The organism is [Scytonema hofmanni] UTEX 2349 (assembly GCF_000582685.1).
Taxonomy (GTDB): domain Bacteria; phylum Cyanobacteriota; class Cyanobacteriia; order Cyanobacteriales; family Nostocaceae; genus Hassallia; species Hassallia hofmanni.
In genome coordinates this window covers 5098399-5154877 of record NZ_KK073768.1, presented here as the reverse complement: position 1 = coordinate 5154877, position 56479 = coordinate 5098399, and the positions used below count along the sequence as shown (strand labels likewise).

Annotated in this window: 60 protein-coding genes and 1 tRNA gene; 39 read left to right on the top strand and 22 right to left on the bottom strand. The window is 40.3% G+C overall.

From position 1 onward, the window contains the following. Positions 1–306: 306 nt before the first annotated feature. Positions 307–720: a 30S ribosome-binding factor RbfA gene (gene rbfA, locus TOL9009_RS0128560; protein WP_029636720.1), complete on the bottom strand. Its 414-nt coding sequence runs from the start codon at positions 718–720 to the stop codon at positions 307–309. 99 nt (positions 721–819) lie between these two features. Continuing rightward, a complete protein-coding gene (locus tag TOL9009_RS43950; protein ID WP_072022175.1) occupies positions 820–1026 on the bottom strand; it encodes a DUF751 family protein in 207 nt (68 codons plus the stop codon). Between the two features lie 160 nt (positions 1027–1186). Between TOL9009_RS43950 and TOL9009_RS0128555 the strand changes: the two genes are divergently transcribed. Continuing rightward, positions 1187–2017, top strand: a complete 831-nt coding sequence (locus tag TOL9009_RS0128555; protein ID WP_029636718.1) for a DNA adenine methylase — start codon at positions 1187–1189, stop codon at positions 2015–2017. Here the strand turns inward: TOL9009_RS0128555 and TOL9009_RS40775 are convergent. The 4 genes from TOL9009_RS40775 to TOL9009_RS0128540 form a co-directional block, all read right to left on the bottom strand. Then, positions 2014–2313, bottom strand: a complete 300-nt coding sequence (locus tag TOL9009_RS40775; protein WP_242055452.1) for a PD-(D/E)XK nuclease superfamily protein — start codon at positions 2311–2313, stop codon at positions 2014–2016. The genes TOL9009_RS0128555 and TOL9009_RS40775 overlap by 4 nt on opposite strands. A 563-nt stretch (positions 2314–2876) precedes the next feature. Beyond that, on the bottom strand, positions 2877–4097 hold the full coding sequence (locus tag TOL9009_RS0128545; protein WP_029636716.1) for a HetZ-related protein: 1221 nt from the start codon (positions 4095–4097) through the stop codon (positions 2877–2879). Between the two features lie 70 nt (positions 4098–4167). Then, on the bottom strand, positions 4168–4392 hold the full coding sequence (locus TOL9009_RS46325; protein WP_144238363.1) for a hypothetical protein: 225 nt from the start codon (positions 4390–4392) through the stop codon (positions 4168–4170). A 50-nt stretch (positions 4393–4442) separates the two neighbouring features. Beyond that, a complete protein-coding gene (locus TOL9009_RS0128540; RefSeq protein ID WP_029636714.1) occupies positions 4443–5099 on the bottom strand; it encodes an L-threonylcarbamoyladenylate synthase in 657 nt (218 codons plus the stop codon). Between the two features lie 95 nt (positions 5100–5194). Between TOL9009_RS0128540 and larC the strand changes: the two genes are divergently transcribed. Continuing rightward, positions 5195–6439 carry a nickel pincer cofactor biosynthesis protein LarC gene (larC, locus tag TOL9009_RS0128535; RefSeq protein WP_029636712.1) on the top strand — a complete coding sequence of 415 codons (1245 nt, stop codon included), beginning with the start codon at positions 5195–5197 and terminating at the stop codon, positions 6437–6439. A gap of 125 nt (positions 6440–6564) precedes the next feature. On the opposite strand, the gene TOL9009_RS0128530 is transcribed toward larC, so the two are convergent. After that, on the bottom strand, positions 6565–7104 hold the full coding sequence (locus tag TOL9009_RS0128530) for a DUF6658 family protein (RefSeq protein ID WP_029636710.1): 540 nt from the start codon (positions 7102–7104) through the stop codon (positions 6565–6567). A 609-nt stretch (positions 7105–7713) separates the two neighbouring features. Here TOL9009_RS0128530 and TOL9009_RS0128525 point away from each other — a divergent pair. From TOL9009_RS0128525 to TOL9009_RS0128500, 7 genes are all read left to right on the top strand, one after another. Continuing rightward, positions 7714–8637 carry a lysylphosphatidylglycerol synthase transmembrane domain-containing protein gene (locus TOL9009_RS0128525; RefSeq protein ID WP_029636709.1) on the top strand — a complete coding sequence of 308 codons (924 nt, stop codon included), beginning with the start codon at positions 7714–7716 and terminating at the stop codon, positions 8635–8637. Positions 8638–9025: 388 nt separating this feature from the next. Beyond that, positions 9026–9232 carry a hypothetical protein gene (locus TOL9009_RS0128520; protein WP_029636708.1) on the top strand — a complete coding sequence of 69 codons (207 nt, stop codon included), beginning with the start codon at positions 9026–9028 and terminating at the stop codon, positions 9230–9232. 70 nt (positions 9233–9302) lie between these two features. Then, positions 9303–9491, top strand: a complete 189-nt coding sequence (locus tag TOL9009_RS46320; protein WP_144238362.1) for a hypothetical protein — start codon at positions 9303–9305, stop codon at positions 9489–9491. A gap of 20 nt (positions 9492–9511) precedes the next feature. Continuing rightward, positions 9512–9736, top strand: a complete 225-nt coding sequence (locus TOL9009_RS0128515; RefSeq protein ID WP_029636707.1) for a DUF2281 domain-containing protein — start codon at positions 9512–9514, stop codon at positions 9734–9736. After that, on the top strand, positions 9736–10140 hold the full coding sequence (locus TOL9009_RS0128510) for a type II toxin-antitoxin system VapC family toxin (protein ID WP_029636705.1): 405 nt from the start codon (positions 9736–9738) through the stop codon (positions 10138–10140). The genes TOL9009_RS0128515 and TOL9009_RS0128510 overlap by 1 nt, the downstream gene beginning before the upstream one ends. A gap of 245 nt (positions 10141–10385) precedes the next feature. Next, positions 10386–10640, top strand: coding sequence for a DUF4258 domain-containing protein (locus tag TOL9009_RS0128505; protein ID WP_029636703.1), 255 nt, complete (start codon positions 10386–10388; stop codon positions 10638–10640). Positions 10641–10653: 13 nt separating this feature from the next. After that, positions 10654–10884, top strand: a complete 231-nt coding sequence (locus TOL9009_RS0128500; protein ID WP_029636701.1) for a DUF2283 domain-containing protein — start codon at positions 10654–10656, stop codon at positions 10882–10884. 303 nt (positions 10885–11187) lie between these two features. Here the strand turns inward: TOL9009_RS0128500 and TOL9009_RS0128495 are convergent, their stop codons facing one another. Together TOL9009_RS0128495 and TOL9009_RS0128490 are read right to left on the bottom strand one after the other, a co-directional pair. Then, complete coding sequence (locus TOL9009_RS0128495; RefSeq protein ID WP_029636699.1) at positions 11188–11469, bottom strand: hypothetical protein; 282 nt, start codon at positions 11467–11469, stop codon at positions 11188–11190. 64 nt (positions 11470–11533) lie between these two features. Further along, positions 11534–12064, bottom strand: coding sequence for a hypothetical protein (locus tag TOL9009_RS0128490; RefSeq protein ID WP_029636697.1), 531 nt, complete (start codon positions 12062–12064; stop codon positions 11534–11536). A gap of 283 nt (positions 12065–12347) precedes the next feature. Here TOL9009_RS0128490 and TOL9009_RS47910 point away from each other — a divergent pair, with 283 nt between their 5' ends. The 4 genes from TOL9009_RS47910 (at position 12348) to TOL9009_RS48555 (ending at position 14023) form a co-directional block, all read left to right on the top strand. Then, positions 12348–12518, top strand: a complete 171-nt coding sequence (locus TOL9009_RS47910) for a hypothetical protein (RefSeq protein ID WP_186227672.1) — start codon at positions 12348–12350, stop codon at positions 12516–12518. Between the two features lie 149 nt (positions 12519–12667). After that, the gene (locus tag TOL9009_RS48565; protein WP_029636695.1) at positions 12668–13402 is read left to right on the top strand and encodes a helix-turn-helix domain-containing protein; all 735 of its coding nucleotides are present in this window, start codon (positions 12668–12670) and stop codon (positions 13400–13402) included. A gap of 83 nt (positions 13403–13485) precedes the next feature. Then, positions 13486–13677: a transposase gene (locus tag TOL9009_RS48560; RefSeq protein ID WP_144238361.1), complete on the top strand. Its 192-nt coding sequence runs from the start codon at positions 13486–13488 to the stop codon at positions 13675–13677. Continuing rightward, positions 13664–14023, top strand: coding sequence for a hypothetical protein (locus TOL9009_RS48555; RefSeq protein WP_144238360.1), 360 nt, complete (start codon positions 13664–13666; stop codon positions 14021–14023). Before TOL9009_RS48560 ends, TOL9009_RS48555 begins: the two co-directional genes overlap by 14 nt. On the opposite strand, the gene nagZ is transcribed toward TOL9009_RS48555, so the two are convergent. Further along, positions 13995–15077: a beta-N-acetylhexosaminidase gene (gene nagZ / locus TOL9009_RS0128465; protein WP_029636691.1), complete on the bottom strand. Its 1083-nt coding sequence runs from the start codon at positions 15075–15077 to the stop codon at positions 13995–13997. The genes TOL9009_RS48555 and nagZ overlap by 29 nt on opposite strands. A gap of 1 nt (position 15078) precedes the next feature. Between nagZ and TOL9009_RS46300 the strand changes: the two genes are divergently transcribed. Further along, positions 15079–15249: a hypothetical protein gene (locus tag TOL9009_RS46300; protein ID WP_186227671.1), complete on the top strand. Its 171-nt coding sequence runs from the start codon at positions 15079–15081 to the stop codon at positions 15247–15249. On the opposite strand, the gene TOL9009_RS0128455 is transcribed toward TOL9009_RS46300, so the two are convergent. Continuing rightward, positions 15243–16469: a septal ring lytic transglycosylase RlpA family protein gene (locus TOL9009_RS0128455; protein ID WP_029636689.1), complete on the bottom strand. Its 1227-nt coding sequence runs from the start codon at positions 16467–16469 to the stop codon at positions 15243–15245. The two genes, TOL9009_RS46300 and TOL9009_RS0128455, sit on opposite strands and share 7 nt — an antisense overlap. Before the next feature lie 1142 nt (positions 16470–17611). On the opposite strand from TOL9009_RS0128455, the gene pds reads away from it, so the two are divergent. The 4 genes from pds to TOL9009_RS0128435 all read left to right on the top strand — a co-directional run bounded on the left by pds (position 17612) and on the right by TOL9009_RS0128435 (position 21804). Continuing rightward, complete coding sequence (pds, locus tag TOL9009_RS0128450) at positions 17612–19051, top strand: 15-cis-phytoene desaturase (protein WP_029636687.1); 1440 nt, start codon at positions 17612–17614, stop codon at positions 19049–19051. Next, positions 19035–19967, top strand: coding sequence for a 15-cis-phytoene synthase CrtB (crtB, locus tag TOL9009_RS0128445; RefSeq protein WP_029636685.1), 933 nt, complete (start codon positions 19035–19037; stop codon positions 19965–19967). Before pds ends, crtB begins: the two co-directional genes overlap by 17 nt. 185 nt (positions 19968–20152) lie before the next feature. Next, positions 20153–20244, top strand: a tRNA-Ser gene (locus tag TOL9009_RS0128440). 240 nt (positions 20245–20484) lie between these two features. After that, positions 20485–21804, top strand: a complete 1320-nt coding sequence (locus TOL9009_RS0128435) for an ABC transporter substrate-binding protein (RefSeq protein WP_029636684.1) — start codon at positions 20485–20487, stop codon at positions 21802–21804. A 247-nt stretch (positions 21805–22051) separates the two neighbouring features. On the opposite strand, the gene TOL9009_RS0128430 is transcribed toward TOL9009_RS0128435, so the two are convergent. Further along, a complete protein-coding gene (locus tag TOL9009_RS0128430; RefSeq protein WP_029636683.1) occupies positions 22052–22891 on the bottom strand; it encodes a hypothetical protein in 840 nt (279 codons plus the stop codon). 988 nt (positions 22892–23879) lie between these two features. Between TOL9009_RS0128430 and TOL9009_RS0128425 the strand changes: the two genes are divergently transcribed. Further along, positions 23880–24668, top strand: coding sequence for a WecB/TagA/CpsF family glycosyltransferase (locus tag TOL9009_RS0128425; RefSeq protein ID WP_029636681.1), 789 nt, complete (start codon positions 23880–23882; stop codon positions 24666–24668). 88 nt (positions 24669–24756) lie between these two features. Here the strand turns inward: TOL9009_RS0128425 and TOL9009_RS0128420 are convergent, their stop codons facing one another. From TOL9009_RS0128420 to TOL9009_RS0128400, 5 genes are all read right to left on the bottom strand, one after another. Next, positions 24757–25878, bottom strand: a complete 1122-nt coding sequence (locus TOL9009_RS0128420) for a glycosyltransferase family protein (RefSeq protein ID WP_029636678.1) — start codon at positions 25876–25878, stop codon at positions 24757–24759. A gap of 119 nt (positions 25879–25997) precedes the next feature. Continuing rightward, positions 25998–27185: a glycoside hydrolase family 5 protein gene (locus tag TOL9009_RS40770; protein WP_038296665.1), complete on the bottom strand. Its 1188-nt coding sequence runs from the start codon at positions 27183–27185 to the stop codon at positions 25998–26000. Positions 27186–27203: 18 nt separating this feature from the next. Continuing rightward, positions 27204–28349 carry a glycosyltransferase gene (locus TOL9009_RS0128410; RefSeq protein ID WP_029636676.1) on the bottom strand — a complete coding sequence of 382 codons (1146 nt, stop codon included), beginning with the start codon at positions 28347–28349 and terminating at the stop codon, positions 27204–27206. Positions 28350–28568: 219 nt separating this feature from the next. Beyond that, complete coding sequence (locus TOL9009_RS0128405; protein WP_029636675.1) at positions 28569–29498, bottom strand: glycosyltransferase family 2 protein; 930 nt, start codon at positions 29496–29498, stop codon at positions 28569–28571. 9 nt (positions 29499–29507) lie between these two features. Beyond that, on the bottom strand, positions 29508–30806 hold the full coding sequence (locus tag TOL9009_RS0128400) for an O-antigen ligase family protein (RefSeq protein WP_029636673.1): 1299 nt from the start codon (positions 30804–30806) through the stop codon (positions 29508–29510). A 799-nt stretch (positions 30807–31605) separates the two neighbouring features. Here TOL9009_RS0128400 and TOL9009_RS0128390 point away from each other — a divergent pair. The 4 genes from TOL9009_RS0128390 (at position 31606) to TOL9009_RS0128370 (ending at position 37272) form a co-directional block, all read left to right on the top strand. After that, positions 31606–33915 (top strand): GumC family protein, encoded by a 2310-nt coding sequence (locus tag TOL9009_RS0128390; protein ID WP_038297731.1) that lies wholly within the window; start codon positions 31606–31608, stop codon positions 33913–33915. Positions 33916–34107: 192 nt separating this feature from the next. After that, positions 34108–35412, top strand: coding sequence for a lipopolysaccharide biosynthesis protein (locus tag TOL9009_RS0128385; protein ID WP_051503053.1), 1305 nt, complete (start codon positions 34108–34110; stop codon positions 35410–35412). A 333-nt stretch (positions 35413–35745) separates the two neighbouring features. Continuing rightward, a complete protein-coding gene (locus tag TOL9009_RS0128380) occupies positions 35746–36537 on the top strand; it encodes a Uma2 family endonuclease (RefSeq protein WP_029636669.1) in 792 nt (263 codons plus the stop codon). A 417-nt stretch (positions 36538–36954) separates the two neighbouring features. Beyond that, the gene (locus tag TOL9009_RS0128370) at positions 36955–37272 is read left to right on the top strand and encodes a hypothetical protein (RefSeq protein ID WP_144238359.1); all 318 of its coding nucleotides are present in this window, start codon (positions 36955–36957) and stop codon (positions 37270–37272) included. Positions 37273–37306: 34 nt separating this feature from the next. On the opposite strand, the gene TOL9009_RS0128365 is transcribed toward TOL9009_RS0128370, so the two are convergent. The 3 genes from TOL9009_RS0128365 to TOL9009_RS0128355 all read right to left on the bottom strand — a co-directional run bounded on the left by TOL9009_RS0128365 (position 37307) and on the right by TOL9009_RS0128355 (position 39918). Beyond that, a complete protein-coding gene (locus TOL9009_RS0128365; RefSeq protein WP_029636665.1) occupies positions 37307–38098 on the bottom strand; it encodes a hypothetical protein in 792 nt (263 codons plus the stop codon). 59 nt (positions 38099–38157) lie between these two features. Next, positions 38158–38529 carry a transposase gene (locus TOL9009_RS0128360; RefSeq protein ID WP_029636663.1) on the bottom strand — a complete coding sequence of 124 codons (372 nt, stop codon included), beginning with the start codon at positions 38527–38529 and terminating at the stop codon, positions 38158–38160. Between the two features lie 447 nt (positions 38530–38976). Next, positions 38977–39918, bottom strand: coding sequence for a serine hydrolase (locus TOL9009_RS0128355; RefSeq protein WP_029636661.1), 942 nt, complete (start codon positions 39916–39918; stop codon positions 38977–38979). A gap of 9 nt (positions 39919–39927) precedes the next feature. On the opposite strand from TOL9009_RS0128355, the gene TOL9009_RS0128350 reads away from it, so the two are divergent. The 16 genes from TOL9009_RS0128350 (at position 39928) to TOL9009_RS0128275 (ending at position 55574) form a co-directional block, all read left to right on the top strand. Then, complete coding sequence (locus TOL9009_RS0128350; protein WP_029636659.1) at positions 39928–40629, top strand: C40 family peptidase; 702 nt, start codon at positions 39928–39930, stop codon at positions 40627–40629. A 14-nt stretch (positions 40630–40643) separates the two neighbouring features. Further along, entirely contained in the window at positions 40644–41657 is a 1014-nt protein-coding gene (locus tag TOL9009_RS0128345; protein WP_029636657.1) for a glycosyltransferase family 2 protein, read from the top strand. Between the two features lie 273 nt (positions 41658–41930). Then, positions 41931–42515, top strand: coding sequence for a protoporphyrinogen oxidase HemJ (gene hemJ / locus TOL9009_RS0128340; protein ID WP_029636655.1), 585 nt, complete (start codon positions 41931–41933; stop codon positions 42513–42515). Positions 42516–42760: 245 nt separating this feature from the next. Next, the gene (locus tag TOL9009_RS0128335) at positions 42761–43852 is read left to right on the top strand and encodes an alkene reductase (RefSeq protein WP_038296662.1); all 1092 of its coding nucleotides are present in this window, start codon (positions 42761–42763) and stop codon (positions 43850–43852) included. Between the two features lie 346 nt (positions 43853–44198). Continuing rightward, the gene (locus tag TOL9009_RS0128330; protein WP_029636653.1) at positions 44199–44912 is read left to right on the top strand and encodes a rubrerythrin family protein; all 714 of its coding nucleotides are present in this window, start codon (positions 44199–44201) and stop codon (positions 44910–44912) included. A gap of 94 nt (positions 44913–45006) precedes the next feature. Further along, a complete protein-coding gene (locus tag TOL9009_RS0128325) occupies positions 45007–46197 on the top strand; it encodes an MFS transporter (RefSeq protein WP_029636651.1) in 1191 nt (396 codons plus the stop codon). A gap of 320 nt (positions 46198–46517) precedes the next feature. Then, complete coding sequence (locus tag TOL9009_RS0128320; RefSeq protein WP_029636649.1) at positions 46518–47753, top strand: IS110 family RNA-guided transposase; 1236 nt, start codon at positions 46518–46520, stop codon at positions 47751–47753. A gap of 447 nt (positions 47754–48200) precedes the next feature. Further along, positions 48201–48596 carry a VOC family protein gene (locus tag TOL9009_RS0128315; protein WP_029636647.1) on the top strand — a complete coding sequence of 132 codons (396 nt, stop codon included), beginning with the start codon at positions 48201–48203 and terminating at the stop codon, positions 48594–48596. A 218-nt stretch (positions 48597–48814) separates the two neighbouring features. Next, positions 48815–50479, top strand: a complete 1665-nt coding sequence (locus tag TOL9009_RS0128310; RefSeq protein ID WP_029636645.1) for an FAD-dependent oxidoreductase — start codon at positions 48815–48817, stop codon at positions 50477–50479. 141 nt (positions 50480–50620) lie between these two features. Continuing rightward, positions 50621–50848, top strand: a complete 228-nt coding sequence (locus tag TOL9009_RS0128305) for a type II toxin-antitoxin system Phd/YefM family antitoxin (protein ID WP_029636643.1) — start codon at positions 50621–50623, stop codon at positions 50846–50848. Positions 50849–50912: 64 nt separating this feature from the next. Beyond that, positions 50913–51233, top strand: coding sequence for a type II toxin-antitoxin system VapC family toxin (locus TOL9009_RS40765; RefSeq protein ID WP_199341429.1), 321 nt, complete (start codon positions 50913–50915; stop codon positions 51231–51233). Positions 51234–51306: 73 nt separating this feature from the next. Continuing rightward, positions 51307–52698, top strand: coding sequence for an ATP-binding protein (locus TOL9009_RS0128295; protein WP_029636641.1), 1392 nt, complete (start codon positions 51307–51309; stop codon positions 52696–52698). Between the two features lie 84 nt (positions 52699–52782). Continuing rightward, on the top strand, positions 52783–53319 hold the full coding sequence (locus TOL9009_RS0128290; RefSeq protein WP_029636639.1) for a GNAT family N-acetyltransferase: 537 nt from the start codon (positions 52783–52785) through the stop codon (positions 53317–53319). A gap of 64 nt (positions 53320–53383) precedes the next feature. Beyond that, the gene (locus TOL9009_RS0128285; protein ID WP_029636637.1) at positions 53384–54793 is read left to right on the top strand and encodes an ATP-binding protein; all 1410 of its coding nucleotides are present in this window, start codon (positions 53384–53386) and stop codon (positions 54791–54793) included. Further along, on the top strand, positions 54790–54960 hold the full coding sequence (locus tag TOL9009_RS47895) for a hypothetical protein (protein ID WP_186227670.1): 171 nt from the start codon (positions 54790–54792) through the stop codon (positions 54958–54960). Before TOL9009_RS0128285 ends, TOL9009_RS47895 begins: the two co-directional genes overlap by 4 nt. Positions 54961–54986: 26 nt before the next feature. Continuing rightward, positions 54987–55574, top strand: coding sequence for a sugar O-acetyltransferase (locus TOL9009_RS0128275; RefSeq protein ID WP_029636635.1), 588 nt, complete (start codon positions 54987–54989; stop codon positions 55572–55574). A gap of 49 nt (positions 55575–55623) precedes the next feature. Here the strand turns inward: TOL9009_RS0128275 and TOL9009_RS0128270 are convergent, their stop codons facing one another. Both TOL9009_RS0128270 and TOL9009_RS43940 read right to left on the bottom strand, forming a co-directional pair. Beyond that, on the bottom strand, positions 55624–56004 hold the full coding sequence (locus TOL9009_RS0128270) for a calcium-binding protein (protein ID WP_029636633.1): 381 nt from the start codon (positions 56002–56004) through the stop codon (positions 55624–55626). 58 nt (positions 56005–56062) lie between these two features. Beyond that, complete coding sequence (locus tag TOL9009_RS43940) at positions 56063–56239, bottom strand: hypothetical protein (protein WP_242055406.1); 177 nt, start codon at positions 56237–56239, stop codon at positions 56063–56065. Positions 56240–56479 lie beyond the last annotated feature (240 nt).

Genomic DNA, 56479 nt, shown 5'->3' with positions numbered 1-56479 from the left:
TCATATTTAAGCAAATGTAAAGCGATCGCATCTGTAAAGTGTTTAGCTGATTTCCTGGAAGTAATTGTTGTTCAAATCACATTGTCAATTCAGTTACAGAGATACCCGGTGAAGTTTCCCGCCATAATTTAAAACCCCTCAGGCTAATTGAGTATTGATTACCCAATTAAACTGAGGGGATATTAGAGAAGTGCATACTTTCGCCAATTTATCAATAGACATCGACCGAATTTAATCATACGTTATCTGATCCCAAGAGACGTAGCACTGCTACGTCTCTACATTCATTTTCAACATAATGGCGGGTCAATCGGGAAAATCATCATCTTCATCGGTGCTGTCGTCTGATGCCTGACTTTCAGATGGACGGTTATTCTCTAATTGGTTTAATAAGGACAGCACCTTATTACCGCGTTCAATTGAGCGATCTTCCACAAAAACCACCTCTGGGGTGCGACGCAGACGCACCCTGGCACCAAGTTCGCTGCGAACGTAACCTGTTGCTGATTTTAATCCTGCCATTGTTTCTACTTTGGCTTCGTCACTACCATAAATGCTGACGTAAATTTTGGCGTGTTGCAAATCGCCAGAAACATCAACATCGGTAACACTTACCATTCCTGTGCCTACACGGTCATCCTTAATGCCACTGAGCAGCATTTGGCTAACTTCCCGTTTAATTAATTCAGCAACGCGGGAAACACGGCGAGTTGTAGCCATAGATATTATGCCTCCTCACAGAGGTTCAACTAAACAAATAGAATACTAAAGAAAGTTGCGATCGCCATCTTGACCCTACAAGCAACGTATGCTCATGGTCTAAATTGTACTGAAGCCCAGCATTGCCCGTAGGGTAAGAGTCACGAAAACGAGACTACCGAAAATTAAGCCGAAAACAGCGATCGCAGTCACTGGGTTTTTAAACAACGACACTAATGGTTCAAACGTGTTCAGCAATACGCCTAAGAGGGTAGTAAGAAAGTAGCGGAAGTAACGTAAGATGTTTTCCCAAAATCCATCAAACATTTTAATTTATACTGCCTTGTTATAAACTATAGGTTTGTTTTGATGTGCCCCATCAATTTAATTGTAATATATAAGGTTGGTAAATTACTCAATCAATAGAAAATATAGTTCGTCAGTTATCTTAGCTATATTTAGTCTTAGTCGCGACTATTTTAATTAAATGTTAAGTCAATCTAAATCAACTTTACCGCGTCCCTTTTTGAAATGGGCGGGCGGCAAAAGTAAGTTGATTAAACAATATCTTACTCATTTACCATCCGAAAATACTTATAAAAATTACTATGAGCCATTCTTAGGTGGTGGTGCAATTTTTTTTCATATCCAACCTTCAAAAGCTATTTTGACTGACATTAATACAGAATTAATTACTACTTATCGCTGTGTTCGGGATAATATTCAAAAATTAATTTCTCTGCTAAAAGAGCATGAAAGCAAACATAGTAGAGATTATTATTATAGTGTACGAGCTAATCCAGGAAAAACTGATTTAGAAAAAGCCGCTCGTCTAATTTATCTGAATAAAACCTGCTTTAACGGTCTTTATCGGGTAAACTCACAGGGTAAATTCAATGTACCTTTAGGCAAATACAAAAATCCTAATATTTGTCCGGAAGATTTACTAATTGCCGCTTCCAAAGCACTTTATCAAGCTGAAATAAAATCTGCTAATTTTACAGAAATACTCAATCATGCAACTTCTAGTGATGATTTCGTTTATTTTGATCCACCATATTATCCCATAAGTGAAACTAGTTATTTTACATCTTATACTAATTATTCTTTTAAAGAGAATCAGCAAATTCAACTAAGAGATATATTTGTGACATTATCTGAACGTGGTGTAAAGGTTATGCTATCTAATTCAGATTGCGAATTTATTCGCAACCTTTATAGTGGTTTTAATATCCACACTATATCAGCAGCAAGGGCAATTAATTCTAATGCTAAAAAAAGAGGGAAAATTAACGAGATTTTAGTAACTTCATATTAAAGGTTATTGTTAGACCAGACAAGAAATGAACTTAAGGTATGAACTGCTAGCAAATTTTGATTGTCACCAACTTGCTTGATTAACCAAGAAATAGCTTGTGGTTTCATTCCTCCTCCGTCAATTAATACTACTGCTTGTGCAGGATAGCATTTTTGAATATTTAAGTTGAGATAAGGCAGTTTTTCATCGACAGAACCGCTAGTTTGCTGCCATTTACACTCAATAATCAAGCCAGAAGAAATTGAGGTAGCACCAATAATAAAAAAGTCGTCATCTTGATCCTGATAATTTTTCAAAGTTTATAAATTTAGCATTCCACGGAAGCAGCAGAAAATTATCAGTTACTTAATATGAATTTTTAATTGGAGATGGGAAAGACTAGTACCGCTTCTTTGGAAGTCACGCATTCAAAAGTAATATGGAGTAACCTTTTTAGCGATTGAGAATGGTTGGTTTATTTACGCCAGCCTGTACTATAGCGCTTCTCGTTTGAATCAAATACAGATTTATCTGCGTTCATCTGCGTTCATCTGCGTTTCCTTAATTCTTTGATGTATTGCACCCAACTGAGAAGCGCTATAGGTTTGTAAATAGAAAGTAAAAATAAGTTGGTAATTTTGTACTAAATAAATACAGTAGCTATGGATTTAAAAGGGTTTTAAGCTTTGATATGATTTCACAATTTACAAATCTAATAAATCGCCCAATACTTAAATTCCCCCCCTTTGTAGGGAGGGAAGATAAGGAAGATTAATTGAAGTGAAGGTTAGATAAAACATCTAGAATAAATGCTTACAGAATTAGGATAAAGCTTAGAAAATGCTGATATTATTTAATATCACCCTACTATATTAAAGCTTTAACCAGCCTGGGCTTCAGAATTATTATTACGAATAGCCCATGCAAGTTCTAGAAGTTGAGTCCAACGCTTTTGCAGTTGTTTGGGAGTGCATTTAATTGCTTTGGCGATCGCCTGATCGCTATGTTTTGCACTTTTCAACTGCAAGATTTGCTGTTGCTGCGGTGAAAGTTGATTCAAAAAGGTTTCCCACTGCTGCGAAGATAGTCCCAGCTTGTGATCCAAACCGGCACCCAACCATTGATGTACTAATTGCCAATGGTGTTGCTTGGAAAACTTTTCTACATGATATTTAAAACGCTGTTGCAAATAATCGCGCTGACGACTGGTTAAACCGAGAATAGAGTCAATTTCTGGTGCTGACAGGTCTTGGAGTTTTAAGGTGAGATAATCAACGCAGTCAGATTGACCTTGAGATTCTAGATATTTCATCAACTCAGCGATAACGCGATCGCGCTCAGATTCTTCAGCTGGATCGAAACTAGCTTGAGCAAGCATTTGCGATCGCACTTGCTGCACTGCCGAGTTACGCTGATAAGATTCTCCTTCTTCACCTTTAGCAGATTCCACCGCCATTTCAATATCAACCGTAGTTTCCTGCGGCTGACGACGGGCAAAACCTTGAGCACGCAGTATAATCAATTGCTGATTGGCACCACCTGGTAAATTAATCCGGCGTTTGGCATACTGCTCTGTAAACGCCATGTATTCTGCTAATTCCAACTGAGTGCGGGGAGTGTAATTCTCCGGTAATTCGTTTTCCCGCCGAAAAGCTTTGATCGCTTCGATGTAAAATGCTTGTAAGAAATCTTCAATCAGATTGTAACGAGCTTCAAATTTTAACTCGCCGCCCGCTGTTGCAATGTGACGGTAAACAATTGCACCAAGATGGCTATGTAATTCTACACGCCCTTGTTTAGAACCCAATTGATAGTAACGCAGGCATTTTTGCTGGCGATGCCTTGCTAATGTTAGCTGCCAAGACTTTATTTCTCCAGAATTTTGGATGCGATGGCTCTTATCGCAAATACGTTCCACTTCTTTGGCGATGCGTGTGACTACAGATTCTACACTCGCAGGCGTAGCTTTCACAGCCGCTTGCATTTCCTTACATAGCAGCTTTATCAAAGCATCGGCGTTGCTTGCTGATAAATCTTCGCTCGTAACGTGGTTGTCTAAAGATGGTTCAGATATGGGTAGATTGGCGAGGTTAACTTTCATGACTTTTCCTAGGAGGGGTATAGCACCGTAACTTCAAGCAGACACAGCATCCAAGGCAAGCCTCAGATATTTATAACAAGCCCTGCTCACATATATGTATGAGTATAAAGAATATGCAAAAATTACGGCGATGTCGGTGTGTCGGTTTTTTCATCAGCAACCGGATAGCGACTGGCACAAGGGTATGTGCCATTGCTAAAAATCGCTTATAACCGTTACTGTGCCGACTTTTGCCGTCATCCCAATCATAGCCGCTCCCAGCGTTATCGGTATGACAATTTGCAAACTGGAGCATCTTTTTTCTCATTTTCCGAAATTACCGAGGCAGTAACTGAAGTAAACTTATTACACCCAAGCTACTGCTTCCTCCCAGCCTAAACCCCGCCTAGTAATCGCTGGTTCCTCTCCCGTCAAATCCAAAATAGTAGACACTTCATATGTGGGTTCCTCGCCAGTATCCACAATCACATCTACCAAATTGTCCAAACGGTCAAATAAATCTACTCGCGACAGAATATCCTCTATATCTACCTCAATTTCCTCATCTTCTTTATCTACGGGCAAATGTGCAGAAGTCGAAATAATCGGATTTTCTAAAGCCGCTAACAATGCCAAACACACTGGATGATTTGGTACGCGAATCCCCGTAGTTTTCCGCTTGGGACTTTGCACTAGTCGCGGTACTAACTTGGTGGCAGGTAACAAAAATGTGTAAGGTCCAGGAATCAAGCGCTTCATAATTCGATAAGCTGTGTCACTCACCGAAGCATAAGTTGCCACATTTGAAAGGGAAGGACACAAAAACGTCAGGGGTTTATCATTTGCTAGCTGTTTAATTTGCCGCACCCGTTCCACCGCCGATTTAGCATTCAAGTCACAACCGATCGCGTAAACTGTATCGGTAGGGTAAAGCATTACTGCTCCACTAGCAAGTGCCTCCTTTATTTCTTGTATTCGTCGGCTTTGGGGATTATCAGGATGGACAGAGAAAATTGTTGCCATAGGGGAGTGGGTAGACAAGGGGGACAAGGGGATAACTGTTGTAGAGACGCGATTAATCGCGTCTCTACTAATAATTAAATTATCAGGGAAAAAATATGAGTAAATTCGCTTACATTCAATGTCCGACGGGTATTTCGGGTGATATGTGCCTGGGAGCTTTGGTAAGTCTAGGTGTTCCGGAAGAATATTTAATTGAAAAACTGAATAAGTTGGGAATTGAGCATGAGTATAAGTTAAGAGCAGAATTTGTTCATCGTAACGGTCAGCAGGCAACAAAAGTTCATGTAGATTTAACTCACCACCATCATCATGACGATGAACACCATCACCATCATGGACGCCATCTGCCAGAAATTGAGCAAATGATTCTCAATGCAGAGTTGCCAACACGAGCAGAAGCTTGGAGTTTGGCGGTATTCCGGCAGTTAGCAGTGGCAGAAGGAGCGGTGCATGGTATTGCACCGGAAAAAGTTCATTTTCATGAAGTGGGTGCGGTGGATGCGATCGCGGATATTGTCGGTACTTGTCTGGGTTTGGATTGGTTGGGCATTGATAGCAACGAAAAAGGAATGCCCTTACTATACTGCTCGGCGTTACCCACTGGTGGGGGAACTGTTCGCGCTGCACACGGTTTGATGGCTGTACCAGTGCCGGCTGTGTTGAAATTATGGGAAATGCGGAGTTGTCCAGTTTATAGTAACGGCATTGACAAGGAATTGGTGACACCGACGGGAGCAGCGCTCGCTACTACTTTAGCGGCTGATTTTGGTGCTCCACCACCAATGACAATTAAACAAGTCGGTTTGGGAGCAGGTTCAATTAATTTACCGATTCCGAATATTTTACAAATTTGGTTGGGTGAAAGTACAATTTCTCCCTTAATAGAAACGATATCAATATTAGAAACTCAAATTGATGACTTAAATCCCCAAGCGATCGGTTATGTTTTTGAAGCGTTATTTGCTGCTGGTGCTGTGGATGTATTTACTTGTGCGATCGGCATGAAAAAATCCCGTCCTGGGATTCTATTAACTGTCATTTGCCATCCAGAAAATTTACTTAAGTGTGAAGCCATTTTATTTCGTGAAACCACCACTTTAGGAATTCGTCGCTCTACTCAAGAACGCGCCATTTTACAACGGGAAATTCAACAAGTGGAAACTCAATATGGTGTCGTGCGCGTGAAAGTTGCATGGATGGGGAAAGAAGTTAGGGCAAACGTGCAGCCAGAATATGAAGATTGTGCAGAATTAGCGCGAAAAAACAATATTCCTTGGCGTGAAATTCAGCAGATGGTATTACACAATTGGCATACAAAAAACGGTGTTACTGAATATTGAGAGACGTTCCACCGGAACGTCTCTACAAATTATGAATAAAAAACGTTCGTAGTAGCAATTTTTAAATTGCTGCTACGAACGTTTATAAAGCTGTTCAGAAACAGACCTTTATTTAATCAGGTTCTTTAATTAACTGTTCTGTTAATAGCATCCCCTGCATCTTGAGTTGTACGCTCAAGATTTTTCTTTGCATCATCAGCCGCACGTTGAGCATTTTTTGTCAAGTCTTCGGCAGCATCCTGAGTGTTGTCTTTGATATTTTCCACTCCTCGCTGAACTCCCTTCGCAAAATCCTCAGCTGTATTGCCAATTTTATCTTTTGCACCCTCAGCGCTTTGCTGAAGGTTCTTGCCAGGAGTGCCTTCACCGAAAGAACTTGTTTTGTTAATGAGGTTTTGTTCAGCATTTTGCTTGAGAGCTTCAGCTTTAGGTTTCACTTCTTTTCCTCTGGGATCTGTATCCCCGAAGTTATTCATTCCACCTTCGTAGGGATTAAGAACTTTATCACCTTTGGGAACGGCTATCTCAGAATTAGCTCCTGCTTTTGGTTCTCCTGCATTTACCGAACCACAAGCTTGTGTAACAATCAGTAAGACCCCCATACACAAAACCGTCAATATTTTAATTGGGCGAATATTTTTTAGCCAAGCAATTACTTTGCTCATGTTGTTACTCCTTGTGTTTGTGTGAATAAGTTAAACTTTAACTAGGATAACCCAGTACTTTGAAGTTTGAAATTTCTATACAATCTCAAATTTCAGATAAAAAAGAGTTTTATCTACGTGGTGGTAAGTTGATGAATATTTAATCAACTTTGTTAAGTTTAGAATAAAAAAGGTAACTTTTTCCTCTAGCGAAGGTCACATTTTCACTACTACATTCACTTCATTGTTCTCTAACTTAAGAGAGATATAAGCTACTATAATTAATTTGGGATTCGCTTGTGCCAATTTACTTTTCTTTTCTCTTATATGAATATTTAGTTATCAATTCATGCTTGCTTATGCAAAACTTGAGATTGAAGTTAATTAATTTATGGGAAACTTTCGATGCGGCTTCACATTTGTCTTACACAAAATCTGTAGTTGTTTGCCGTTTTGACAACTGAAATATCAACACTAATTTTTAATTGAGGACAAAGTTTAATAATGATGAGGATATGAAAACTTGTTAAGAGAAATTCACATTTTTATAAAACTTGGGTATATATGGGAAATTTACCATAATATTTTAGGTGTTCAGCCATAGGAAATTTTATCAGTTAAATTACCAAAATGATGAAGCAATTTTTACGCTGGCTAATTTTGGGGGGAACGCTATTTTTTTTAGCCAGAGCTTTTAAGGATCACTGGCTTGAGGTGACAGCCATCCGCATTGATGGAGTTGGATGGGCAATTATAGCGATCGCTACAGGCGTAACAATGCTTGCACACACTTGGGCAGGCTGGGTATGGACTTGGGTTCTGCAAGAGTTAAATCAACCTGTAGAATCTGTCCATTTTATTCAAGTTTACCTCAAAACAAACATCGCCAAGTATTTGCCAGGTAATATTTGGCATCACTACGGGCGAATTGTTGCCGCCAAAAATGCCAATGTTTTACCAAGCGCAGCCACCTTGAGCGTATTGCTAGAACCGTTACTGATGGCAGCAGCTGCTTTAATTATCATTATTTCATTTGGCGGCACATTTGCAGCAGGCAATGTCAACTTATTGGCGCAAATAGCACAACTGCTGGCTTTGCTGGGAGTGCTTTGTGTGGTTCATCCCCGATTTTTGAACCCGACTATTAGATTTTTGCAACGCTTGAAGGCGAGAATGTCTAATACTATTGCCAAGTCAAATCCGAGTGTGAGTATTAGACGCTATCCCGTGCGACCTTTGTTAGGAGAACTCGGTTTTTTGGGACTGCGAAGCCTTGGGTTTATATTAACTATGTTCGCTTTAGGTCCGTTGAATTTCAGTCAAATTCCTTTATTAATGGGTGCTTTTAGTTTCGCTTGGTTAGTGGGGTTTGTCGTTCCTGGTGCTCCGGGGGGTTTGGGTGTATTTGAAGCCACAGCGATCGCCTTATTACAAAATCGCTTTCCACCTGCTATAGTCATCAGTGCGATCGCTCTCTATCGCCTAATTAGCATTGTCGCTGAAACCGCTGGTGCAGCATTAGCTTGGCTCGACGAACGCCAAACTCAGTCATAAGTGCTGAATTTATAATATCAAACCAATTTTAACTAACATTGATAAAATGCTAGTTCTTAAAAAGTTAGGACAACTCCAGGAAGTTGACACTCAAGCATTGCGTAATATTTTGCAGGTTAACTTGCTGCCATAGATGTGGTAGTGCGATCGCTCTATATAATCGTGTCATCGCGCTTTGCGATAAGCTAAACTCAAATCAATAAAGTCTTATTTGAAAAATGGTATCTACTGAGTGGGAGCATCCCACCTTTTTGAATCAATACCCTGGAAGGGTATCGCTATACAAACGAAGCCTGCCTTCGCAGGCTAAACTTCTATAGCCTGCGAAGGCAGGCTTTGTTTTTATAGCCCCAGGAATCTCGCGCCTGTGGGCGTTTGAAAAACTGGGATGCTCCCTACTGAGTTAATAGAACAATTACGCAAACTCAATCGTGCAGGTAAACTTCAGGTGATTAAACTTTTAGCTACTGAACTATCAAATGAAGAAAATAACCTGATACAATCTGATGCATCCTACCCAGTTTGGTCTCCCTACGATGCTGTCGAAGCTGCCAATATTATGTTAGAAGCTTTAAATGCTGAAACTTCTCCTTAAATGATTAATAATCCAGCAAGATATTCTTTTATTTCAACCGATAGTACATTATGAACCGCCTAAAATCATCGTGTCGGGAGAAAGTGCGATCTGCGCTTCGCTCTTTACTCGCTTCGCGATCGCATTAAATTATCGTGTCGGGAGAAAGTGCGATCGCGTCAAAGTTATTGGGTTATGTAGAGTGCGATCGCAACTAATAATCCTAATCCATTCCGCAATATCTTTTTATCCTTTTAATTATAGTCAAGGTAATATGTAATTAAAAAAGGTGATAAATACATGAATATTGAGCAAGCAGTCTTAGAAAAATTGCGCCAGCTACCTGTAGATAAGCAGCAAGAGTTATTGAATTTTGCCGAATTTTTGTATCAAAAAAATACTCCTAAAACTCCCTTGCGTAGCGTTAGAGGGTTATGTGGTGATTTAAAAATAGATATTACAGAAGAAGACATTGCCCAAGCGCGGCAAGAAATGTGGGGTAATTTTCCCAGGGATATCATTTGATGACATCAGTAGTTGCAGATACACACACTTTAATTTGGTATATTTTTGACTTAGAGAGACTATCAGAAACTGCCTTAACAGCTTTGGAGGAAGCAGTTAATAATGGTAATCCTATTTATGTATCAGCTATCTCAGTAGTTGAAATTGCTTATTTGGTTGAAAAGGGACGCTTCACTGAAGAGGTATTAACACGAATTATAAATGCTTTAGATAACCCTAATGTAGGTATCGTATTAGCACCTTTGGATCGTAATGTTTCGGGAGCAATTCGACAAATCGACCGAGTAACTGTTCCTGATATGCCTGATAGAATTATTGCAGCTACTGCTTTTTCTTTAGGTCTTCCCCTAGTTACCCGCGATTTGCGGATTCAGGCATTAACAACGATTCAAACTATTTGGTGATATTGATAGAAAAGCGATCGCCTGAAATTATCGAGTTATCGAAAGTGCGATCGCATTAAATAATCGTGTTATCGAGAGTGCGATCGCATGAAGTAATCGGGTTATGAAAAAGTGCGATCGCATGAAATAATCGGGTAATCGAAAGTGCGATCGCCCAAATAGACTTTTATCAAAGATTGCCCCAGGTCTCCTTCTTAGCTTATATGTTGTTATAGTGTTAACAGGAGCAGGTTCAAGTAAACTCTATGAAGCCAATTCGTTTTACCAAACACTCTTTATCGCAATGCATAGAGCGTGGTACAAATGAGCTAGAAGTTACTGAAGCAATTCTTAATGGCAATCAAAAGCCAGCCAAGCAAGGCAGACTTGAATATCGTTACGACTTTCAGTTCAATGGAGAATGGCAAGGACGCTCCTATGCTATTAAACGAGTTTCGCCAATCATTGCCGAAAACGAGACAGAGATTGTAGTGATTACTGTGTATACATTTTATTTTTGAAGAAAGTGACCCTATGAAAATTAGTTATGATCAAGAAACTGACTCACTTTATATTCGCCTAGTCGATGGATATCATGAATGTCGTACTTTGCGCTTAAATGATGAAATAGCATTAAATATTGGTGCAGGTGAAGTTTTAGTTGGTGTAGAAATTCTTGATGCAAAACAGGTTATTGGATCGGGTCAGTTGCCACAAATTGTTCTAGAGAATATCCCATTTCAGGTTATATCAACGGCACATTGAAGCCATAAAAAGTCTAGTTCTGAAACATTAATCGCTCTGCTAAAGAACGCGATCGCATGAAATTACAGGGTTATGGGAAACAGTGATAGCCTAAAATAATCTTGTAATAAAAGGCGATCGCATGAAATTAGCGTGTCGGGAGAAAGTGCGATCGCTCTATATAATCGTGTCGGGAGAAAGTGCGATCGCTATAATCGTGTAATTGAGAGTGCGATCGCCTAAAAAAATCGTGTCATGGAAGGCGATCGCATGAAATTATCGAGTTATCGAAAGTGCGATCGCCTGAAAATTAATATGCCTAAACTAGTTTAAAAACTCAAGCCCTATGAAAACATTTACTGCGATTATTGTTCGTGGAAACTTGAGACTTGTTCCAGGCACAAGTTCAACCCAATCGTCATAAGTGAGATCGTAAGAGTTTTCTGAACCATTTTGGGATATCCATTCCACTTTGACTTGATCGCGATTAATTACATAATTTTCAGGAGCGGTGTTGCTATCCCAACCAGATGTTGCAGTATGTCTAGCCCCATCAAAGTCAGTTTCCTGAGTAGTTATTTCAGACCAAATTTCAAAACCAGCCATTTTCAAGTTTCTCCTTGAATTATTAAGTTATTGATTGTGCTTGCAATCGCAAAGAGCCAACGTACTAGTTTCTGATCCGAATATAAGGCTGATAAGTATTTGGCATGGAAGTACATCTTGGCTTTCCAAAAACCTTCAAACACTCCGCACGATTGTAAGTCTCTTTTCCTACAGCTATTGATAATCCGGCGATACGCATATTAACTTCATTGCCGCTAAAAGAAGCACGTATCGATGACAAAAGTTTCTGCACTGTTAATTCTCGTTGTAAAGTCTGCGCTACTGCTGGAGATTTCTTTGACGCTTCCCTAGATAGCTGCGCCAGCGACTCTCTAGCAAAGTTAGAGAAATAAGTAGCAGTTGCTCCTCCTCCCGATACCGTCGCATCTAAAGCTATAACACCAGCTATTTTCAGTTCTTCTTCATGACTTATCTCCTTTGAGTAAAAAACTGTCCAACCATTTTCTAAATTACCTCTTCTTTCCCATTTATTAGTTTTGTGATAAGCAGAAGCACTATTTGGTGAAGCTACTACCCCTGCGATACCGATGATAGAAACAACTCCAACAGTCGCAAAAACATTCAAGAATTTCATATGTTTAATGTACGGTAAAAATTATTGTGAATTACGAAACTATTACTTAGGTGAGTTACTGTAGATAGTTTCTGATTCTGGTATATAAAAAACATAACCAAACCCTTCACCCCAAGTCACCTAATGAGCATTAGCAACATCATTAGCAATTTCCGCAACTAATCTTGATGAAGCTACCAGTCCTTATATTCACGGAATTGTAAAGACTATGTGTTTTTTTTTAATAAGTATAAACACTGGTTTAAAATATCTATTAGTAAAATTTATTCAGACCATAAGTGTTATGACATTACACTCATCACGACGAAGCGATGATTTAGCGGAGAAGTTTGCCGAAGCAAACGAGTGTTGGAACCTCGATAAATTATACCAAGTTATTGCGGTTGCCAAACAGCAAGAAAGACGCAGGCAGTGCAAACAACTGACTCCGACAGAAAAAGCTTGTCTGCGCTGATTGGGGAGAAGGGATTGATGTCTCTATTTTCTACGATCGCACGGATGAGTTAACTAAGTACAGCTTTGCACAAGTTCGTAGCGAATTGACAAGAGAAATTTGTTGAGTGTAGGGTAAGCATAATAAACATCTCTCAACCATTCAGTATTATGATTGGTCGGCAAAAAACTTATAGGGTGCAATTAACGGAAGAAGAAAAAAAGCTGTTGCAACAACAAGCACTTGCGCGTAAAACAGGACAAAGCAAAGCTAGACGAGCAAAAATCATCATAAAAGTTCAGGAAAATCCAGATTGGACGGATGCTGAAATTGCTGGAGATATAGGGTGTTCATCTGGTCTGGTACGTAAGTGGCGCAAACGCTGGTGTCAAACTCGTAGCTTGGAAGAAGCCCCACGTTCTGGTCGTCCTTGTTTGTTTCAAGCGATTGTAAAAGCACAAGTCACAGCGATCGCTTGCAGCAAACCAACAGATTTTGATATACCGTTGGCGAGGTGGAGTTGTAGCGATATTGCGGCACATCTAGTCACACTGGGTATTGTAGTTTCCATCGCAACATCAACAGTTTGGCGATGGCTAAAATCTGAAAGGATAAAGCCTTGGCGCTTTCATGCTTGGATGCACCGGATTGATGATAATTTCGTTGAAAAAGCAACACCCGTACTCAGATTATATGCCCAAGCTAAATTTTTACTTTCTGCTGGATTGTGGGTAGTGTGCGTAGATGAGAAAACTTCAATCCAAGCACGACTCATGCTTACATCCGAATTCTCCAGCAGGTGTAGATCGACCAGTTCGCTTTGCAGCCCGATATGTCAGAGAAGGAGCAACACATCTTTTTGCAGCTTTAAGTGTTGCCGAGGGGTTGATTTATGGTTGTTTTAGTCCAACAAAAACATTTATCGATTTTCAGACATTTCTACTATCGGTATTAATCCCAGAAGCTAAACGCCCTTGGTGTACGCCATATTTACTTAATCCTTGACAATGGCTCTACTCATGCACCAAAACAATTACAGGCTTGGTTGAATCAGAAACAAAAAGAGGAAGGTTGGAAGTTTACAGTTGAAGTTGTCTGGCTGCCAAAATATGCATCTTGGTTAGATCAAATCGAAATTAGCTTTGTGCATTTTACAGCGAAAACTATTGACTCCGAATGATTTTCCTGACTTGAATACGTTACAGCAACGTATCACCGATTTTATTGTTCGCCACAATGACTCTGCACAACCCATAAAATGGTCATATACAGTGGCACAGATGATGGAGAAATTCGCGCTCGTATTAATGCTCTTCTGTACTAAGCTACAACAGTGGGTTGAACAAGATAAATGTCGCTTAGTTGCACTGGTAGGGATAAATGGAGTTGGCAAAACAGCTTTATCAGTTAAGTTAACGCAACTAGCGCAAGAGGGTTTCGAGTTTGTAATTTGGCGCAGTTTGTGTGATGCTCCTGTAAGCTTTCATTGCTCTGAGCCTAAAAATTGCAAGCGATCGCCAATTTAGCATGTCGCAACAAGGTATCTTCGTCAAGATTATGAACTATATATTGAGGAGTTACCTCAAGTAGTTTATCAATTCGTGCTTTAGAAACTGCAACTACCGATTCATCAAGACTACCCTTATCAAGTGAACTAGAGAAATCTTGAGCGATCGCATAAGTCCTTTCCAAAGATGATGAATTGATATTGCGGGAAACTATAAATAAATCGCAACCTGCATTAAACGCTTTTACGACAGTTCCAGTTTTCATGAACAGATCTGAGACAGCTTTCATATCTAAGTCATCAGATACAATCACTCCCTCAAATTTAAGTTCTTTTCTAAGGATGTCATTTAAAATAGATTTTGATAGGGTTGCCGGCACATCTGCATCTATCTGAGGGAATAGAATGTGTGCGGTCATAATCATCGGTATGTGTTGAGAGATCAGCGCTTGAAAAGGAATTAATTCACGCGATCGCAAATCTTCTACTGTCAAATTTAGCGTTGGTAGCTCAATATGCGAATCTTGACTAGTGTCTCCATGTCCGGGGAAATGCTTTGCACATCCCAAAATCCCTGACTCCTTCAACCCCAAATAATAATTGCAGGCATTTTGTGCAGCAGTTTGTGCATTAGTGCCAAAAGCACGAGATCCAATGATGGGATTCTGAGGATTAGAAAAAATATCCGCTACAGGAGACCAAGATACATTGATTCCCAATGACTTTAATTCTAATGCTGTTGCCTTCGCTACTTCAATAGCCAGTGTTCCTAACAAGAAAGCATGAGGAAATCGAGTGATGGGCATTGGTGTGCGAATCACAGAACCTCCCTCATGGTCAAGGGTAAGAAACATCAAGTCACGTTCAGCGTATTGTCTTACCTGGTCAATCAGTTCCTTGAAAGCTTCCAGCCAAATTTGATAATGAGTACCTTGACGAAAATTCTTCGCAAAAAATATCACCCCAATCGGTTTCAATTCACTGAGAGCGCGTTTATCATCATCGCTTAATGTGGTACCCGAAATACCCAGAATTAGGTGATGTCCAAAGCGCTCAAGTTGCGATAGTGGCATAATGGCTTACCTATGGCAGAAATGGGGACTGGGGACTGGGGACTGGGGACAAGGAGACAAGGAGACAAGGAGACAAGGAGGACAAGGGAGAATTTGCTCCTCCAATTACCCAATGCCCAATGCCCATTGCCCATTGCCCAATTCCCATTTACCCACAATTGCTGTTCAATAATCTGAAACTCTCGTGAGTTTTCTACTTGTTTTGAGATTTGCGGTAGAAACAGATGAATTTTTCAAAGTCATCTTCGGTTCGTTACTTTGCAAAATCACGGCTTTATAAGGTACTACTCCAGCAGTTTCGCTGTTGATACACCTTGCTGCTTCCCTTGACAAATCGAGGCTTCTTGGTGGAATATAAGGACCGCGATCGTTTACGCGCACAATCACAGAGTTGCCATTCTTTAAATTAGTCACCTGTAAAAAGGTGTTAAAAGGCAGTGACTTATGAGCAACTGTTAATTCATCTTGATTGTACTTCTCCCCATTCGCGGTTGTTCGACCATGAAAATAACCACCATACCAAGAAGCTAAACCAAACATTTTTTTCTTGGAAGGAATTAAACCATACATTTTTTGCTGTCCTTCCACCAGTGAAAAAGCAGGTGCTTGCAAAGCTGAACGAAGATTGTTAATCCACTCAATCGCTAGTAGTTCACCACTGCGGTGAATTTGGCGAGAAACTTCTTTTTCGATTCCAAATAAAAAGCGATTTCCTGCCATTAACGCGGGTATACCGTCAACTAATGCTGGTCGGAATTGATTAGCATCTAACCTAGGCAAATTGACGACTTGCGTTAAACGTTGTTGCATTGATTTGGCTTCGATTTCGTCGGGTAAACTCGCAATTTTACGGTTATTTACCCACACTTCATAGTTGTCTTGGTCGCGACGAACAACTACTACTGGTGTTGTTGCAAAGCCTTGTTCCATCGTCGAAAAGTTGAAGAAATTTTGCAGCGATCGCAAAATCTTATTTGGCAACAAATCTCGGTTATTCAGGCTTGATTCTATCAACCGAGGAATCGGCAAAACACTTGCTGTTTTTACTGGAATCTGTTCAGATGCAATATCTGACACAGAACTACAAAACTTATTTTTACTTTCCTTGACTCCGTTGAAAGAAACATTCGATAACTTAGCTTTCGTTGGTGTTGATTCTTTAGAACCCCAATCTATCTTCAAAAACCTTGTAGGCAATATCGTCGTACTCCAAACATTTAATCGCTGTTTAGGTGTCTCCAAAAATTCCCGCTTGTTACTTAATAATTTATCCAGATTGGATGAAACCTTTGTCGGAGAAACCTTTGGCATAAAACTTGGTGGCAAGTTTTCGCTCAACGACAAAAATGAACCAATCCAAGATGCAAAGCAAAAAAATCCAAAAAATAGCATGGTCAAATCAAGTTTTAGGTACCCGCATACATAAGAAGTGCAACCCTAGTCTTGGCAAAGATAATTTTTACCCCAAAAAGTCAAACTACATATCCTTTGCCAATTCAAATAAATTTCTCCTTAGTTAGAGGCACGCTAATGAGCGATCCCCAGCAGAAGTCATATTATCCTGTTGTTGGCAAATAAGTAAATAAAGCTTTGAGATGATGTTGTCGATCATTTACTACTTTTTCATTTAAATTTGTTATGAATAATTCTAAGAAAAACCTTAAAATAAAGATGCAATGCATTATTTGCAATAGTAAAAATACTTATCTTTGTTGTAAAATTGACATATATGCTACACAAGCTTCATCGTCTATTTAAGTAATCTATACGGTTAAACAGCTAGCATTTTTACCAATGCCGTAAAGTTATCAATCTCGCAAATGCTCATCCTTGCTGAATAAATCAGTTATTCAGAGATAATAATGATGAATGAATGTGTAGTATTTTTTCAAATAAAAGTTGTCATTAGTACAAAACCAAATTTGAAGTCCCTTAGCAGCTTTTCCAGCTTAGGTATAGCAAATATACTTTCAGAGTAAATTATTTAATAATCAGTGGTTCCAAGAAGGTAGGAAGCATAATGGGCAAGGTTTTCATGTTTCTATGATGTGGCAAAAGTCCCAAAAAGTTCAGGGATGAATAATTTGAATAATTTATAACTCAAACAAATAAATTTTAATGAAGAACTAAATAAAAAATTTAAAACCTGCCAATCCAAGCAGAGTAATGATTTTCACCCGTCACGAGGTGGATAGGTGAAAATAATGGGGATTGGGAACAATAAAAGCATTCATCCCAGGCAAAGACGCACCGATGGGCTTTCTGCTTTAACTTGCTGTAAGCGGGGATTTTGCTGTTTTGTCGAAAGTCCAAGTGAATACGTCGTCAGAAAACGGCACAAATAATTACCGATAATCGTTCTGGAGATTTGAGCGATCGCGATCGTCCATTAGAGCTACAGTTGAGCCGTAAAAGATTGAAAATTTTTGACAAAGTACAGACGATCGCGATCAGGGATGATAAATGTAACGGATTGCAACGTATAATGAAAAACGAGAAAACGGTTAAGAAATATTGAAGAAAAGTAAGGTTAAATGCGAGTAGCGATCGCTGGTGCGGGTTTAGCAGGACTTTCCTGCGGGAAATATCTCACGGACGCAGGACACACACCAATTGTTTTGGAAAGCCAAAACGTATTGGGTGGCTTGGTGGCAGCGTGGAAAGACTCAGACGGCGACTGGTACGAAACCGGATTGCACGCTTTCTTTGGAGCATACCCGAATATGCTTCAGTTATTCAAAGAGTTAGGAATTGAAGACCGGCTGCAATGGAAACAGCACACGCTAATTTTCAATCAGCCAGAAAAGCCAGGAACCCTCTCACGTTTTGATGTTCCGGATATTCCGGCACCTTTCAACGTGATCATGGCGATTCTTCGCAATAATGACATGCTGACTTGGGAGCAGAAGATTAAGTTCGCCATTGGGCTACTCCCAGCCGTGGTTCGCGGTCAAAAGTATGTTGAAGATATGGATAAGTACACTCTTATCGAGTGGCTGAGAAGGCAAGGTGTAGACGAACGGGTGAATAGTGATATTTTTATCGCTGCATCCAAAGCGTTGACCTTTATCAATCCGGATGAAGTTTCCGCCACAATTTTATTAACAGCACTGAATCGCTTTCTCCAAGAACGATATGGCTCTAAGATTGCCTTCTTGGATGGTTCTCCTACCGAGCGATTGTGTCAACCGATAGTAGATCATATTACCTCTGGTGGCGGCGAAGTGCGGTTAAATGCGCCCCTGAAAGAGATAATGCTAAACGATGACGGGAGCGTCAAAGCGTTCTTAATTCGAGGCTTGAATGGCGCAGCAGATGAAATTATTACCGCTGACTTATATGTTTCGGCAATGTCAGTGGATGTAATGAAAGTGATGTTACCCAAACCTTGGCAGGAAATAGAGTTTTTCCAAAAGCTTGAAGGATTGTCAGGTGTGCCAGTAATTAACTTGCATCTGTGGTTCGATCGCAAACTGACAGATATAGACCACTTGTTATTTTCGCGATCGCCTCTCCTCAGCGTTTATGCTGATATGAGCAACACCTGCCGCGAATACGCCAATCCCAATCGCTCAATGCTGGAATTAGTTTTAGCACCCGCGAAAGATTGGATCGACAAATCCGATGAGGAAATTGTCAGCGCTTCCCTTGTCGAACTGGAAAAACTCTTTCCTGACGACTTAGGGGGAGATAATCCAGCAAAACTGCTGAAATATCATGTCGTTAAGACACCGCGATCGGTTTATACAGCGATACCTGGTCGCCAACAATACCGCCCCACCCAAGTTACCCCGATAAGTAACTTCTATCTCGCAGGCAGTTACACAATGCAACGTTACTTAGGAAGTATGGAAGGTGCCGTGCTTTCTGGTAAGCTTACAGCGCAGGCGATTTCGGAAGTACACCCGGAGGTAAATTCCTCAAGCCTGCAAACGCCAACCCGACCGCCTGCAACGAATGCTGCAACTGCCTGATTCCAAAGCGCGCATGAAAACGCTGGTCTCTGTGGATGAGTCCTATAAACTTTGTCGCCAACTTATAGCAAAGTACTCCACGACTTTTTACCTTGGCACTTTGTTAGTGAGTAAGGAAAAGCGTCCCGCTATTTGGGCAATTTACGCTTGGTGTCGCCGAACAGACGAACTGGTGGATGGTCCAGGTGCTGCTATGACTACGCCGGAAACCTTAGATTTATGGGAACAGCAGCTAGAATCTATTTTTAGCGGCTGCGCTCTTGAAAATTTCGATGTGGCTTTGGTAGATACCATCCAGCGCTTCTCAATGGACATTCAACCCTTTCGGGATATGATTGCCGGTCAGCGTATGGACTTATACCGTAGCCGCTATGAAACATTTAAAGAGTTATACCTTTACTGTTACCGTGTAGCAGGCACCGTCGGTTTGATGTCAACGGCAGTGATGGGAGTTGATGCGAACGCCAACACAGCGCCGTGGAATCGCCAAAAACCGACATACATTCCCACCGAAGAAGCGATCACTTTAGGAATTGCCCACCAACTCACCAACATCCTCCGGGATGTTGGGGAAGACGCAAGGCGAGGACGAATCTACATTCCCCAAGAAGACTTGGCGCGATTCAACTACACTGAACAAGATTTGTTGAAAGGTGTTGTAGATGAGCGCTGGCGCTCTCTCATGGGTTTTCAAATTGCCAGGGCACGCCAATATTATATTAAAGCAGAAAAGGGAATATGTTACTTATCACCCGATGCCCGTTTGCCCGTGTGGGCATCTTTGATGCATTACAGCCGCATTTTAAATGTAATTGAACGTAACAATTATGATGTGTTCAGTCAACGCGCCTACGTCCCTCAGTGGAAAAAGTTAAGCAGTTTGCCAGTAGCTTGGCTGCGATCGCAAGTCCTCTAACTTTAGAAGGGTAGTTGATAGTAGTTAGTCGATAGTGGATAGTAGTTAGTAGTTAATAGTATTTTTTGACCCCCAACCCCCAACTCCCATCTACCATCAACTATCCACCATCAACTATCCAACAAATAACAAATTCCCCCTTGACTCACCCTTGAAAATCTGATAAGATCAATAATCGTGAGCCTGGAGAGGTGGCTGAGTGGTCGAAAGCGGCAGATTGCTAATCTGTTGTACGGCAGGCAACTCCGTACCGAGGGTTCGAATCCCTCCCTCTCCGTTTTTCCAGTCTGAATTGAGCTTCGTAGTACGCACTTCAGTGCCTAAGATAAGCGCTTAAGCGCTTACTACAAATCTCTACCAAAGCTGTAGAAATTATCCACCTAGAGACAGACACTTTTACCTCTAAAGGATGATGATATTATTTATCATCGGGAGTTCTGTCAGATAAAACTAAACTGATAATCCAGTTAGAATAATGCTTTCAGGCTCCCATAAATCAGAGGAGTGAAAGTAATTTATGAAAAAAATCAATTCCGCCTTAGCCCTAAGTTTAGCTACTTTATTATCTGGCTTCCTCGCGGCAGCTTGTACGAAAACCACTACAACTACTACTAGCACTACTACCACAACTACTTCCCCAGCTAGTTCAACTACCACAGCGAGTAATGGCAAAGGACTGAAAATTGGTTCCCTGTTACCATCAACTGGGGACTTAGCTTCCATCGGTCAGCAAATGGTGGGTTCTGTTCCCTTACTTGTGGATACAGTTAACGCTTGTGGTGGGGTGAATGGCGAAAAAGTCACCCTCGTGTCAGTAGACGACCAAACCGATCCTAGAGCCGGTGCTGCGGGGATGACGAAATTGGCAACCGTAGATAGAGTTGGTGGTGTAGTTGGGTCTTTTGCCAGCAGCGTTTCTACAGCCGCAGTTTCCATCGCTACACCCAATAAAGTAATGTTGATTTCTCCAGGTAGTACTAGCCCGGTGTTTACCGAAAAGGCAGGTAAAGGAGATTATAAAGGTTATTGGGCGCGTACTGCTCCCCCCGATACCTACCAAGCATTAGCCTTGGCTCAACTTGCGAATAAAAAAGGCTTCAAAAAAGTTTCTACCGTTGTGATAAATAACGACTACGGTGTAGGCTTTGAAAAAGCATTTGTCCAAGCTTTTGAGAAATTAGGTGGAACAGTAGTTAACAAAAACAGCCCCACCCGTTACGACCCCAAAGCCACCACTTTTGATACCGAAGCTCAAGCAGCTTTTGCCGGTAAACCGGATGCCGTATTGGTCGTAGCTTATGAAGAGACTGCTAGTTTACTACTAAAAACTGCTTATCAGCAAGGTCTGGCTCAGGGAGTACAGATTATGTTGACAGATGGCACCAAGTCAGATACCTTCCCGAATAGAGTCGGTAAAGCTGCCGATGGTAAATATATTGTTAGTGGAGCGATCGGTACCGTACCTGGTTCCAATGGTAAAGGATTAGATGCTTTCACCAAACTTTGGCAATCCAAAAAAGGATCTCCACCAGCACCATATACTGCTCACGCTTGGGACGCAGCCGCTTTGTTAGCATTGGCAGCGCAATCCGCTAAAGATAATACAGGTGTCGGCATAGCCAGCAAAATCCGTGAAGTTGCCAATGGTCCAGGTACAGAAGTTGCTGATGTCTGCGAGGGACTGAAGTTACTCGCTGAAGGTAAGAAAATCAACTATCAGGGAGCTAGTGGCAACGTAGATATTGACGCAAATGGCGATGTGGTCGGTGTTTACGATGTTTGGACAGTTGGTGACGACGGCAAAATCAAGACGATAGATAAAGTTAGCCCTAAATAAAAATTAGGGCATGGGGCATGGGGCATGGGGCATGGGGCATTGGTAATTTCCCCTTTCCCGTTTCCCCCTCCTCCCTCAATAGGGTTCGGATAAGACTCGATCCCCCCAACCCCCCTTAAAAAGGGGGGCTAAGAATAGCTCTATTTCCCCCTTAAAAAGGGGGATAATGGGGGATCTTTAAGGACTATGCACCTTAACCGAACCGTATTGCCTCCTCCCTTGCCCATTGCCCAATTCTCAATTAGATTTAGAAACGACCGAAGTTGTAACCAACTCCAATGGACAATCCGATGTCAGTTTCATCAAAAAATGCGGCATTTACAGCAGCATTTGCCGTAAATTGAGCATTTAGAGGTACATCAATACCACCAGATACTAAAAAGGCGGCTTGAGTGTCATCCCCAGTTTTAATCGCTGCACCAGCTCCAACATAAGGAGCGATCGGTAATGGTTCGCTAAATGGATCTGATGCTTGCTGGAAGGAAAAATCGTAAGTAACGGGAATCAAAAAAGCAGTATTGTCGCCAATCACAGCCGACGGACGCACTGATATGGCATTTGACAATCCTATTTTGCTAATCACCATAAAATTGCCGTCGCCGAGAGCGGAGTCACCACCACTTATACCAATGTTACCAGCAATACCAACATAGCTACTGCCACCACGGGTAGGTCTACCCGGATTAATATCCGCTTGTGCCACCTGAGAATCAAATTTAGGTGAAGATGGTTGAAATTGCTCTTGTGGGTACTGGGCAGCTAGTGCCGCAGATGAAGTTGACGTTGTTCCGGGAACCGGCGTGACTATTGGATTAGCAGTTTCCTCTGTAGTGATGCCTGGGAACTGTGGCGAAGTTGTAGAATCTGATACCAAAACTGGATTGTCTTCTGAGACAGTAGAGAAGTTTTGGCTTTGAGTCTCTACCCCAGCACTCCTTTGGTCAACCGACACTTCAGTTGTGGATAGCTGAGTTGATTGTTGAACCGCTGGTACTGTCTGAGCAACAGCAGATAAGCCGCTACTTAGAACTGCCACAGTTGCACTGGTCAGGCAAAAAACACGTTTACGAAAAAAAATATTACTCACATTCACTCCTCAAATAATATTGCCAGAATACATAATCAGTTTCGTTGTTTGAGTCAACTTTTGGCAATATTCAAAATTTAACACCAAAAAATCAATTCATACATACTTAATTGGGTAGAAAGTATTTAATATCTGACACCAGAAAATCAAGTAATATAACCTGAATTTTACGCTTGACAAAAATTAACTATACTTATTCCTCTGAAAATAGGGAGTAAAGACATTCCATGCTCTGAAAGTTTCTACGGCAGTTGGGAGAGGTGATGCCGGAGCATGAAACTGCAACAGTGCTGAGAAGGCTGTTGTTTTTGCCCGGCACAGCTGGACAAAGAAAAATTGCAGTAGTTTTACATTAATCGACTATGCCAGTCTCTGGACTGTGCTTTACAAATTTTTCATCTTCGCGATCGCCTAACTTCTGCAAGTCAAAACAGATAAATTCCAGAAAATTCCGCCTTTTCTTAACTTTATACCTACTGAACTTAATATTTTTTTCATAAAAAATAAGTGAAGCTACTATTATCTTTTTATATTTTATGTTAAGCTATTATTTATTATCAAATTGAAATCGTTATAAAATTTCCTGTAAGCTTAAATTTTATCTACGACAAAAATTTGGTAAATTACAACCAAAATTATATTGCTCCTCAACTTACTTGGTTTTGAATTAGTTTCTCACATTACACATTGTGTGGTTAAATGTTCTAGTTTTGTTCGTGATAAAGCAGATTCGGGGTAAGCCAGCTAGCTTTGCATGATTGTTAGATATTGCCCCTAATTTACTTTATCCACAATTGATGTAACTGCTACTAAATGGCTTTCATGTATTGCCAATTTAATGTATTTATATCTGATGACAAATGTCTAGACCAAGAAAATCCGGAACATTAAAAGAACAATATTGAAGAAGTGAAACTTCTCCTCACGCTTCACTGTATATTGTTTGTTTTGTGAACAAGTTGAAAGTTATCACGTACTGGGCGCTACCATGAAAAAAGTTAAAATTCTGAACTTGGAATTTGACAACTTGTCAAAGAGAGAGTTTTTAGAAAACTTAGAATCGGGGGTAGTATTTACGCCCAATGTCGATCATCTCATCAAACTCGAAAAAGATCCAGAATTTTTGCAAGCATACAGCATTAGTGATTATAACCTTTGTGACAGTAAAATCCTGATTTATGCTTCAAGATTTCTCGGAACACCAATCAAAGAAAAAATCTCAGGTTCCGACATATTTCCTGCTTTCTACAATTACCATAAGAAAAATGAAGAAATAAAGATTTTTCTTTTAGGAGCAGGTAAAGGAGTAGCTTTTACGGCTCAAAATAAGATAAATCAAAAAATCGGCAGAAATATGGTAATTGCTACATATTCTCCGCCTTTTGGGTTTGAACATGATGAAAAAGAATGTCAAAACATAATTGACATGATTAATAATTCGCGTGCCACAGTTTTGGCGATAGGTGTTGGTGCTCCAAAACAAGAAAAGTGGATATACAAGCACAAACATAATTTGCCATTTATCAAAATATTTATGGCATTAGGGGCAACTATCGATTTTGAAGCCGGCAATGTGAAAAGAGCGCCTAAATGGATGAGTGAAGTAGGGTTAGAATGGTTGTTTAGATTATTAAGTGAACCTAAAAGATTGTGGAAAAGATATTTAGTAGATGATGTTGTTTTCTTTCTACTTCTTTTGAAACAAAAATTCAAGTTGTTTCTGAAAAAAGACCGTAAAGATGACAGAAGAATTTGGAAAACTGCTGATAGGTTGTAATTAACCCTGGCGACTAGAAGTCGCGGCTACACTAACAAAGCCCGCCTACGCGGGCTAAATACTTTGTAAATCTGTTATTTAGGCTAGTTTATGCTTGCATTAGTAATTGGGCTAGGTTCTTTAAATCAGCTTGTCTAGATAACATTTCTGGTGTCTGTTCGAGTCCGACTTTATCTAATATTTGGCTCCAGCGATATACCCAGTCGTGGCGTAATAGTGAGTTAATAATATTGTCTTGACGTATTCTCTTGATGCGTTCGGGCTGTGCATCAAGTTCTGCTATGATATCACCTATATCAGCAGCATTATAGGGAATTTCAATTACCGCATCTTGCCAATTAAAGTATGTAGTATAAGCTTCACAAATTGGAGGAGTTCCAATCATTACTGCTCCACCTGCGGCTCCTTCAAAAAAGCGAGAACCTAATTCTTCTTGATTACCTGTTTGATTAACGCTGTCAAATTTGGCTTTATTAGCGATGAAATAACGACTTCTTTTAATTAGATTAATATATAAAGTTCGATGTTCTTTATAATCCATCATTTGCAAACCCTTGAGAGTGTCATGCAAATATAAAAAATTATCTTTTTCTGCTAGTTCTATTAAAGCTTTGTGTACTATTGGCGAACGACGACCGATACTATAAACATCAATATTTCTTTGAGGTTGATGTGGATAAGGGCAAAATTTTATTGCATCGACAGCATAAGGTAGAGAGTAACAAGGGCGTTGAACTAGATTAGCGATCGCATCAAGACTCTTCGCTTGAGTCGTGAAAATATAATCAAAATCTTTGACAATTTCCAGACAAAGCTTAGTTTTATGTTCTAAAACTTCTTTCGCCCATATTTCATCTATCCATAAAACAGCTTTATGACTCTTTTCTCGCCATTGTTTTATTGAATTTATACAGGTAATATCCCAAAAGTGCTGGCAGATAAAAAATAATAAATCATATTCTTTCTCTATAGTTGATGTTTGGCAACCTGATTTCAAAAGCTTGCCGTTACCTACAGTTAATCCCGCGTAATTTGCTAACTTTTTATTTATTTGCTCAGAGAAACCAGATGCAAATTCAGGTGTCAGCATATCAGCATAGTCAAAAGTGCAAATTGCATCTTCAAATTCATATTCAGCAGAACGAAAAGCTTGAGAATGTAAGTCTCTCATCGAGACAATTAAAAGGCGTGCTTTGGTATTTTTCGACATGTTAAATTCCTATATTTTTATTTTTTACTGTTGCCTAACGACTGGAAGTCGCGGCTACACAAACAAAGTCCGCCTACGCGGACTGAGAGCTATTTGAATTTACGTATGAGTTTCATGAGTCATTTCAGTAATTTGTTCAAAAGTTTCTGTTTGGGAGCATTTATATTTCGCCAGTCATCTAGCAAAATGCCGCCAGTACCTTTACTATTGGGATTCCAACACCAATAAGCAAAGCTCAACTTTTTCTTAGCAATGTAATCGACAAGAAACCGTTGCCAAATTCCTTCTTTTGATTTGTTATCTACAAAATATCCACCAAATTCACCAATTAAAATCGGGGCAATACGCTGAGTGGCAATATAATTAAATCCAGTTTCCCAGCGTTGATATAAGTTTGCTGGGAATATTGGATCTGCAAACCACGACACATTAGAACCACCATATTCGTGGGGTGAATATACTAGCTTTTTGGCTACTTTCAGACGCACTGGATATTTGCGGACACCTTCTAAATTTGCACCCCAAAAGTAATTTGACTGTTTTTGACCAGGCACATTTTTCTCTATTCCTTCAACGAGAATTAGCCAATTTGGGTTTATACTGAGAATCTGATTTCCTGCCCGCTCTGCTGCTAATTGCCAGTCTGTGGCTTGGTTTCCAGTTCCCCAACTAGCACTACCGTGGGGTTCGTTCTTCAAATCGGCTCCGATGATGTTGGTGTATTTTTTGTAACGATTTGCCAGCATCTTCCAAGTGTCAATCCAGTCTTTCTCAGTGAATCCGTCACCGTACCATAATTCGGAAATATGATCATCTTTAAGACAGTGACTATCTAACAGAATCAGCAACCCTTGACGTTGAGCTTCTTGAATTACTAAATCCATCACTTCAAGGGGGGTTTTGCCTTGCAAATCTTTATTTGCACCGATGGAAAAGTTGATACCGCTGATGTTTGGAGAACGCAGAGCTTCTACGGAATAGGGTAAGCGGATGAAGTTGTAGCCCAAACTTTTAATTTGAGCCAGCATGTCTTTATAATCTCTGCTCCAAAGACCGTGAGGTGCATGTGTGTTAATTTCTATACCAAACCAGTTGATGCCGCGCAGCATGACAATTTTGCCTTTGGTGTCAACAATTTGAGAACCGCGAGTAGATAAGGGCAAGATAATATTAGTAACTGCGGCTTCTGTGCTGCTGGGGAATTGTGGCGAAAAAAGGTAGAGATTTGTAGACAGTAAAACTAAGATAAAGCCAATGAAAATTTTTCCTATGAAGCTTCTTTGTAGTATTAATTTGAGTCTTTGCATTGATATATTGTTAATGTATTAAAGATGATTTATGGCATAAATAATATCCGCAGAAAATTTCGAGCGGCGGTTTTCTGACCAGGCGATCGCATCGGCACAAATATCTGGTATTGTGTTTAAAGTTAATAATTGAACTAAACTATTAGCGAATTCCTCTGGCTTTTCGGCAACTATAACTGAAGAGGGATATTCAGATATGCCACGTAATGCTGTAGGTGTTGCTACTAAAGGAGAACCTGAAGCGATCGCATCCAAAGTTTTTATCTGTACCCCACCCCCACTAATAGAGGGAATTGCTAACACTTTTGCCTGTGTCATAAATGTTTGGACACTGGGGACAAAACCGCAATAATTGATATTAGGATACTTTCCGCGCAACCATTCGGCACCTAACCCAGCTATGTGAATTGATAAGTTTGTGGGTAAGTGCGGATAAACTTTTTCTAAAAACCAATTCAGTCCTAATTTATTAGCTTTCCATGTCCAAGAACCGATAATACCTATATCAAAGTTTTTGATTGTAGGTTGATGTGGTGATATTTTTAAATTTGAAGGTAAATGAAAGGATTTAGTTGCTTTATTGAGGTTTAAAAAATAGCTTGCATCGTCTTCGGTAAATGTCCAAACTTGTGTAGCTGTTTTCGCCAAATTATCTTCCATATCTTTGATGAGGTCAGTTTCTCGCTGATATATATGTTGTGATATTTGGCTTTGAGAGTTTTTTAATTGCGCGAGATATATTTCATGTTCAACGTTATGAGCGATGAATATAATTTTGGCTTTGTTGTTAACGAAAGGCACTAACCAGCCCATTTGGGCATGATCTATGATGAAAATGTCAAAATTTTCTTGTTTTAAAAGAGTTTTTAGTTGATTGATGTATTTTTGAGAATAATATTTGGCTGAGGAGTAGGGAAGATTTTTTAATAGTCCTAAACTCATCCAAAGCATGGGATAAAGTCGGGATTTTTGGGTTTCTATGTGTCTTTTGGCAATGGGTATTTCATTGTTTTTTGGGTTGAGAATACTGTTTGGGCGTTGATATCCGATAACTAAGACTTCATGTCTATTATGTTGAAGAGCATCAATAAATGACTGTGAGGCAATTTCACCGCCTGTTGTTTTTTTGCTAGGAAGGACGGTTGTTAAGTATAATATTTTCATTGGGAAAGTTGGGAGTTTTTAGGTAGTAAGCACTTTAGTGCTTAAATAAGCGTTTCAACGCTTACTACGTGTAAGTTATTAATTTATGAGGTGTGTTGAAGAGTTGGTTTCTCACAATTACAAAAGATGAGTTGAGATGCACCTTTTTAACGAACCGCCAAGACGCCAAGGAAGGAGGAGAGAATCTATTTTTGAAGAGTTAGATTCAAGTTTGTTTGGTTATATTCCTTGAGTTATTTTGTAAGCTTCGTAGCGCATTCCGGCGATACCTGCGAGTGTTCCTACACCTTTGTAAATACGTAATAATGCTTTAATAAATTGATGCTGTCCGAAGAAAAGAGAGGGAAGGATGAAGCATAATCCTTGAGCAATTAGTGCGATTCCTTTGGTGATGCGTATGGTGAGTAGGATGATTGAAGGGTAAAGTTCTCGCTCACAAAAGCTGTGTCTGCTCCAACCTAAATAACCGCGTTGAAGTATCCATTTGATGTTGGTTCGGCTTTCGGGTATCCACTCGTAAACTAAGGCTTGATCTGCCCATATTACTTTATATCCTGCACGGTAAAGGCGCATGAAAAAGTGGGAATCTTCACCTCCGGAGAGTGCAAAACGCTCGTCAAAAATTTTATCTATGTCGTGTAAAATTGAGGAGCGAATTAGGACGTTGTTGGTAAATGCAACTTTGAGTAGATGTCCTGTGGGGTGACGTTGTGGCTCAAAAAATTTACCTTGGATAACCCAGTTAGGTACGTCTGATTTGATAAAGTACGGTAATACTGGTCCGGTTACTACGTCTGCATTATGTGTTTGCTGAACTGATAAAAGTTCATCTAACCAAGATGGTTGAGGAACTTCGTCATCATCGATGAAAGCGATGAAGTTGGCATTTTTGTTAACGCAGGCGATCGCTTTATTTCTCGCATAGGAAATACCCCGCTGCGGTTCAATGAAATATTTCATTTTCCATTTGAATTTAAGCAGCTGACTTGTGCAAACTTTACTCGCAGAACCAGTGACATCGTTATCAACAATAATTACTTCTATTTCTGGAGTTTCACACTTGTTAAAAGTTAGCTGATTTAAACCAGTTAGCAAGCGGTTTAATCCTTCAGGACGTTTATAACTTGCTATACATACTGAAATTAGCATTCTTTTTCCTTATCTAAAATTTGGCTCTTTTTCTTTTGCCATTACAGCCGCATAGCTGTAAATTTGAGCTTGCTCTGACTCTATAGCCATTGAGAAAATTGTGGATACATATAGTATCCAAAAGATGCTGTTAGTAGCTAATAAAGTACTTTCGCTGATGTTATAAATGACCAAAAAACTTAGATACATTAATGTCCATAGTCCTTCGACATTTTTGGTAATTCTTAACCAGCGTACTCCTTGGATATAAGCTGTTATTAAACTCAATAAAAATACAGCTAATCCGCATATACCTAATTCGGCTAATAAATCCATAAAGCCGTTATGACCGTAGGGACATTCCCATTGAAGTGTACGCCAAAGATAGGCAGTTACATCGCTATCCCAATCTCTCCAAAAGCCATTGAATCCGTAGCCTAATAAAGGACGTTCTTGAATGAGTTCAAGCATTGTACTCCATATCTCTGTGCGTCCTGTGAGTGTCAAATCTCTCCCTAATACACTGGTGATGAAGGGTAAGTTATCGACAAACAAAATAGTTGCACTTCCGATTACAAGAATGAGAGCGATCGCTATCGGTATTAGTTGGTTATAATTACGCCGCCAAGTTCTATACAACGGCATAATTATCATCAATACCACAAACCCAACTATGGCAGTTTTTGATGTTGAAAGAACTACTAAAACAATGGAAAGAACATAGCCAATCCACGGCAGCCAGCGGTATTTACTATTAGCAATAGAATCAGAAATTGCCACAAATAAAAACACCATACTGCTCAAAACCATCAACCGTCCTAAGAGGTTTTTGTGCGACGTTATACCCCGCCAAGCACCTGCGTGAACGCCTCCCTCTTGAATGCTCATCAAACCGTAAGATGGCAATCCTATGGCAAACACAATACTAAGTAAAATTACCAAACCTAGCGCCCAGCTTAATAACTGTAGTTGCTCTCGCAAGCTGTAGCGCATAGCTAGGTATATCCCAAATATAGTTGTTCCTAACAACAATAAACTGCGGCGTAACGTAATATCTGGTGCTACAGTCCAAATTGCTGATGCTAATGCAATTCCTACCAGTACCCAAATTAAAAAGTCCTTTTGTGTAACCAGCAAAAAACTCTTTCGTCGTGTTACAAGCAAAAGCAAAGTTACCATATAAATCCCCATGAAAAGTAAGGGACTATAAGGGTCTTGTGCAATACTACCATCTGGACTTTCTAAAAGTACAGGTATCAAAGCAGCTGTTGAAAGAAAAAGAGAAAATACAACAAATGCCTTTTCAACTAGCCTTGTAAATCTAAGCATTACAACTCTATTTTTCCACTTTAGTACTGCTATCAAAAGGAAATTACTGAAACGAAAAAAGTGTCTTTTAATAGCATGAGTAGCCTAGCCAAAACTGCCGTTCATGAAGAGGGGGAAAGGGGAAAGAAAATGTATTGGTATTGCGACCTTACCCAACTTAAAGACCACAGTCAAAGAAGTGGGGTCTTTAACCCAAAGCACCTTGATAAAGTTATTTAATGAACAAGTCAGCACGCAAATGTTATCAATAGCTAATCTAGAATTTTACCATCTGTACAAATTTCTAGTCAGCGATAAACTATCAATGCATTAACGTGTAATTACTAACACAGTTGGCGATTTGAAGAGCGGTAGAATTGAAAAAATACTATCCTGGTTGCGGTTTGATGCGGCTCTGTCCCCAAATTTAACTTGAAAAAAGAATTTTAGGATTAACTTTACTTAATCTTCATGAAGAATATTTTTTGATGAAGATTTTGATGAAGCGCAGTACATTATTGTGTTAACAAGATATGTTGAGGATATCTAGACTTTAGAAAAATTTGGTAAGATAATGTCTCTCATTCTCCAAAATCAATTTCTTGAGACATAATTAATCCAAGATGTAGGGTCTACAATGTAACTTTATGTTGACTGTTCGCTCTTTTTGTCAACAATGCAATCTAGGTTTTGGCGATCGCAACACTAGCTATTGGTAGCTCTTCAAATTATTTGCCTACCTCGGTTGGAAAAAAAATTAAGTTTTGCGCCTAGAGAATTATCAAATTGATATCTTCAACAGTTTTGCATGGGAACGCAGATGCCAATTAAGGAAGAAGATTTGCCGGAACTAAAAAATTCCAATTCATTGTCAAGAGAATCTTATGGGTTTTGGAAAAAACCTGAAGGCAATGAAAACAATCAAGGTTTGAGTCAAATTGTTACAGTTTTACGCCGCAGGGTAGCTGTAATTGCTAGTGTGGCAGTTATCGTTACAACAGGAACAATTGGCTGGAGTGCAACTCGTATTCCCAAGTATGAAGGGAAGTTTCAACTGTTAGTTGAACCTTTAAAAACTTCTGATAATGAGTTACTGATTTTGCTTTCGCAAACGTTGCAGCAGAATGTCAACGAAATCAGCAGACAAAATACTACTGCTTTGGATTATCAGGCTTTGGTGGAGGTTTTGAAAAGTCCGAAGCTGATAAATCCGGTAATTCAAGAACTGCAAAAACAATATCCAGAAATTGGCTACGATCGCTTGGTTGGCAATGATGTATCTGGTAAACTAGCTAGCGGACGAGAAGGTACGCTGTATGTTAACCGGATGGCAAAAGGTAAAGATGAATCTCGAATTATTGAGGTTCGCTATCGTGATTCCGATCCGCAAAAAATTCAGATTGTCTTGGATCGCGTATCGCAAGCTTATCGAAAGTACAGTCAAGAACAACAGCAGACGAATTTACGTCAGGGAATCAAATTTGTTGATGAACAAGTACCAAAATTGCGACGTCGGGTAAATGCGTTGCAAGGTCACTTACAATTTTTTCAACAGCAGCATGACTTATTTAACCCGCAATTACAAGGGGAACAACTGTTAAAAAGACGTGATGAACTGCAAGCGACAAAGTTAGAAACTGAGAATAAATTGGCTGAGGCAAAGTCATTATTTGTTTCATTACAAGGTCAGTTGGGAATGCCACAAAATGAAGCGATCGCTGCTTCAGCTTTGAGTGAATCACCTCAATATCAACAGATACTCACTCGCATCCGCGACATAGAAGCCAAGATTGCTACAGAATCAGTTCGTTTTAAAGATGAAAGTCCGACAATCAGGCTTTTGCGCGACCAACGAGATAAGCTGATACCTTTATTAAATAAAGAAGCAGAATTAACATTAGGAAATAACGCACCCGATGTCAAATTAGATTCATCCAAAATAGGCGGTTTTCAAAATTCTATTCGCCGCGAACTTATCCAACAATTGGCTAATAATACTAACCAAGTTAAGTCACTAGAAGCTAGTTTGGAAGCTACTAATGCGGCTCAAGCTAAATTAAATGAACAAATTCTTGAATATCCAGTACTTTCACGTCAGTACGCTAATATGCAACGAGAATTGCAAGCAGCTACTGATACGTTGAATCAGCTTTTAAATCGCCAAGAAGCATTGCGCGTAGATGCTGCACAACAAGAAGTTCCTTGGGAACTAATTATGCCTCCCACATTACCGCGTAATAAAACCGGTCAATTAATGCCCGTTTCACCTAGCGGTGCAAGTAACATATTTTTGGGAGGATTTGCAGGTATCCTTTTAGGCATTTTAGTTGCTTTCGTTATCGATAATTTAGAAAATGTCTATCACGATGGTGACGAGATAAAACAGACTACTCAATTGCCTTTATTGGGGGTAATTCCTTTCCATAAAGAATTGAAAAAGTTGGCGCGTGCAGGTGATGTAGTTCAGTTAACTAAAAAACACAATCCGGAACGCGAACTAGATAATCAGACTAAATCTTTACAACACAGATCGGCTCCTTTTTTAGAAGCATTTTGCTCATTTTATACGAAAGTTCAATCTTATAAAATGGAGGCTTCTACTCGCTCAATTGCTATTACTTCAGCGACATCTTCTGAAGGTAAAACCACAGTAGCAGCATATTTAGCACAGATGGCAGCAGAAGCCGGAGCGCGAGTATTGTTAGTAGATGGAGATTTACGTCATCCGCAAATACATCTGAGATTCGGTTTATTAAACAATCAGGGATTGAGTGAAGTACTTTCTGAAGGGATAGATATCAGCAAGGTAATTCAGCAATCACCTTCAGATGATAATTTGTTTATCTTGACTGGTGGGAGAATACCTGCAAATCCCACAAAGCTTTTGTCTTCATTAAGAATGCAGACTTTTATCGATAGAACGCAAACAAATTACGACTTAGTTGTGTATGATACACCACATCTTTTAGGTCGTCTCGATACCAATGTTTTGCTTTCACAAGTAGATGGAATTGTATTAGTCAGCGGATTAGGTAAAGCACTTCGTCCTACTTTGAAACAAGCATTAGAAGAATTAAAATCTTCTCGTGTTTCGATTTTAGGTACGGTTGCTAATACCCTTGAACATTAATTGTAGTAAAAGCTTCAGCCCTTAAAAGTTGAGGACTTACGCACGTACTACGTATTTCCGTCATTGCGACGCGAGGAAGCAATCTCAAAGTCTTGTTTTTTGGTAACGAGTGCGTAAGTCCTAAAGTTATTGCTTGAGCGCTTTAGCGCTCACTACGAAATAATAATACCCTCTGCCTTCATATATTAGAATATGACATTTATTAATAAGCGGCATCTACAGAAACCGAATTTTCTTGACTCATTAATTAATCGATTCCAAGAAAAATTATCTAGCCAGTTTCTTCGCAATCTTAGTTGGTTAGGTATAACAGAAATTGTCTACAGAGTCTTGCGTTTAGGATTGGTAGTCATCATCGCTCGTTTTTTGACACCTTACGACTACGGTTTAGGAGCAATTGTGATGACAGTTCGCGAGTTTACTTTGACCTTTACCAATGTCGGTATTGGGGCAAAAATTATTCAGGCTGAAGAAAAAGAATTAGAGGTTTTATGTAATTCTGCATACTGGTTAAACTGGATGATTTTTGTCAGTTTATTTTTCATCCAGAGTATTGCCGCTTTTCCTATTTCTTGGTTTTATAAAAATAATCAGATTCTTTTGCCAATTATTGTATCAGGACTTGTTTATTTAATTTGGCCCATCTCGGCTATTCAAAAGACTTTAATTCAAAGAGAAAATCGCTTAAAAATTATCGCTGTGACTGACAGTTTGCAAAACTCGTTTGCGAGTATATTTTCTGCTATATTAGCGGTTGCGGGGATGGGTGTGTGGTCTTTTGTGCTGCCAGCCTTTTTAGTCGCGCCGCTAGAGCTAATCATATACTATTATTTTCACGATTGGCGATCGCACTCTAAATTCACCACCAAGCACTGGGGAGAAATTTTCAGTTTTGGTAAAAACTTGCTCGGTGTTGGTTTACTCAAAACTCTCAGAAATAACTTAGATTATCTCATAGTTGGGCGCTTCATCGGCATTAAAGAACTGGGTATATACTTCTTTGGCTTTAATGCTGGTTTAGGCATTAGCTTAAGTATTATCAACGCCGTTAGTTCAGCAATTTTACCTCATTTATGTGCAGCGCGTTCCGATTGGTTTGAGTTTAAAAAGCGCTACTTTAACAGCCTAAAAACTATTAGCTATATTATTATTCCCTTTGTTCTATTACAAGCTAGCTTGGCTCCTTTTTATGTGCCAATTGTTTTTGGTCAAAAGTGGGTTCCTGCAATTCCAGTTTTGATCATGATTTGTTTATCGGCAATTTCTCGACCTTTTGCAGATGCAGCATCTCAGTTGTTAGTAGCTATTGGCAAACCTAATTTAGATTTGCGGTGGAATATTATATTTACTGGCATATTTGCTGCTGCGTTACTCATAGGAGTTCAAGGGCAAGTTATCGGGGTAGCAACATCGGTTTTATTAATTCATTTGATTTGTTTGCCGATATTTACATTTTGGGTGACAACTTTTGTTTTTCCGAGATTAAATAGGATGTAAAGGTGCTAATCGTAGTTAAACGCAGAGTTTTTGTTATAAATTACGTTATTAAATACAACGAAAATCTGAAGGAAGACTCTGCGTACCCTTCGGGTGACGCTCCTGCGTCGCTAACATCAGTTCGACGGGACGGAAACCGACTCCGCCGACTGATTCACCTTTGCGCTTCCCTTAGCGTACCTTTGCGTTTAAATTAAACTTACCTATGTAACACAGTACTTTACAATGCTTTTGAACAGACAATGACGCAATAGACGTCGGTAAAAAATTGAGGACGCGATCGCTGTTGATTAGGTATCGCCTAAAATAGATATACGAGTGGAGGTAACAGCGATGGTTTCCCAAATTGAATCTTCTGCACCTTCGGAGATTTTATATCCTGAATCTGATGGTCAGCCGATGGCAAATAATACAGAACACTTTGAAATTATCGTCCTGATCAAAGGTAATTTAGATATTCTCTTTGCAGATGATCCAAATGTTTTCATCGCTGGTGATTTGTTCTGGTATCCCATCGAAGGCAACAACAAGATTAAATATGCACCCGATGTGATGGTTGCCCTTAATCGTCCTAAAGGTCGTCGATCTTCTTATAAGCAGTGGGAAGAAGGAAATCAACCGCCTCAAGTAGTATTTGAAATTCTCTCCCCAGTCAACACATCAGTAGAAATGGATCGTAAGTTGCTATTCTACAGTCAATACGGTGTCGAGGAATACTATATATATAACCCAGCAAATAATCAACTACAAGTTTGGTTACGGGGTGAGTATAGTTTAGACTGGATAGATTTTGGTCAAAAATGGGTGAGTCCACGGTTGCAAATTAATTTTGATGTTACCGGTGAACACTGGCAACTTTCATACCCAGATGGTCAGCCTTTTATGACATTTGGAGAATTAATGACGCGATCGCAAGCCGCACAACAACAAGCCGAAGCTGCACAACAACAAGCCGAAGCTGCACAACAACAAGCCGAAGCTGCACAACAACAAGCCGAAGCTGCACAACAACGTCTACAACAAGCAGTACCTCGATTACTTAGTATGGGATTAAACCGAGAACAAGTGGCTGATGCTTTGTCCCTTTCTGTAGAAGATGTAGAAGCGATCGCAATGAATCTCTAGCTTCACTTTCGGCGATCGCATTTGATATATAAACTTTTTGGCGTTGCATATTTGCGGGATGATTTTATTTTCTTTGCTTACTAGAAAACTTCCTTCTTGGCGCTCTTGGCGTCTTCTCCCGAAGGGAGAGGCTAGCGCCAAGGCGGTTCGCACTTCATCCCCTCTTTGTGCAACGCCAGTTTTTTAGTTTAAGAATTAGTTCTTTTTCCCTTTTTATCCATTTAGAATCATCAGCAGGCAGAACAAAACCATATGGTTCTTTTCCTATCTCTTTAGGATAAATCATATAGTCTTTTGCAGAATGCACAGTATCGTCCGCTGTTTCCTAAATCCACAACCCCCACGTTGTCTGTGTCGTTCACCCAGCTTATACATCTGTCCCAGATTAAGGTATAGACATTCTAATAAATGCCAAATATGATTTCAATTGCACACTTTTACTGGGAAAAGCAATCAATGGCTAGTTCTGAGGAATGGTCTGGATTTAAGCTAATACTAAGGCAAGCAGTTGTAATTTTAGGCGCAATTGAAAAAGCTATACCTGGAACTCCATCTAAAAACTTAGTTACGAAAAATAAGATTGCACAAGCTAAGAACAATATTTCAGAAAGCTTGAATACAAAAGATTTTGATCAAGTATCCAGCGAACTTAAATATCAAGAACTTGTTGCCAAATTAAAAGAGGCAGAAATGCCCATAACAGACGAAGAATTAGAGCAAGTACGCAAATTATAAAATTCTGTTAATTTTTTGTTTGCAAGTAGAACCATCATGGTTCTTTTTTTATTCTTTCAATAAGTTTATTAAGGTAGGATTTAATAATTGTTATAGCCTCGTGTTTATATTTTTCTTGAAAAGAAGAGGCAAGTTTTGAATCTTCTGTTAGTAGGTTATCTTTGATTAATTTGAGAGCATTTAAATAATCTTGTTTTTTTGGGTCTTCTTCGCTAGGATGGCTTTGCTTAATTAATTCAGACTCCATTTCTCTATCATATTTAATACTAATCATTAACCAAGCTTGTAGGTATATATAAATATCTTTTCTAAAGATTGTTAGTTCAGAATCTTGCTTCTTTTGTTCATCAGTTAAGTTTTTTTTGTTTAAAACATCCATACAAGCTTTCAAAGAAATTGCTTTTAGTGTTAGCTGATGCTCCTTTTTGGTAAATACATTTACAATGTCTTCACGAATAAGTGCATTTTTTTTGGTTATTTCAAGATCGCTATCATTTTGTAAAAGTGAATAACTTCTTCTTACATTGTTGCTTGTAACCCATGCTTGAAATTCTAAATTTTGTTTCTTAAGATATTCTTCTTGGGTGTTGGCTTTCCATTTCTCAGTAATTCGCTTCTCGGCTGATTCAACTGCTTGGTCAATTGCTCCTCCAACCATTGCATTGACCATATCCCAGGAAAATAATACAAAAAAAGCACTAACAAATAATTCGTTTCCTTGAGGAGGTATTAAACGAGCTATTAGCAAAGCAGTCAAAATGAGAAATAATGCTGTAAAAATAGCCCAGTTTTTGTCTGTTTTTCTGATAATTCTTGAAATAATCATAGATGACACATCCGAAAATATTTAAAGTATTCGAGTTACTACTAATTCTTGACTTTGTATCAATCTAGTGCATTCATAATCTTATGTAGCAATTCTGGCTCATCATTTATAGCTTTCTGGATACGAGCAATCATATACGATGCTGTGTTTTTATTAACTCCAATCTCCTTGGCAAGCTGACGTACACTAATCCTTCTTGATTGGTTTAGCACCAGCCGGATTGCCTGAAACCACTTATATAAATCTACATGAGTTTGGTGAAAAAGTGTACCAACCGTAACGCTAAATGATGTAAAGCAAGTATTGCAGTGATACCGCCGTTCTTTCCTAAGAGCCGCAGCATTTGTTGATTGACAGTAAGGGCATGTTGGTTTCTCGTCCCAACGAATCTTTTCCAGGAAGAGCAGGCATTCCTCATGAGTTGATAACATAAAGCAAAGATTCAGAATGTTGAGCTTAAGGAAAATCAAAAGCTCAAATTGACCTTTGCAGCTTAAACACTGGAATTATGTTGCAAAACAGGAGATGCTTGGGTACTATGGCTGAAAGAAGATTATTGATATAAGACAAAAGCTGCTACACGTCTACGTCGTTTTCAGTTAAGCATTGCGTCGCTTCTAACCGCAGTCAAGCAAGAAGCACAACGCTACCATCAAAACTCAAAAACCCAGCCATCATGACTGGGTTCGAGTTGGGGTATGTCCCCGTGGTTTAGTTATATAAGTTTGTTCTAGTTGCTTCTCTGATAATTACTACAGCAGTGCATTAGGCGATTTCGGACTTGTGCGATCGCAAGATTACCGGCGCTCTGTGCCATCGTGCTTGGGGTACGGAATAAACTTTTTAGTAGGGGCGGCGAGAAGAGCGCCCCTACTAGGTTATCCTAAATTGCTAATAGCTTCTGCAAATTGTTGAGAAACAAAAGGCAAAATTTCCCGGCTTTTTGCGTGTGCTTTGCCTTCTGTAAATACTACTAAAAGATAGGGACGCAAATCTGGTAACTCAATGTAAGCTGCATCATGACGAACTTGACTTGTCCAACCAGCTTTTGACCAAATTTGCGCGTTTTCGGGAAGTCCACCACCTAAAAAGCCTGTAATTTGGTCTTCTTCAATGTCTTTTGGTAAATCTTCTTTGTTGAGACTGCGTTTGAGTAAAGCCATCATTGCTTGCGATCGCCCACTAGACACTGCCACCCCACCAACGATACTATGCAATAATTTAGCAGTGGCGTTTGTTGTTAACATGTTGCGATTCTCTAGCATTTCTCCATAAAATGCCCGTTCCCGTCCATAAGGACCATCACCCCAGGTTTTTTGACAAACGTTAATTGTGTCTAATTCTTCCCATCCCAAAGACTTGAGATAGCGGTTAACGATATTGCGTTGATGCCTCCAAGTTTCAAAAGGTCCTGCCGATAATTCTGGACCCGAAGTGGTTCCACTCAGCATATCTATAACTAAGCTGGTACCATCATTGCTAGAATCAATAATCATATCCCGCATGGCTCTTTCCAATTCCTTGGAAGTCTGAAGCATCTGCTTTTCCAGCCATTCGTTTACCGCTACCATGTAAAACAGCTTGACTACACTTGCAGGATAAATTCGTTCAACACCGCGATAAGTAAAACCACGTAGCGAATGGTTCCAAAAAGCATTGGGAGTTAAAGCACCACCAGTATTTACTAGTACCGGCGGATCGTAGACAATCCAAGTTAGGGCAATTTGGTTACGGGCTAAAGTGGGAAATTGTGCCCAAGTTGCCTCTAAAATGCCTAAGCCGAGATTTTCTAGTTGTTCGTCTTGATTAAAAAAAATCATTGTTGCAGAATGCCCTTTAATCTAAAATCTGACGAGTATCAGTGTCTTGCTGACCTAAACTTATATGATTCTCCTGAATGTACGCGCTTGGCAACTCAAGCCGCAGTAGGGCGACATTTGCGGATAACATCAAATGATAATGATGTAGAGACGCGATTAATCGCGTCTTTACAGGTCTGTTTGTGTGAGGATGATTATCCAGGATGGGTATCGCCGACAGATTTGAGTTTATTACAATCTGCTACTGTACCTTATGAAGCTACTGCTTTTTCTCAATCTCAAATAAAAAAACTGCTAGCTGAGGTAATTGTTTTTACCCAAAAAGCGATGCAACAAGCAAATTATTACCTCTGGGGTGGTACTGTAGCACCAAACTACGATTGTTCAGGGTTGATGCAAGCAGCGTTTGCTTCAGTTGGTGTTTGGATACCTAGAGACGCTTATCAGCAAGAAGAATTCACTCAGCCAATTAGTACAGCAGAACTAGAGGCTGGGGATTTGGTATTTTTTGGCACTCCCCAAAAAGCAACTCATGTCGGACTTTATTTGGCAGATGGTTATTACATCCACAGTTCCGGCAAAGATAAGGGACGAAATGGTATTGCAATTGACTGTTTGACGGAACAGGGAGATGCAGTTAGTCAGTCATATTATCAGCAGCTGCGAGGTGCTGGCAGGGTTGTGAAGAGTTACGAACCGCAAAGACGCTAAGGACGCTAAGGAATATGAGGGGTGGGTTGATTTCGCAAAGCATAACTGAACAAAATGGGGCAATGTCAGCGGTTGTTCCTGATGTTTCGGTTGTGGTGCCGATATATAACGAAGTTGAAAGTATACCGCATTTGCTGGAGGCGATCGCTTCAACTTTAATTGCAAGTGAGTTAAATTATGAAATAATTTGTGTAGATGACGGTTCTACTGATGGAAGTGCGGAGTTTCTCAGAAAAGAAGCGCAAACACGCAGCGATTTAAAAGCAGTTATTTTGCGACGCAATTACGGTCAAACGGCAGCAATGTCAGCCGGATTTAATCATGCTTTAGGTAAAGCAATTGTCACTTTAGATGCTGATTTGCAAAATGACCCAGTAGATATACCGTTGCTGCTGGCAAAGTTGGAAGAAGGTTACGATTTGGTCAGCGGTTGGCGGAAAAACCGTCAAGATGGTGCTTTGAAGCGGTTACTTCCTTCCAAAATTGCCAACTGGTTAATTAGACGAACTACTAGCGTGAATATTCATGATTATGGTTGTTCGTTGAAGGCTTATCGTGCCGAATTGGTCGCAGATATGAATCTTTATGGCGAGCTGCACCGATTTTTACCAGCTTTAGCGTATATTGAAGGAGCAAGAATTACCGAAATTCCGGTACGTCATCACGCCCGTCGCTTTGGTCAGAGTAAGTATGGATTATCCCGTACTTTCCGGGTGTTGATGGATTTGCTAACTATTTTGTTTATGAAAAAGTTCCTCACTCGTCCGATGCACGTTTTCGGGTTGTGGGGCTTGATTTCCATGCTTGCGGGTGGAGCGATCGGTATTTATTTGACTTTTGTCAAATTAGGTTTTCATGAAGATATAGGCGATCGCCCTTTGCTAGTTTTAGCGGTTCTCTTATTCTTAACCGGGGTACAGCTTTTTTGCTTTGGTCTTTTGGCAGAGTTGCTAATGCGTACTTATCACGAATCCCAAGGACGCCCAATCTATCGCGTGCGTGAGGTAGTCACCAAAAGCGTTAAGTAAAGTTACAAATTAATAAAAACTGCAATATTGTACGGTCTGCGTAAAAAGCGCCCTTACAATATTTCAGAATATCATGTCCGACAAATCACATATATTGTAGAGACGTTCCGGCGGAACGTCTCTATGACAGTTGCATGATATGATTTCATTTTTGTGGATTGAATTGCAATACAAGCCAAGAAGCATTTTGACGTAACCTAGTATTTAGTATGACTTAGACCAACTCAAGCTCTTATTGCTTGAGCAGAGTTTTAAATAGGTAGGTTACGATTCATGGCTTATTCATGGTTTAAAGCGTTTCACATTATCGGCATTGTAGTCTGGTTTGCTGGATTATTTTATCTAGTACGCCTTTTTATCTATCACGTCGAAGCCAATCAAGAGCCAGAACCAGCACGCACGATACTGAAAAATCAGTATCAGATTATGGAAAAACGGCTTTACAACATTATCACGACTCCGGGAATGTTGTTAACAGTTGCAATGGCGATCGGTTTATTAACTACTGAACCAGAAATTTTAAAACAGACTTGGTTGCATGTCAAACTAGGATTTGTTACTCTTTTACTCGGCTATCATCATTATTGCAAAAGGCTAATGAAGCAGTTAGCAAAAGATGAGTGTCGCTGGAGTAGTCAACAGTTACGCGCTTTGAATGAAGCACCCAGTTTGATGTTAGTCGTGATTGTATTGCTAGCCGTATTTAAAGGTAGTTTACCTACAGATATTACCGTTTGGGTAATTGTGGCAATGATTATTGCAATGGTAGCCACTATTCAACTTTACGCCAAAAAGCGCAGAGAAGATAAAGAAAAGGAATTAGCGCAAATTTCACAAGTTCCACAGCAACAGAGTTGATGGTTGGTTGTTAGTTGTTAGTTGATATTTGATGGTTGTTACTTGTCTCAAATGACTCTTAGCCACTAATACCAATTATTTGTGAAGTTGCATAGAATTTTACCCCACCCCTTAATCCCCTCCCCGCAAGCTGGGAGGGGACTATATTTTCCCCTCCCAGCTTGCGGGGAGGGTTAGGGTGGGGTTCTTTATTATGCAACTTCATATTAAATTGGTATAACGACTATCCACTAACCACTATAAGCATGACCCCTACCAATCTTTTCACACCCATCCAGCTTGGTGATTACACCCTCCCCAACCGGATTATAATGGCACCGATGACACGTTTGCGGGCAATTGAAACTATCCCCAATTCCTTAATGGCAAATTATTACGCGCAACGAGTAAGTGCAGGGCTAATTGTCACCGAATGTACGATGGTTTCACCCCTCAGCCTGGGATACATGAATTGTCCAGGAATTTACTCAGACGAACAAGTTGCCGGATGGCGATTGATAACAGATGCAGTGCATGAAAAAGGGGGACGAATTTTCCTGCAACTTTGGCATTGTGGGCGAATTTCGCACCCCAGCTTGCTTGATGGAGAATTGCCAGTTGCACCGAGTGCGATCGCTGGTGTTGGCGAACTCCACACGCCAGCAGGTAAAGTATCTTTAGAAACACCCCGCGCTTTAGAAACTGACGAAATAGCCGAAATAGTCGCACAATTTCGTCTCGGTGCAGAAAATGCGAAAGCTGCCGGCTTTGATGGTGTCGAACTCCACGGTGCTTTTGGCTATTTGATAGATCAATTTTTGCAAGATGGTTCTAACCAACGTACAGATGAGTATGGTGGTTCAATTGAAAAGCGATCGCGATTTATGTTAGAAGTAATCCAAGCCGTCGCCAGCGTCTGGGGTGCAAACCGTGTTGGCATCAAGCTTTCACCGAGTAACACCTTCTACGGAATGCATGATTCCAACTCGAAAGAGACATTTACTTACGCCATAAATTCGCTCAACTCCTTCGGACTGGCTTACCTTCACCTGATGGAACCGAATGAAGTCGATTTGAAAAACCGCGACGTGATGAACCCCGTCACACCTTACTACCGCCAAATATATCAAGGCACTTTAATCACCAACGGCGGCTACGATAACTTAAAAGGCGATCGCATTTTAGCTAGTGGCGATGCAGATTTAGTATCTTTTGGCAAATTATTTCTCGCCAATCCTGACTTACCAAAACGCTTTCAACTAAACGCCCAGTTAAACACACCAGATCCAAAGACATTTTACGCTCCAGATGCCAAAGGATATACTGATTACCCATTTTTAGAACTTCAGAACATTTAAATATTTCACAAGTTATCCAATTAGTCAAGCATCATAACTAACAAACCGCAAAATATTTTCCGTCTTATAATTATCCACAGAACAGCTAACAAAACGGATGAGTGAGATATCTTTCGTAGTAGGCACGAAGCGTGCCTTTTTGAACGCTAAAGCGCTCACTACTGCGTAAGTTTTCTCAATTAAGAATTATTCTTAATTATCCGCTTTTCAAGGCTGTTCTCATCAACTATAGCGGCTCTATGTTTGAATAAACTACATCGATTCTCCAGTTTATACAAACTTAGCAATCTGTAATTCATTCAACAGCGACTCGCTATAAATATCACTTTGGAAGGTTGCCAAAATTATGGATCTGTCAAACTTTAGCACTCACCAAAACTTAGAAGCTGCCTTTGGTGGTGAATCGATGGCAAATCGCAAATATTTGTTTTTTGCTGAAGTAGCACGTAAACTTGGGTTTGCAGACTTAGCGAAACTTTTTAGAGAAACAGCAGAACAAGAAACTCAACATGCTTTCTCACATTTTGTTTTGCTGCATCCAGAACTTGTTGTACAAGATCCAACAGCTTTAACTGAAGAACAAAAGCGAGAAATTATGTCTCGTTGTTTATCTTTGGCAATTGAAGGTGAAACCTATGAATACACTACAATGTATCCCGAATTCGCCGCCGCTGCCCAGAAAGATAGAGACAATCCGGCTACAGAAGAATTTCTCAAACAAGCTAAAGAATCTGCCGATCATGCTAATATATTTCACGAAGCCGCCCATCGTTTTGGCTTACTGAAATTCGTAGAAAATTACCATGCCGATCGCTACGCAGAAGCTTTAGAAGTTTTGAATGGAGGAAATGCAGCACCCAAAGCAGCTGGTGACGATGCAAAAACTCGCAAATGGATTTGCAAAGTGTGCAGCATGATTTACGATCCAATTGCTGGCGATCCTGATTCGGGAATTGCACCGGGAACACCTTTTGAACAAATTCCCGATGATTGGCATTGTCCCATCTGCGGTGCGAGCAAAAAAAGTTTTACACTGCTTGAGGAGAAAATTGCTGCTTAATTAGTGCGATAAATTAGGTATTTTATTAAGCACCTTGGCGTGGTATCTCTAAAGATGCCTCGCCAAGTTGCCTATTCGCCTACAAAACAATATCATGAATTCAGAAGAAAATGAGCAATTCCAGCGCCAAAAACCACTTTATCAAGACTCTAACTTTCAAATTATTTGTGCAGTTTCTCTAATGGCAGTTCTCGGAGTAGCTAGCGTAAGTCCGGCTTTTCCCTATTTAGCTGAAGCCTTGAAAGTTAACCCGAAAAATAATGGTTTATTAGTTACAGTATTCACCCTTCCGGCTGTGGTTTTAGGTCCTGTTATTGGTGTCCTTGCCGATAGATTGGGCAGAAAGAAAATTATCGTTCCCTCACTGCTATTATTTGGAATCGCTGGTACAGCCTGCGGTTTTGCCCGTGATTTTAACCTTTTGTTATTTTTGCGTTTCTTGCAAGGAATTGGTGCTGCTTCTTTGCCTTCTTTAAGCGTCACCTTACTTGGTGATTTATATGCAGCAGACAAACGCACTACAGCAATGGGTTACAATGCCAGTGTCAGCAGTATCGGCACAGCAAGTTATCCCGCAATTGGCGGTGCATTAGCTACACTTGGCTGGTTTTATCCCTTTATGCTGCCCATAGTAGCGATTCCTATCAGCCTATTGGTGTTATTTAAATTAAAAAATCCGGAACCGAAAGGAAACCGAAACCTGAAAGACTATTTAATAAATGCTGGCAAAGTTTTGCAAAATCGCCAATTGTTTGGACTTTTCATTGCCAGTGCTGCTAACTTCTTTCTCCTTTACGGAGCTTATGTAATTTATCTACCACAATTAATTAAAAATACATTCAAACAGCCGCCTTGGACAATTGGATTAATACTCTCAAGTGTTTCCGTGGCACTTGCTATCACAGCTTTACAGTTAGGAAAAATATCCAGAAAATATTCCGCAACAACTTTAATTAGAGCATCTTTTGTTTTATATGCTTTAGCTCTATTCATTGTTCCCTTTTTACACAATATCTGGTTATTATTAATCCCAACCACAATTTTTGGCGTTGGTTTGGGTATTGGTTTGCCCAGTACCCAAACACTTTTGGCAGAGTTAGCACCAAGAGAATATCTGGCTACGATTCTATCGGTGAATGGTACATTTTTCGGTATAGGGCAAACCTTCGGACCCCTTTTGATGGGAATAGCCTTTGGTATTGGCGGAATTAATAGCGTGTTTTTTACAGGTGTAGGTTTTGCAATTCTTACCCTGATTGTCTTTAGATATTGCACTTGCTTGTAAGGGAGCAATCCCCTGGTTTATACCGTAAGCAAGATGTTTAATATCAACTTTACTTCAGAAGGCAGTCCTAATGAAAAAAATTTCACCGCCATGCATGAAAATGTGGTAGCTTCCACTTAAGGTTGATACAAACGAGGTTGTCCTTCAGTAGAGCATATTTAGCCTGCAAGGCAGTCGAACCCGGATACTCAGAGGCATCGCCAATTGTCGCTACCGAGCTATATACAGTGTTGGTAAGCACGCAAGTCAGAATCGACCGGAAGAAGTATCCACGTATTAGCCCCCTATCAATTTGATACATTTTTGTGTAGTAAGGTTTTATGCAGGTAGTCTATAAGCATAGTGCAGGGTTGGACGTACACAAAAAGACAGTGGTAGCTTGTGCAATTATCCCAAAGTCTTCGGGAGGATGGCATAAGGAAATACGTACATTCACCACTATGACCAAGGACTTGTTAAAACTTTCTGACTGGTTGACAAGTCACGGTTGCACTCATGTCGCGATGGAAAGTACTGGAGAGTACTGGCGACCTGTATTTAACATCTTGGAAGGTAATTTTGAAGTTATGTTAGTCAATGCCCGCCATATAAAAGCGGTACCAGGACGCAAAACAGACATCAAAGACTCACAATGGATTGCCGAACTACTACAGCATGGGTTGTTACGTCCGAGTTTTATTCCCCCAATCGAACAAAGAGATTTGCGAGACTTAACTCGCCATCGTAGCAATTTTATTCGAGAACGAGTCAATTTGGTGAATCGAGTCCAAAAAGTGCTTGAAGCTGCCAATATAAAACTTGCCTCAGTTGCCAGCGATGTGATGGGTGTATCTGGACGAGCAATGCTAGCTGCGATCGTTGAGGGTAGCGCTAGTCCCGAACTCATGGCCGACTTAGCGAAAGGAACCATGCGAAAAAAGCATGATTTACTGATTCAAGCACTTGACGGTAGAGTTCGCCCTCATCAACGATTTATTCTTGCCCAGTTACTGTGTCAAATTGATAGCATAGACGAAACAATTGAATGTTTCGACCAACAAATTGAAGAATATTGCCGCCCTTTTGAGAAAGCGGTTGAGTTAGTTGACACTATACCAGGTATCGCACGCCGAACTGCGGAGATTATTGTCTCCGAAATTGGCATCGATATGAGCCGTTTCCCCAGCGCCCAACATTTGGCTGCTTGGGCTGGTCTGGCTCCTGGGAATTATGAAAGTGGTGGGAAAACACTTTCAACCAGTACCCGCAAAGGTAATCGTTCCTTACGAACGATTCTGGTTCAAGCTGCTCATGCTCTAGCTCGTACCAAGACTTATCTTGCTGCTCAGTATCGCCTACTTAGCGGGCGAAGGGGTAAAAAACGTGCTGCCGTTGCGGTTGCACACTCTATTTTAACGATCGCCTATCATCTGATATCGCGCCAAGAACCTTATAAAGATTTAGGAGCTGATTATTTTGACAAACAACGACCGGAAAGTGTCAAGAAGCGCTTGGTTAAGCGCTTAGAAAAGCTTGGTTATCAAGTTAATCTTGAGCCTGTTCCAGTTGCAAGTTAAACCCACAATTAATGTTTCAGCTTAGGCTGTCGTCATTGAACGACTTCAGCCACATATCCTTCTTGGTTTTTAGCCAAAGTTTGATTTTCAAGTCAGAAGGCAACCCACCCTTACTCATAGTGGGATTGAAACAAGGACGTTTTATACCGTCCGTGCAAGCCATCTTGAGTATAATTATTTGTTTCAACTGGGCTTTAAACCCACAAAGTAAGTTTTAATTGATACTCCTAACATAAGTGCCTTCTGCCCTCGAACTTCTGCCTTTCTTGTAAATACTGTTTTTATCTGTTTTGCGTAATAGGGTATGGGGCATGGAAAAAATCCTAATTAGAACGCGCATCAAAAATCGAGCATCTTTAATTTCCAATGCCCAATGCCCAACTCTAAAACTACACTGCCAGGAAAAAGTCAAGTTAAATTAACATCAATTAATAAATTTGATTAGCGATGAAAGTAGGATCTGCATACACAAGACTCTTAGTCTCTGACTTGAAAACTTCTTTTGATTTCTACAAAGATGTTATGGGATTTGAAGTAAAAATCGAAAATCTAGAAGATGGATATGCTGAGTTTAAAGTCCAAGACATGAAACTGAGTTTATTTCGGCGACAAGAAATGGCACAGATGATTGCTAATACTGCCAAGCCACCCCATGCCGAATGTCAAGATAATGTAGCCTTAATTTTTACAGTGCATGATGTAGAAGAAGAGTATGAAAAATTAATCCATCAAGGTGTTAAGTTTACCACCGCTCCAATGAACAATCCCTACTACGGAATTAAAACAGCTTATCTAAGAGATCCTGACGGAACTTTAATAGGACTATTTGAATTGTTAGTTTAATTGTTAATTGTTAGTTGTTGGTTGTTAATTGTTAGTTGTTGGTTGTTAGTTGTTAGTTGTTGGTTGTTGGTTGTTGGTTGATAGTTGATGATTAACGGTCAACAGTTATAAACTATCAACTATCCACTATCAACTATCCGCTATCCACTATCAACTATCAACTATCCACCATCAACTATCCACCATCCACTATCCACTATCCCCATTCTTGAGACGCTATGGCTAAACCCGTGATTCTGACGGTTGATGACGATCCAGAAGTTTTGCAAGCTGTGGCACGGGATTTGCGCTACAAATATGGCGATCGCTACCGCATCTTGCGTGCCGAATCAGGTGCCAGTGCCTTAGAAGCATTGGAACAACTAAAACTCCGTAACCAGCCAGTGGCGTTATTTCTTGCCGATCAGCGGATGCCGCACATGTCTGGTGTCGAGTTTTTAGAACAAGCGCTGTCCATGTTCCCAGACGCAAAACGCGCACTACTTACCGCTTATGCAGACACCGATGCCGCTATCCGTGCCATCAACACCACGAGAATCGATTATTACTTGATGAAGCCGTGGGACCCCCCACAAGAACACTTGTATCCCGTACTGAACGATTTGCTTGATGATTGGCAAGCCACATTCCATCCCCCATTTGAAGGGATTCGCGTCATCGGCAACCGCTGGTCTCCCCATTCCCATCAAGCCAAAGACTTTCTTGCCCGAAATCAAATCCCCTATCAGTGGATGGACATCGAATTATCACCAGAAGCACAGCAGCTAGTTGAATGCGCCAAATGTAATAATTTACACCTACCTTTTGTCCTATTTTCCGACGGTTCCAGCTTAATGCAGCCAAGCAACGTGCAAATTGCCGAGAAAATTGGCTTGAAAAACCAAGCAGAAAAACCCTTTTATGACCTAATTATCATTGGTGGTGGTCCCGGTGGTTTAGCGGCTGCCGTGTATGGCGCATCCGAAGGACTACGCACCGTCATGATTGAACGCGAGGCTCCAGGCGGACAAGCCGGCACCAGTTCCCGTATAGAAAATTACCTAGGCTTCCCCGTGGGTTTGAGCGGCGGCGATTTAGCGCGGCGTGCCGTGGCTCAAGCAAGGCGCTTCGGGGTGGAGATTCTCACCCCACAAGAAGTTACGGGAATTCGCGTAGAAGACAGGTATCGTTTTGTGCAGTTGGCAAACGGCAGCGAAATCAGTTGCCACGCCCTCATTTTGGCGCTAGGTGTGGCTTGGCGGCGGCTAAACGTCCCCGGACTCGAAAAACTAACTGGGGCAGGCGTATACTACGGTGCAGCCCAAACAGAAGCGATGAGTTGCCAAGGCGAAGAAGTGTATATTATTGGTGGCGCCAACTCTGCCGGACAAGCAGCGATGTACTTTTCTAAATACGCCGACCATGTAACGATGTTGGTACGTGGCGACTCGTTGACCAAGAGCATGTCTCAATACCTGATTGACCAAATCGCCGAAACACCGAACATCACAGTACAGACGCATTCTAGTGTAATTGAGGCAAAAGGTGAAACTTCTTTAGAAGCGCTGACAATTGTAAATGCGCTGACTGGGGAAACGCAAACAGTGCCGGCGACATCATTATTTATCTTTATTGGCGCACAACCGCGTACCGATTGGTTAGATGGTGTGGTGGAAAAAGGCGATCGCGGCTTTATTTTAACAGGTCCCGATTTACAACTGAATGGACGCCGCCCCAAAGGATGGACACTTGAACGTGATCCTTACTTATTAGAAACCAACATCCCCGGTGTTTTTGCAGTCGGTGATGTGCGTCAAGGTTCAATCAAGCGAGTTGCTTCCAGCGTCGGTGAAGGATCAATTTGCGTTCAATTTGTACATCAATATCTCAGCAATGTAGTGTGATGAAAAGACCTCTCCCCCAGCCCCTCCCCTACTAGGGGAGGGGAGTAATTCTCCCCCTTGGCGATGCTTGGAAGGGGGTTAGGTTTCTACAAAAAATTAACTTTTACGCCACAATGAAATAAAAATAGAGAGAAAAAAGCCATGCAACAAATAACTCTCGCCGAAGCATCTCAACATTTGCCCGAATTAATTGAAGCCGCAATTAATGGTGAAGAAATCGTGATTACAAAAGACGAGCAGCCAGTTGTGAAACTAACTCCTATATCGCCAGTGAAACGTCGTCCCGCCAAAGCTGGTAGTGCTAAAGGTTTAGTCACAATATCAGATGATTTTGACGAGCCTTTAGAAGACTTTAAGGATTATATGTAATGAGGTTGCTGCTGGATCCTCATACATTCATTTGGTTTGTCATTGATAGCCTCGACTCAGCGTTATGGTACGGGGGCTAATTGAAAATGAAAACAACGAGAAGCTACTCAGTACGGCTAGTGTTTGGGAAATGGCAATTAAACAAAGTACTGGCAAACTAAATTTTGGTAAACCTTTTAGGGAATTTATAGAGGAGCAAATTAATATGAACAGCATTGATTTGCTAAATATTAATTTAGACCATATCGATGTGATTGCAAAGCTACCTCTTCATCATCGCGATCCATTTGACAGACTTTTAATCGCACAAGGAATGGTTGAGCAAATACCGATTTTAAGTGCTGATTCGGCTTTTGATGCTTATCCGATTCAGCGGTTATGGTAAGTAGTAAAAAAAAGAAATTTTATGCGATCGCCTGACACAGTTTATCAATTAATTTTGAGAGTATAAAGTTGCCATGCTGCACGATCCTAACCTAAATACACTATTTCCAAAGTTGCCCGATGAAGCATTACAGGAGATGCAGCAATTTGGGAAAGAAATCCAACTTAATCAAGGCGATATTTTATTTAATGAAGGTGAATCAAACTATAAATTTCATGTAGTTTTAGAAGGCGAAATAGAGATTACTAAACACGTTGGTGATGAGACAAGACTGTTAGCTGTACATCGTCGAGGTGAATTTATGGGTGAATTATCGATGTTGACTGGTTCCGCATCAATTGCTAATGCTAAAGCGTTATCATCCAGTCGTGTCCTACAAGTTGATATTGATACTTTTAGACATATGATGACGGAATGTTCGCCTTTAGCTGATGTCATTTTAACCGCAATGGCGGGGCGAACCAAAGATGTAGAAGCACAACTTAGGCAACAAGAAAAGCTAGCAGCATTAGGTAAAATGTCAGCCGGACTGGCACACGAATTAAATAATCCTGCCGCAGCCGGAAGACGCGCAGCAGGGCAATTGCGTGATAATTTTCAAAACTTGCAAAATCTCGCTTTGCATTTAAATTTACTCAATAAAGAACAACTAAATTTTATTATCAATTTTCAATTGCAAGGGACACAACACACAACCAAATTTGACACCCTTACCCAAAGCGATAAAGAAGATGAAGTCACAGACTGGCTAGAAGATCATGACATTAGTAATGCTTGGAAACTTGCCTCTACATTAGTTTCCGCCGGCATTGATGCCCAAAAGTTAGATACTCTCGCCGAAAAAATACCCGAAGACTGTCTTAGTAACGTTTTGATTTGGTTGGAAGCCGCACTCGCAGCAGGTGGACTGATTAACGATATTGAACAAAGTACCAGCCGAATCTCTGAATTAGTGAAAGCAATTAAAGGCTATTCTTACATGGATCAAGCCTCATTGCAAGAGATAGATTTGCATGATGGAATTGAAAATACTTTGCTTATTCTCAATCATCGCTTGAAAAAAGGAGTTATTGTTAATCGTGAATATGATAAGACTCTGCCACGGATTTGTGGTTATGCTAGCGAGCTCAATCAAGTGTGGACAAATCTAATTGACAATGCCATTGATGCGATGGATGGAAAAGGCGATTTAACGATACGTACATACAGAAAAAATAGCTGTCTTGTAGTCGAAATTGCCGATACTGGAATGGGAATACCGCCAGCAATTCAAACTCGGATTTTTGAACCTTTTTTTACGACAAAAGGTGTAGGACAAGGTACAGGTTTAGGTTTAGAAATTGCTTATAGAATTATTGTGAAAAGACACAAAGGTGATATTCACTTTGAATCCAAACCAGGTGACACTCGTTTTCGAGTAAGTTTGCCCATTAATTTAGCTCGTGACTCATGTCAGAAAGAGTAAGAAATTAGGAGTTGAATATTTGGTTAATTTAAAAATTAAATTCACTATACTCAATAGCACACAAAGCTGTATTTAGAACTCGCTATGACTACCCTTTTTCAAACTAATCGCTTGATTATCCGCAATTGGATACCCGAAAAAGATGCCGAATCAGCCTTTGAAATGTATAGCGATCCAGATGTAACGCGCTTTATTGGCAGCATGATCGAGGTAAGTGTAGAATCGCAACGGGCGAGGTTACAAACAATTATTGAGCGCTACACTAAACTCAACAAGGGCACTGGTTTCTGGGCAGTAGTTGAAAAAGAGACTGGACAAATTGTAGGATCTGTCATGCTGAAGCAATTACCCGATACTGAAGGTAACTTAACCGAAGATTATGAGGTTGGTTGGCATTTACGGAAGTCTTCTTGGGGCAAAGGTTATGCGACTGAAGCTGGACAGGCAGCTATTAATTATGGATTTAATATCCTCAAACTGCCTGTAATATATGCTGTGACAGAACCGCAAAATCATGCCTCAATTAGTGTTACCCAAAGGTTGGGTATGGTGCCTATAGGTCGCACAAATAAATATTATGGTGGTATCGAACTGGAACTTTTTAAATTAGTTCCTTCTTAATATTAATTATCCTCAATTTTTCCCCAATTGTATTTAATAACTGTCCCAAATCTCAAATCAGTTTATGCTTGATATCAACACTTTACGCCAAGTACCACTTTTCACAAAGTTACCAGAACAACGTTTGCAATGGCTACTTGAAGAAAGTACAGAAATATGGTTGCAACCTGGTGAAATTCATCGTCAAGAAGGAGATGCAGCAGACCATGTTTTTGTATTGTTAGAAGGTGAAATTAGATTTACACAAAAACATGGAAATCAAGAAGTTTTATTAGTAACATTCAAACCAAAAACCTTGTTTGGTGAAATACCTGTTTTAATGGGTGAAAAAAACTTCTGGGTAACTGGACGCGCAGTAACTCGCAGCCATATTTTAGAATTGCCAAATAAGGTTTTTTGGGAAATGCTTTCTAGTTGCACTTGCGTGATGACAAATATTTTGCAAACGATGGCAACACGACTGCAAACAGTACAGTCCATATCACAACATCGAGAAAAACTAGTATCATTAGGCACTTTAGCCGCCGGATTAGCACACGAGTTGAACAATCCTGCGTCAGCCGGTCGCAGAGCCGCTGGACAATTGCGCCAAACTGTGCAGGTATTGCAACCGCTAACAATTAAACTGAATCAACAGCAGATGAACAGTGCCCAAAAAGCCTTTCTTGCGGAGTTACAAGAAGATGCAATAGAACGGGCAAAAACAGCAGCGAAACTCGACCCCCTGACTCAAAGCGATCGCGAAGATGAAATCACACAATGGCTAGAAGCGTACAACATCAACAATGCTTGGAAACTCGCTCCCACCTTGGTTACAGCCGGAGTTGACATCAACTGGCTTTTGAATGTTCAGCAAAAAGTAGGTGATTTATTGCTGGGTGATGTCCTCACTTGGATAGAAGTAACTTTGCAAGAACTAGATTTGTTAGAAGAAATCGAGCATAGCACTGAGCGTATTTCTACTTTAGTACAGGCAGTCAAAGATTACTCGTACATGGATCAAGCACCCTTACAAGAAATAGATATTCATGAAGGGTTGGAAAGTACCTTAACAATCTTGAATCACAAGCTAAAAGAAGGTGTGGTGATCAAGCGTGAATATGACTGTGATACGCCACGTATTAGCGCTTATGGCAGCGAATTAAATCAAGTTTGGACTAACTTAATTGATAATGCCATTGATGCGATGAACGGGCAAGGTCAAATACAAATTCGCACCGCTTGCGAAAACGACTTTTTGCTAGTAGAAATTGCTGACAATGGTCCAGGAATTCCCCCAGAAATTCAATCGCACATTTTCGAGCCATTTTTCACCACCAAAGGTGTAGGAAAAGGAACCGGCTTAGGTTTACACACCGCTTATCGCGTCGTTGTGGGGCAACATGGAGGTGATATCCGCCTATTTTCTCAACCAGGTAAAACCAAATTTCAGGTTCGTTTGCCGATGAATTTACAGCAAATTTCGGGTATATGAGGTACATACGTAAAACCCAAAACCCGCTCACAGACGTAGCATTGCTACGTCTCTACATGTATTTCATGACAACGCAATCTGCTGTATCTTCATTTGGTGCGATCGCGCTGCTTTGTGCCAAAGCTGCAAAGTTACTGTTTAGGGAATTGCTTAAAATACTAGAGTGAAAGATTTCTTTTTTTAAATTTTGGTGATGGAAAAAACCGAAAAACAGAAAATGCTCGCAGGTGAGTTATATTTTGCCACCGATCCCGAATTAGTTAGCGATAACAAACGTGCATGTCGTCTGTTAAGAATGTACAACTCAACCACAGAAGAACAGCCAGAACAGCGAAGCCAAATTTTGCAAGAATTGTTTGGTAAAATGGGAGAGAAAATTCAAATTGTGCCGCCTTTTCACTGCGATTATGGCAGTAATATTTACATAGGCAACAACTTATATATGAACTATGGCTGTGTAATTTTAGACTGTAATACAGTCCACATTGGCGATAATGTTTTATGCGCTCCTAACGTGCAAATTTACGCGGCTTACCACCCTACAGAACCGGAAATTCGTCTTTCTGGTAGAGAACTTGCTGCCCCAATTAAAATCGGCAATAATGTCTGGATTGGTGGTGGTGCAATTATTTGTCCGGGAGTAACAATAGGTGATAACACTACCATTGGTGCTGGTAGTGTGGTTGTAAAAGATATACCCAAAAATGTCGTAGCAGCGGGTAATCCCTGTCGTATTATTCGGCATTTATCTGAGAATAAGAAGCAGGGGGAGCATTCTTGAGATGAAAAATTAATTCCTTTCCCCCTCCTCAAATTCCCCATTGCCCAATTTAAAATTTGTATCCTCTAGCTAGCCAATAGTGCCAATCAGCGATCGCTTCACTGGTTTCGCTATCAGCATCAATCGCTTCTATTTCCGATAGCTTGGCAGTAAACACATCTTCATCTTTACCACCGACGTAAACCACTTCAATTAACATATCACGCTCGCACTCATCTTCTGGCGCCATTCCCAGGACTTCGACTGTTTTCTCTTCTACAGTGGCTGATTTGCGTGTCTTCTTCTTCCACTTGGCATTAAAGGGAATGTTTAAAGTATCGTCGAGATAGTAATACCAACCCATCGCTCGTTCTTCTTTGTCATGGGCATCGACAACTATCTCCATTCTAATGCGCTCTTCCCGGATTTTGTCTTCTTCCACGCTGGACATAGAACACCTGATCAAAATGGTTGGACTATAGAATATGGTACTAGAGAGCGATCGCTTGTCAATTGACTAACTGCTGTCTCACCCAACTACGGAATGAGCGAATCATCGATATTTCTCCAATATTCAGACTTTCTTCTAAAAATCGAGGAATTTCTGTAATTAAAGGCAAATTTGCAAAAGTCGGTGAAATATCACATTCAACATAAACACCCTCGTGCAGTTGATAAATCTGCATTACAGGTTCGTTTTTCTACTAAGGTATCAAGGAATTGGTTGGAAGATGAGAGGTAAGAGAAGGCGATCGCATCCTACTTCGCTTAAAATTACAATTTCGTTTATGCTACTAATGGTATGACTCAAGGTAGATATGGCTAAAATCTCTATTTGGCTGCCAGATGAACTACTAACTTACAAGAAAGGCAGAAGTTCGAGGGCAGAAGGCACTTATGTTAGGAGTATCAATTAAAACTTACTT

What these genes read in the sequence shown, in the direction of transcription:
- pds (WP_029636687.1), top strand. Translation starts at nt 17,612, where the DNA reads ATGCGAGTAGCGATCGCTGGTGCGGGTTTAGCAGGACTTTCCTGCGGG.
- rbfA (WP_029636720.1), bottom strand. Translation starts at nt 720, where the DNA reads ATGGCTACAACTCGCCGTGTTTCCCGCGTTGCTGAATTAATTAAACGG.
- TOL9009_RS0128530 (WP_029636710.1), bottom strand. Translation starts at nt 7,104, where the DNA reads ATGAGCAAAGTAATTGCTTGGCTAAAAAATATTCGCCCAATTAAAATA.
- TOL9009_RS0128525 (WP_029636709.1), top strand. Translation starts at nt 7,714, where the DNA reads ATGATGAAGCAATTTTTACGCTGGCTAATTTTGGGGGGAACGCTATTT.
- TOL9009_RS0128505 (WP_029636703.1), top strand. Translation starts at nt 10,386, where the DNA reads ATGAAGCCAATTCGTTTTACCAAACACTCTTTATCGCAATGCATAGAG.
- larC (WP_029636712.1), top strand. Translation starts at nt 5,195, where the DNA reads ATGAGTAAATTCGCTTACATTCAATGTCCGACGGGTATTTCGGGTGAT.
- TOL9009_RS0128420 (WP_029636678.1), bottom strand. Translation starts at nt 25,878, where the DNA reads ATGTCGAAAAATACCAAAGCACGCCTTTTAATTGTCTCGATGAGAGAC.
- crtB (WP_029636685.1), top strand. Translation starts at nt 19,035, where the DNA reads ATGCTGCAACTGCCTGATTCCAAAGCGCGCATGAAAACGCTGGTCTCT.
- TOL9009_RS0128295 (WP_029636641.1), top strand. Translation starts at nt 51,307, where the DNA reads ATGCTGCACGATCCTAACCTAAATACACTATTTCCAAAGTTGCCCGAT.
- TOL9009_RS0128345 (WP_029636657.1), top strand. Translation starts at nt 40,644, where the DNA reads ATGAGGGGTGGGTTGATTTCGCAAAGCATAACTGAACAAAATGGGGCA.
- TOL9009_RS0128555 (WP_029636718.1), top strand. Translation starts at nt 1,187, where the DNA reads ATGTTAAGTCAATCTAAATCAACTTTACCGCGTCCCTTTTTGAAATGG.
- TOL9009_RS0128500 (WP_029636701.1), top strand. Translation starts at nt 10,654, where the DNA reads ATGAAAATTAGTTATGATCAAGAAACTGACTCACTTTATATTCGCCTA.
- TOL9009_RS0128390 (WP_038297731.1), top strand. Translation starts at nt 31,606, where the DNA reads ATGCCAATTAAGGAAGAAGATTTGCCGGAACTAAAAAATTCCAATTCA.
- TOL9009_RS0128380 (WP_029636669.1), top strand. Translation starts at nt 35,746, where the DNA reads ATGGTTTCCCAAATTGAATCTTCTGCACCTTCGGAGATTTTATATCCT.
- TOL9009_RS0128275 (WP_029636635.1), top strand. Translation starts at nt 54,987, where the DNA reads ATGGAAAAAACCGAAAAACAGAAAATGCTCGCAGGTGAGTTATATTTT.
- TOL9009_RS0128370 (WP_144238359.1), top strand. Translation starts at nt 36,955, where the DNA reads ATGATTTCAATTGCACACTTTTACTGGGAAAAGCAATCAATGGCTAGT.
- TOL9009_RS46300 (WP_186227671.1), top strand. Translation starts at nt 15,079, where the DNA reads ATGGCTTACCTATGGCAGAAATGGGGACTGGGGACTGGGGACTGGGGA.
- TOL9009_RS0128320 (WP_029636649.1), top strand. Translation starts at nt 46,518, where the DNA reads ATGCAGGTAGTCTATAAGCATAGTGCAGGGTTGGACGTACACAAAAAG.
- TOL9009_RS0128520 (WP_029636708.1), top strand. Translation starts at nt 9,026, where the DNA reads ATGCTCCCTACTGAGTTAATAGAACAATTACGCAAACTCAATCGTGCA.
- TOL9009_RS0128510 (WP_029636705.1), top strand. Translation starts at nt 9,736, where the DNA reads ATGACATCAGTAGTTGCAGATACACACACTTTAATTTGGTATATTTTT.
- TOL9009_RS0128495 (WP_029636699.1), bottom strand. Translation starts at nt 11,469, where the DNA reads ATGGCTGGTTTTGAAATTTGGTCTGAAATAACTACTCAGGAAACTGAC.
- TOL9009_RS0128290 (WP_029636639.1), top strand. Translation starts at nt 52,783, where the DNA reads ATGACTACCCTTTTTCAAACTAATCGCTTGATTATCCGCAATTGGATA.
- TOL9009_RS0128335 (WP_038296662.1), top strand. Translation starts at nt 42,761, where the DNA reads ATGACCCCTACCAATCTTTTCACACCCATCCAGCTTGGTGATTACACC.
- TOL9009_RS0128425 (WP_029636681.1), top strand. Translation starts at nt 23,880, where the DNA reads ATGAAAAAAGTTAAAATTCTGAACTTGGAATTTGACAACTTGTCAAAG.
- TOL9009_RS0128545 (WP_029636716.1), bottom strand. Translation starts at nt 4,097, where the DNA reads ATGAAAGTTAACCTCGCCAATCTACCCATATCTGAACCATCTTTAGAC.
- TOL9009_RS48565 (WP_029636695.1), top strand. Translation starts at nt 12,668, where the DNA reads ATGATTGGTCGGCAAAAAACTTATAGGGTGCAATTAACGGAAGAAGAA.
- TOL9009_RS47910 (WP_186227672.1), top strand. Translation starts at nt 12,348, where the DNA reads ATGACATTACACTCATCACGACGAAGCGATGATTTAGCGGAGAAGTTT.
- TOL9009_RS0128360 (WP_029636663.1), bottom strand. Translation starts at nt 38,529, where the DNA reads ATGTTATCAACTCATGAGGAATGCCTGCTCTTCCTGGAAAAGATTCGT.
- TOL9009_RS0128330 (WP_029636653.1), top strand. Translation starts at nt 44,199, where the DNA reads ATGGATCTGTCAAACTTTAGCACTCACCAAAACTTAGAAGCTGCCTTT.
- TOL9009_RS0128270 (WP_029636633.1), bottom strand. Translation starts at nt 56,004, where the DNA reads ATGTCCAGCGTGGAAGAAGACAAAATCCGGGAAGAGCGCATTAGAATG.
- TOL9009_RS47895 (WP_186227670.1), top strand. Translation starts at nt 54,790, where the DNA reads ATGAGGTACATACGTAAAACCCAAAACCCGCTCACAGACGTAGCATTG.
- TOL9009_RS0128435 (WP_029636684.1), top strand. Translation starts at nt 20,485, where the DNA reads ATGAAAAAAATCAATTCCGCCTTAGCCCTAAGTTTAGCTACTTTATTA.
- TOL9009_RS0128285 (WP_029636637.1), top strand. Translation starts at nt 53,384, where the DNA reads ATGCTTGATATCAACACTTTACGCCAAGTACCACTTTTCACAAAGTTA.
- TOL9009_RS43940 (WP_242055406.1), bottom strand. Translation starts at nt 56,239, where the DNA reads ATGCAGATTTATCAACTGCACGAGGGTGTTTATGTTGAATGTGATATT.
- TOL9009_RS0128305 (WP_029636643.1), top strand. Translation starts at nt 50,621, where the DNA reads ATGCAACAAATAACTCTCGCCGAAGCATCTCAACATTTGCCCGAATTA.
- TOL9009_RS0128490 (WP_029636697.1), bottom strand. Translation starts at nt 12,064, where the DNA reads ATGAAATTCTTGAATGTTTTTGCGACTGTTGGAGTTGTTTCTATCATC.
- TOL9009_RS0128400 (WP_029636673.1), bottom strand. Translation starts at nt 30,806, where the DNA reads ATGCTTAGATTTACAAGGCTAGTTGAAAAGGCATTTGTTGTATTTTCT.
- nagZ (WP_029636691.1), bottom strand. Translation starts at nt 15,077, where the DNA reads ATGCCACTATCGCAACTTGAGCGCTTTGGACATCACCTAATTCTGGGT.
- TOL9009_RS0128405 (WP_029636675.1), bottom strand. Translation starts at nt 29,498, where the DNA reads ATGCTAATTTCAGTATGTATAGCAAGTTATAAACGTCCTGAAGGATTA.
- TOL9009_RS0128310 (WP_029636645.1), top strand. Translation starts at nt 48,815, where the DNA reads ATGGCTAAACCCGTGATTCTGACGGTTGATGACGATCCAGAAGTTTTG.
- TOL9009_RS40770 (WP_038296665.1), bottom strand. Translation starts at nt 27,185, where the DNA reads ATGCAAAGACTCAAATTAATACTACAAAGAAGCTTCATAGGAAAAATT.
- TOL9009_RS0128540 (WP_029636714.1), bottom strand. Translation starts at nt 5,099, where the DNA reads ATGGCAACAATTTTCTCTGTCCATCCTGATAATCCCCAAAGCCGACGA.
- TOL9009_RS46325 (WP_144238363.1), bottom strand. Translation starts at nt 4,392, where the DNA reads ATGCTCCAGTTTGCAAATTGTCATACCGATAACGCTGGGAGCGGCTAT.
- TOL9009_RS0128455 (WP_029636689.1), bottom strand. Translation starts at nt 16,469, where the DNA reads ATGCTATTTTTTGGATTTTTTTGCTTTGCATCTTGGATTGGTTCATTT.
- TOL9009_RS0128315 (WP_029636647.1), top strand. Translation starts at nt 48,201, where the DNA reads ATGAAAGTAGGATCTGCATACACAAGACTCTTAGTCTCTGACTTGAAA.
- TOL9009_RS0128410 (WP_029636676.1), bottom strand. Translation starts at nt 28,349, where the DNA reads ATGAAAATATTATACTTAACAACCGTCCTTCCTAGCAAAAAAACAACA.
- TOL9009_RS43950 (WP_072022175.1), bottom strand. Translation starts at nt 1,026, where the DNA reads ATGTTTGATGGATTTTGGGAAAACATCTTACGTTACTTCCGCTACTTT.
- TOL9009_RS40765 (WP_199341429.1), top strand. Translation starts at nt 50,913, where the DNA reads ATGGTACGGGGGCTAATTGAAAATGAAAACAACGAGAAGCTACTCAGT.
- hemJ (WP_029636655.1), top strand. Translation starts at nt 41,931, where the DNA reads ATGGCTTATTCATGGTTTAAAGCGTTTCACATTATCGGCATTGTAGTC.
- TOL9009_RS0128355 (WP_029636661.1), bottom strand. Translation starts at nt 39,918, where the DNA reads ATGATTTTTTTTAATCAAGACGAACAACTAGAAAATCTCGGCTTAGGC.
- TOL9009_RS0128385 (WP_051503053.1), top strand. Translation starts at nt 34,108, where the DNA reads ATGACATTTATTAATAAGCGGCATCTACAGAAACCGAATTTTCTTGAC.
- TOL9009_RS0128325 (WP_029636651.1), top strand. Translation starts at nt 45,007, where the DNA reads ATGAATTCAGAAGAAAATGAGCAATTCCAGCGCCAAAAACCACTTTAT.
- TOL9009_RS0128350 (WP_029636659.1), top strand. Translation starts at nt 39,928, where the DNA reads ATGCCCTTTAATCTAAAATCTGACGAGTATCAGTGTCTTGCTGACCTA.
- TOL9009_RS0128515 (WP_029636707.1), top strand. Translation starts at nt 9,512, where the DNA reads ATGAATATTGAGCAAGCAGTCTTAGAAAAATTGCGCCAGCTACCTGTA.
- TOL9009_RS0128365 (WP_029636665.1), bottom strand. Translation starts at nt 38,098, where the DNA reads ATGATTATTTCAAGAATTATCAGAAAAACAGACAAAAACTGGGCTATT.